Source organism: Companilactobacillus keshanensis, from assembly GCF_003946205.1.
GTDB classification, from domain to species: domain Bacteria; phylum Bacillota; class Bacilli; order Lactobacillales; family Lactobacillaceae; genus Companilactobacillus; species Companilactobacillus keshanensis.
This window is the reverse complement of record NZ_RHOS01000003.1, coordinates 57,672-115,342: the sequence shown is the minus strand read 5'-3', so window position 1 is coordinate 115,342 and position 57,671 is coordinate 57,672. Positions and strand designations below refer to the sequence as shown.

56 protein-coding genes and 1 tRNA gene (2 of these 57 cut by a window edge) are annotated in these 57,671 nt (G+C 34.9%); 24 read left to right on the top strand and 33 right to left on the bottom strand.

The window, feature by feature from the left end; translation table 11 throughout:
* On the top strand, positions 1 to 102 hold the 3' end of the coding sequence (rlmD, locus tag EKM64_RS02995) for a 23S rRNA (uracil(1939)-C(5))-methyltransferase RlmD (protein WP_125675459.1). It extends 1,278 nt beyond the left edge of the window; 102 of the gene's 1,380 nt are visible here — the last part of the coding sequence; its start codon lies off the left edge, out of view; it ends in the stop codon at positions 100 to 102.
* Between the two features lie 103 nt (positions 103 to 205).
* Positions 206 to 1,138: an aldo/keto reductase gene (locus EKM64_RS02990; protein WP_125675457.1), complete on the top strand. Its 933-nt coding sequence runs from the start codon at positions 206 to 208 to the stop codon at positions 1,136 to 1,138.
* Here EKM64_RS02990 and EKM64_RS02985 read toward each other — a convergent pair.
* A complete protein-coding gene (locus tag EKM64_RS02985) occupies positions 1,135 to 1,563 on the bottom strand; it encodes a MarR family winged helix-turn-helix transcriptional regulator (RefSeq protein WP_125675455.1) in 429 nt (142 codons plus the stop codon). The genes EKM64_RS02990 and EKM64_RS02985 overlap by 4 nt on opposite strands.
* A 93-nt stretch (positions 1,564 to 1,656) precedes the next feature.
* On the opposite strand from EKM64_RS02985, the gene EKM64_RS02980 reads away from it, so the two are divergent.
* Both EKM64_RS02980 and EKM64_RS02975 read left to right on the top strand, forming a co-directional pair.
* On the top strand, positions 1,657 to 3,033 hold the full coding sequence (locus EKM64_RS02980) for an MDR family MFS transporter (RefSeq protein ID WP_125675453.1): 1,377 nt from the start codon (positions 1,657 to 1,659) through the stop codon (positions 3,031 to 3,033).
* 21 nt (positions 3,034 to 3,054) lie between these two features.
* Positions 3,055 to 3,900 carry an aldo/keto reductase gene (locus EKM64_RS02975; RefSeq protein ID WP_125675451.1) on the top strand — a complete coding sequence of 282 codons (846 nt, stop codon included), beginning with the start codon at positions 3,055 to 3,057 and terminating at the stop codon, positions 3,898 to 3,900.
* 141 nt (positions 3,901 to 4,041) lie between these two features.
* Here EKM64_RS02975 and EKM64_RS02970 read toward each other — a convergent pair whose 3' ends face one another.
* Together EKM64_RS02970 and EKM64_RS02965 are read right to left on the bottom strand one after the other, a co-directional pair.
* On the bottom strand, positions 4,042 to 4,908 hold the full coding sequence (locus tag EKM64_RS02970; protein ID WP_125675449.1) for a DegV family protein: 867 nt from the start codon (positions 4,906 to 4,908) through the stop codon (positions 4,042 to 4,044).
* 104 nt (positions 4,909 to 5,012) lie between these two features.
* Complete coding sequence (locus EKM64_RS02965; protein ID WP_125675447.1) at positions 5,013 to 5,324, bottom strand: hypothetical protein; 312 nt, start codon at positions 5,322 to 5,324, stop codon at positions 5,013 to 5,015.
* Between the two features lie 450 nt (positions 5,325 to 5,774).
* Here EKM64_RS02965 and EKM64_RS02960 point away from each other — a divergent pair, with 450 nt between their 5' ends.
* Entirely contained in the window at positions 5,775 to 6,806 is a 1,032-nt protein-coding gene (locus EKM64_RS02960) for a branched-chain amino acid aminotransferase (RefSeq protein WP_125675445.1), read from the top strand.
* 21 nt (positions 6,807 to 6,827) lie between these two features.
* Positions 6,828 to 7,760 (top strand): L-lactate dehydrogenase, encoded by a 933-nt coding sequence (locus EKM64_RS02955; protein WP_125675443.1) that lies wholly within the window; start codon positions 6,828 to 6,830, stop codon positions 7,758 to 7,760.
* A gap of 176 nt (positions 7,761 to 7,936) precedes the next feature.
* Here EKM64_RS02955 and EKM64_RS02950 read toward each other — a convergent pair whose 3' ends face one another.
* The gene (locus tag EKM64_RS02950; protein WP_125675597.1) at positions 7,937 to 8,953 is read right to left on the bottom strand and encodes a YeiH family protein; all 1,017 of its coding nucleotides are present in this window, start codon (positions 8,951 to 8,953) and stop codon (positions 7,937 to 7,939) included.
* A gap of 107 nt (positions 8,954 to 9,060) precedes the next feature.
* Here EKM64_RS02950 and EKM64_RS02945 point away from each other — a divergent pair, with 107 nt between their 5' ends.
* On the top strand, positions 9,061 to 9,924 hold the full coding sequence (locus EKM64_RS02945) for a LysR family transcriptional regulator (protein WP_125675441.1): 864 nt from the start codon (positions 9,061 to 9,063) through the stop codon (positions 9,922 to 9,924).
* A gap of 214 nt (positions 9,925 to 10,138) precedes the next feature.
* Here EKM64_RS02945 and EKM64_RS02940 read toward each other — a convergent pair whose 3' ends face one another.
* On the bottom strand, positions 10,139 to 11,839 hold the full coding sequence (locus EKM64_RS02940) for an FAD-dependent oxidoreductase (RefSeq protein WP_125675439.1): 1,701 nt from the start codon (positions 11,837 to 11,839) through the stop codon (positions 10,139 to 10,141).
* Positions 11,840 to 12,012: 173 nt separating this feature from the next.
* Between EKM64_RS02940 and EKM64_RS02935 the strand changes: the two genes are divergently transcribed.
* The 7 genes from EKM64_RS02935 to EKM64_RS02905 all read left to right on the top strand — a co-directional run bounded on the left by EKM64_RS02935 (position 12,013) and on the right by EKM64_RS02905 (position 19,442).
* Positions 12,013 to 12,486, top strand: a complete 474-nt coding sequence (locus tag EKM64_RS02935; protein WP_125675437.1) for a nucleoside 2-deoxyribosyltransferase — start codon at positions 12,013 to 12,015, stop codon at positions 12,484 to 12,486.
* Positions 12,487 to 12,649: 163 nt separating this feature from the next.
* Positions 12,650 to 13,483: a 3D domain-containing protein gene (locus tag EKM64_RS02930; protein WP_125675435.1), complete on the top strand. Its 834-nt coding sequence runs from the start codon at positions 12,650 to 12,652 to the stop codon at positions 13,481 to 13,483.
* An 80-nt stretch (positions 13,484 to 13,563) separates the two neighbouring features.
* The gene (locus tag EKM64_RS02925) at positions 13,564 to 14,259 is read left to right on the top strand and encodes a response regulator transcription factor (RefSeq protein WP_125675433.1); all 696 of its coding nucleotides are present in this window, start codon (positions 13,564 to 13,566) and stop codon (positions 14,257 to 14,259) included.
* Positions 14,252 to 15,622: a HAMP domain-containing sensor histidine kinase gene (locus EKM64_RS02920; protein WP_125675431.1), complete on the top strand. Its 1,371-nt coding sequence runs from the start codon at positions 14,252 to 14,254 to the stop codon at positions 15,620 to 15,622. Before EKM64_RS02925 ends, EKM64_RS02920 begins: the two co-directional genes overlap by 8 nt.
* Before the next feature lie 97 nt (positions 15,623 to 15,719).
* A complete protein-coding gene (locus EKM64_RS02915; protein WP_125675428.1) occupies positions 15,720 to 16,373 on the top strand; it encodes a VTT domain-containing protein in 654 nt (217 codons plus the stop codon).
* A 16-nt stretch (positions 16,374 to 16,389) separates the two neighbouring features.
* Positions 16,390 to 18,768, top strand: a complete 2,379-nt coding sequence (locus tag EKM64_RS02910; RefSeq protein ID WP_164505284.1) for a YfhO family protein — start codon at positions 16,390 to 16,392, stop codon at positions 18,766 to 18,768.
* Positions 18,765 to 19,442 carry a phosphatase PAP2 family protein gene (locus EKM64_RS02905; protein WP_125675424.1) on the top strand — a complete coding sequence of 226 codons (678 nt, stop codon included), beginning with the start codon at positions 18,765 to 18,767 and terminating at the stop codon, positions 19,440 to 19,442. The genes EKM64_RS02910 and EKM64_RS02905 overlap by 4 nt, the downstream gene beginning before the upstream one ends.
* An 87-nt stretch (positions 19,443 to 19,529) precedes the next feature.
* On the opposite strand, the gene EKM64_RS02900 is transcribed toward EKM64_RS02905, so the two are convergent.
* From EKM64_RS02900 to EKM64_RS02885, 4 genes are all read right to left on the bottom strand, one after another.
* Entirely contained in the window at positions 19,530 to 21,731 is a 2,202-nt protein-coding gene (locus EKM64_RS02900; protein ID WP_125675422.1) for a Tex family protein, read from the bottom strand.
* Between the two features lie 710 nt (positions 21,732 to 22,441).
* A complete protein-coding gene (locus EKM64_RS02895) occupies positions 22,442 to 23,596 on the bottom strand; it encodes a hydroxymethylglutaryl-CoA synthase (RefSeq protein WP_125675420.1) in 1,155 nt (384 codons plus the stop codon).
* The gene (locus EKM64_RS02890) at positions 23,596 to 24,828 is read right to left on the bottom strand and encodes a hydroxymethylglutaryl-CoA reductase, degradative (protein WP_125675418.1); all 1,233 of its coding nucleotides are present in this window, start codon (positions 24,826 to 24,828) and stop codon (positions 23,596 to 23,598) included. The genes EKM64_RS02895 and EKM64_RS02890 overlap by 1 nt, the downstream gene beginning before the upstream one ends.
* Positions 24,825 to 25,979 (bottom strand): thiolase family protein, encoded by a 1,155-nt coding sequence (locus EKM64_RS02885; RefSeq protein ID WP_125675416.1) that lies wholly within the window; start codon positions 25,977 to 25,979, stop codon positions 24,825 to 24,827. The genes EKM64_RS02890 and EKM64_RS02885 overlap by 4 nt, the downstream gene beginning before the upstream one ends.
* Positions 25,980 to 26,071: 92 nt before the next feature.
* Here EKM64_RS02885 and EKM64_RS02880 point away from each other — a divergent pair, with 92 nt between their 5' ends.
* Positions 26,072 to 26,356 carry a hypothetical protein gene (locus EKM64_RS02880; protein WP_125675413.1) on the top strand — a complete coding sequence of 95 codons (285 nt, stop codon included), beginning with the start codon at positions 26,072 to 26,074 and terminating at the stop codon, positions 26,354 to 26,356.
* On the opposite strand, the gene galU is transcribed toward EKM64_RS02880, so the two are convergent.
* From galU to map, 3 genes are read right to left on the bottom strand one after another with little or no spacing between them, the layout of a single operon-like run.
* Positions 26,353 to 27,255: a UTP--glucose-1-phosphate uridylyltransferase GalU gene (galU, locus tag EKM64_RS02875; RefSeq protein ID WP_125675411.1), complete on the bottom strand. Its 903-nt coding sequence runs from the start codon at positions 27,253 to 27,255 to the stop codon at positions 26,353 to 26,355. The two genes, EKM64_RS02880 and galU, sit on opposite strands and share 4 nt — an antisense overlap.
* The gene (locus EKM64_RS02870; protein WP_125675409.1) at positions 27,255 to 28,202 is read right to left on the bottom strand and encodes a YihY/virulence factor BrkB family protein; all 948 of its coding nucleotides are present in this window, start codon (positions 28,200 to 28,202) and stop codon (positions 27,255 to 27,257) included. The genes galU and EKM64_RS02870 overlap by 1 nt, the downstream gene beginning before the upstream one ends.
* Positions 28,203 to 28,214: 12 nt before the next feature.
* A complete protein-coding gene (gene map / locus EKM64_RS02865; protein WP_125675407.1) occupies positions 28,215 to 29,009 on the bottom strand; it encodes a type I methionyl aminopeptidase in 795 nt (264 codons plus the stop codon).
* A gap of 134 nt (positions 29,010 to 29,143) precedes the next feature.
* Between map and EKM64_RS02860 the strand changes: the two genes are divergently transcribed.
* Together EKM64_RS02860 and EKM64_RS02855 are read left to right on the top strand one after the other, a co-directional pair.
* Positions 29,144 to 29,599, top strand: coding sequence for a flavodoxin (locus tag EKM64_RS02860; RefSeq protein ID WP_125675405.1), 456 nt, complete (start codon positions 29,144 to 29,146; stop codon positions 29,597 to 29,599).
* Between the two features lie 3 nt (positions 29,600 to 29,602).
* Entirely contained in the window at positions 29,603 to 30,043 is a 441-nt protein-coding gene (locus EKM64_RS02855; RefSeq protein ID WP_125675403.1) for a GtrA family protein, read from the top strand.
* Between the two features lie 49 nt (positions 30,044 to 30,092).
* Here EKM64_RS02855 and EKM64_RS02850 read toward each other — a convergent pair whose 3' ends face one another.
* From EKM64_RS02850 to wecB, 8 genes are all read right to left on the bottom strand, one after another.
* The gene (locus tag EKM64_RS02850) at positions 30,093 to 30,488 is read right to left on the bottom strand and encodes a DUF3021 domain-containing protein (protein ID WP_125675401.1); all 396 of its coding nucleotides are present in this window, start codon (positions 30,486 to 30,488) and stop codon (positions 30,093 to 30,095) included.
* A gap of 90 nt (positions 30,489 to 30,578) precedes the next feature.
* Positions 30,579 to 30,950: a LytTR family DNA-binding domain-containing protein gene (locus tag EKM64_RS02845; protein WP_125675399.1), complete on the bottom strand. Its 372-nt coding sequence runs from the start codon at positions 30,948 to 30,950 to the stop codon at positions 30,579 to 30,581.
* A gap of 18 nt (positions 30,951 to 30,968) precedes the next feature.
* The gene (locus EKM64_RS02840) at positions 30,969 to 31,838 is read right to left on the bottom strand and encodes an ABC transporter permease (protein WP_125675397.1); all 870 of its coding nucleotides are present in this window, start codon (positions 31,836 to 31,838) and stop codon (positions 30,969 to 30,971) included.
* 1 nt (position 31,839) lies between these two features.
* Positions 31,840 to 32,673, bottom strand: a complete 834-nt coding sequence (locus EKM64_RS02835) for an ABC transporter ATP-binding protein (RefSeq protein ID WP_125675395.1) — start codon at positions 32,671 to 32,673, stop codon at positions 31,840 to 31,842.
* Positions 32,674 to 32,829: 156 nt separating this feature from the next.
* Entirely contained in the window at positions 32,830 to 34,161 is a 1,332-nt protein-coding gene (locus EKM64_RS02830) for an APC family permease (protein WP_125675393.1), read from the bottom strand.
* Between the two features lie 29 nt (positions 34,162 to 34,190).
* Positions 34,191 to 35,147, bottom strand: a complete 957-nt coding sequence (locus EKM64_RS02825; RefSeq protein WP_125675390.1) for an L-threonine 3-dehydrogenase — start codon at positions 35,145 to 35,147, stop codon at positions 34,191 to 34,193.
* A 32-nt stretch (positions 35,148 to 35,179) separates the two neighbouring features.
* Positions 35,180 to 36,367 (bottom strand): glycine C-acetyltransferase, encoded by a 1,188-nt coding sequence (locus tag EKM64_RS02820; RefSeq protein WP_125675388.1) that lies wholly within the window; start codon positions 36,365 to 36,367, stop codon positions 35,180 to 35,182.
* A gap of 405 nt (positions 36,368 to 36,772) precedes the next feature.
* Positions 36,773 to 37,915 carry a non-hydrolyzing UDP-N-acetylglucosamine 2-epimerase gene (wecB, locus tag EKM64_RS02815; RefSeq protein ID WP_125675386.1) on the bottom strand — a complete coding sequence of 381 codons (1,143 nt, stop codon included), beginning with the start codon at positions 37,913 to 37,915 and terminating at the stop codon, positions 36,773 to 36,775.
* A 403-nt stretch (positions 37,916 to 38,318) separates the two neighbouring features.
* On the opposite strand from wecB, the gene fba reads away from it, so the two are divergent.
* Positions 38,319 to 39,188, top strand: a complete 870-nt coding sequence (fba, locus tag EKM64_RS02810; RefSeq protein ID WP_125675384.1) for a class II fructose-1,6-bisphosphate aldolase — start codon at positions 38,319 to 38,321, stop codon at positions 39,186 to 39,188.
* A gap of 174 nt (positions 39,189 to 39,362) precedes the next feature.
* Here fba and EKM64_RS02805 read toward each other — a convergent pair whose 3' ends face one another.
* A complete protein-coding gene (locus EKM64_RS02805; RefSeq protein ID WP_125675382.1) occupies positions 39,363 to 40,712 on the bottom strand; it encodes an FAD-dependent oxidoreductase in 1,350 nt (449 codons plus the stop codon).
* Between the two features lie 163 nt (positions 40,713 to 40,875).
* On the bottom strand, positions 40,876 to 41,865 hold the full coding sequence (locus tag EKM64_RS02800) for an ornithine cyclodeaminase family protein (RefSeq protein WP_125675380.1): 990 nt from the start codon (positions 41,863 to 41,865) through the stop codon (positions 40,876 to 40,878).
* 142 nt (positions 41,866 to 42,007) lie between these two features.
* On the opposite strand from EKM64_RS02800, the gene EKM64_RS02795 reads away from it, so the two are divergent.
* Together EKM64_RS02795 and EKM64_RS02790 are read left to right on the top strand one after the other, a co-directional pair.
* The gene (locus EKM64_RS02795; protein ID WP_125675378.1) at positions 42,008 to 42,439 is read left to right on the top strand and encodes a GNAT family N-acetyltransferase; all 432 of its coding nucleotides are present in this window, start codon (positions 42,008 to 42,010) and stop codon (positions 42,437 to 42,439) included.
* 30 nt (positions 42,440 to 42,469) lie between these two features.
* Positions 42,470 to 43,144 carry an EAL domain-containing protein gene (locus EKM64_RS02790; protein ID WP_125675376.1) on the top strand — a complete coding sequence of 225 codons (675 nt, stop codon included), beginning with the start codon at positions 42,470 to 42,472 and terminating at the stop codon, positions 43,142 to 43,144.
* A 101-nt stretch (positions 43,145 to 43,245) separates the two neighbouring features.
* Here EKM64_RS02790 and EKM64_RS02785 read toward each other — a convergent pair whose 3' ends face one another.
* Positions 43,246 to 44,595 (bottom strand): FAD-dependent oxidoreductase, encoded by a 1,350-nt coding sequence (locus tag EKM64_RS02785; protein WP_125675374.1) that lies wholly within the window; start codon positions 44,593 to 44,595, stop codon positions 43,246 to 43,248.
* A 154-nt stretch (positions 44,596 to 44,749) separates the two neighbouring features.
* On the opposite strand from EKM64_RS02785, the gene EKM64_RS02780 reads away from it, so the two are divergent.
* The gene (locus tag EKM64_RS02780; RefSeq protein ID WP_125675372.1) at positions 44,750 to 45,952 is read left to right on the top strand and encodes a GGDEF domain-containing protein; all 1,203 of its coding nucleotides are present in this window, start codon (positions 44,750 to 44,752) and stop codon (positions 45,950 to 45,952) included.
* A 234-nt stretch (positions 45,953 to 46,186) separates the two neighbouring features.
* Here EKM64_RS02780 and EKM64_RS02775 read toward each other — a convergent pair whose 3' ends face one another.
* From EKM64_RS02775 to EKM64_RS02750, 7 genes are all read right to left on the bottom strand, one after another.
* Positions 46,187 to 46,843, bottom strand: coding sequence for a DUF6198 family protein (locus EKM64_RS02775; protein ID WP_125675370.1), 657 nt, complete (start codon positions 46,841 to 46,843; stop codon positions 46,187 to 46,189).
* An 82-nt stretch (positions 46,844 to 46,925) separates the two neighbouring features.
* On the bottom strand, positions 46,926 to 47,582 hold the full coding sequence (locus EKM64_RS02770) for a hypothetical protein (RefSeq protein ID WP_125675368.1): 657 nt from the start codon (positions 47,580 to 47,582) through the stop codon (positions 46,926 to 46,928).
* A 436-nt stretch (positions 47,583 to 48,018) separates the two neighbouring features.
* Positions 48,019 to 49,473 carry a multicopper oxidase family protein gene (locus tag EKM64_RS02765; RefSeq protein ID WP_125675366.1) on the bottom strand — a complete coding sequence of 485 codons (1,455 nt, stop codon included), beginning with the start codon at positions 49,471 to 49,473 and terminating at the stop codon, positions 48,019 to 48,021.
* A gap of 15 nt (positions 49,474 to 49,488) precedes the next feature.
* Positions 49,489 to 49,650: a hypothetical protein gene (locus EKM64_RS11370; RefSeq protein ID WP_164505283.1), complete on the bottom strand. Its 162-nt coding sequence runs from the start codon at positions 49,648 to 49,650 to the stop codon at positions 49,489 to 49,491.
* Positions 49,651 to 49,887: 237 nt separating this feature from the next.
* Entirely contained in the window at positions 49,888 to 50,277 is a 390-nt protein-coding gene (locus EKM64_RS02760) for a tautomerase family protein (RefSeq protein ID WP_125675363.1), read from the bottom strand.
* A gap of 84 nt (positions 50,278 to 50,361) precedes the next feature.
* The gene (locus tag EKM64_RS02755; RefSeq protein WP_125675361.1) at positions 50,362 to 51,201 is read right to left on the bottom strand and encodes an alpha/beta fold hydrolase; all 840 of its coding nucleotides are present in this window, start codon (positions 51,199 to 51,201) and stop codon (positions 50,362 to 50,364) included.
* Between the two features lie 5 nt (positions 51,202 to 51,206).
* Positions 51,207 to 51,626, bottom strand: a complete 420-nt coding sequence (locus EKM64_RS02750; RefSeq protein WP_164505282.1) for a MarR family winged helix-turn-helix transcriptional regulator — start codon at positions 51,624 to 51,626, stop codon at positions 51,207 to 51,209.
* A gap of 211 nt (positions 51,627 to 51,837) precedes the next feature.
* Here EKM64_RS02750 and EKM64_RS02745 point away from each other — a divergent pair, with 211 nt between their 5' ends.
* A complete protein-coding gene (locus EKM64_RS02745; RefSeq protein ID WP_125675357.1) occupies positions 51,838 to 52,992 on the top strand; it encodes an Ltp family lipoprotein in 1,155 nt (384 codons plus the stop codon).
* 130 nt (positions 52,993 to 53,122) lie between these two features.
* Here the strand turns inward: EKM64_RS02745 and EKM64_RS02740 are convergent.
* The 3 genes from EKM64_RS02740 to EKM64_RS02730 all read right to left on the bottom strand — a co-directional run bounded on the left by EKM64_RS02740 (position 53,123) and on the right by EKM64_RS02730 (position 55,453).
* Positions 53,123 to 53,196, bottom strand: a tRNA-Arg gene (locus EKM64_RS02740).
* Positions 53,197 to 53,232: 36 nt separating this feature from the next.
* Positions 53,233 to 54,453 carry a DEAD/DEAH box helicase gene (locus tag EKM64_RS02735; RefSeq protein WP_125675355.1) on the bottom strand — a complete coding sequence of 407 codons (1,221 nt, stop codon included), beginning with the start codon at positions 54,451 to 54,453 and terminating at the stop codon, positions 53,233 to 53,235.
* A 1-nt stretch (position 54,454) separates the two neighbouring features.
* Positions 54,455 to 55,453: a Gfo/Idh/MocA family protein gene (locus EKM64_RS02730; RefSeq protein ID WP_125675353.1), complete on the bottom strand. Its 999-nt coding sequence runs from the start codon at positions 55,451 to 55,453 to the stop codon at positions 54,455 to 54,457.
* A gap of 157 nt (positions 55,454 to 55,610) precedes the next feature.
* Here EKM64_RS02730 and EKM64_RS02725 point away from each other — a divergent pair, with 157 nt between their 5' ends.
* Positions 55,611 to 56,945: a PTS transporter subunit EIIC gene (locus EKM64_RS02725; protein ID WP_125675351.1), complete on the top strand. Its 1,335-nt coding sequence runs from the start codon at positions 55,611 to 55,613 to the stop codon at positions 56,943 to 56,945.
* A protein-coding gene (locus tag EKM64_RS02720) for an alpha/beta hydrolase (protein WP_125675349.1) crosses the window boundary here: on the top strand, positions 56,938 to 57,671 show its 5' portion. 127 nt of this gene lie beyond the right edge of the window; only the first 734 of its 861 coding nucleotides appear in the window; its start codon is at positions 56,938 to 56,940; its stop codon lies beyond the right edge, outside the window. The genes EKM64_RS02725 and EKM64_RS02720 overlap by 8 nt, the downstream gene beginning before the upstream one ends.

Below are 57,671 nucleotides of genomic sequence, written 5' to 3'. Positions count from 1 at the left end.
ACTAGACTAACTAATAAATATCGTGTCGAATATCTTCAACCTGTTGATATGTTCCCACAGACTCCACATGTAGAAACAATCGTAAAACTTGCTCGTAGATAAATTTAAGGGACAATCAAATCCAAAATTGGATTTGATTGTCCTTTTGTTTAGCGCTTACAAAGATTAATATATAATTATCGAATAAAAAGGGGCGTATATTATTATGGATAAAACTTTACCTGCTGTGGCACTTGGAACTTGGGCTTGGGGTGCAGAGAAGGCCTTCGGTGATAATTTAAACGAAGAAAAATTAAAACCAGTTATTGATTCAGCAATGAAAATGGGATTAAATCTTTGGGATACGGCAGCTGTTTATGGAATGGGAATATCTGAAACTGCTGTTGGCAACCTGTTAGAAAACTATGATCGAAACGCCTACTATATCTCAACAAAATTCAGTCCACAAATTGCTAGTGACCACGAAAATGCCATGGAAGAAATGCTTGATGGAAGTCTAAAACGTTTAAAAACTAACTATGTAGATCTATATTGGATCCACCGTCCATCTGATGTTGAAAAATGGACTAAACAATTGATCCCGCTTGTGAAATCAGGCAAAATCAAGCATGTTGGTGTTTCTAATCACAATTTAGCTGAGATAAAACAAGCTGAAAGTATTCTAAAAGAGTCTGGGATCAAACTGGCTGCGGTTCAAAATCACTTTAGTTTGTTGTACCGCTCATCAGAAAAGGCTGGGATCATCGACTACTGTAATAAACATGATATTACTTTCTACTCATACATGGTCTTGGAACAAGGAGCTTTGAATGGTAAATATAATACTCAAAATCCATTACCAAGCGGTTCTGATCGTGCGGAGAAATACAACAAAATGCTACCAGAAATTGAAACATTAACTACTGAAATGGCAAAGATCGGTAAAAAATACAATGCCAATGTTGCACAAATTGCTGAGGCTTGGGCCATAAACAAAAATACCACGCCAATCATAGGTTTAACTAAAGAAAAATATCTAAAGCCTACAAAAGAAATGATCGATATAAAATTAACTGATGATGAAATGAAAAAATTAGAAGATCTTGCATCTGCAACCAATGTCGAGACAAAAGGCTTCTGGGAGAATGCTATGATTTAGTCCAAATTCACTTTATTTTGAATAAAGTCCATAGCCGAGATAACTTGATTTATTTCTTGGTCGGATAATCCTTTAAAGAGCTGATCAACTTGTTGATCGGCTCTTTTATTGATCGTATTCAATGTGTTGTGTCCCAGAACCGTCAATGTTAATAATTTTGAACGTTTATCTGCATTATCGATTGTTTGTTCGATGTACCCTCTTTTTACTAGGCTCTTTAAAACTCGACTCAAATAGCCTTTATCAATATCTAATAAGGCGACTAGTTCATTGGCCGTCTGAAGTTTATTTTCATATATTTCTAACAAAAGTCGTGATTCTAAAACAGTCAAACCAGTTCCTAAATGATATTTATTAGTAAGTTGAAGCGTTCGTGTGTAAAAACGATTAAATTCTCGAACTTCATTAATCTTATCGGCATCCATAGTTGATTACTCCCTGTATTTGGTTGACAAAAACAACTAACGACATTATCATTAAAAAAGTTGCTTTTGTCAACTAATTAGGAGGCTTATTTAATGTCGAAAGAAACCAAGCTATCACTGTGGATCGTAACCATAGGGAGCTTTTTTGGAGTTCTCAGTTCTACTTTGATGAGTACAGCGTTGCCTTCAATTATGACAACTTTTGGAATCACTGCTTCATCTGGTCAATGGCTAACAAATGGATACATCATGGTCAATGCCATTATGATTCCCACAAGTGCTTTTTTAATGAAAAGATTCTCTTTTAGAAAGCTATATTTATTATTCTCAATTATATTTCTACTAGGGACTATCTTTGGAGCCTTCGCTCAACAATATGTTCTTTTGATTGTTGGTCGAATGATTCAGGCTATTGGTGCCGGAGTTATGATGCCGCTTGTAAATGTTTTGGCTATGAGTGAAGCATCAAAAAAAACTCGTGGTGCCCTAATGGGAATAATAGGTCTAGCATTTAACTTTGCACCAGTAGTTGGGCCAACTCTATCAGGGTTTATTTTGTCACAATTTTCATGGAGATTTCTCTTCATCTTCGTAATTCCTTTTACTGCCATAAATATTATTTTAGCAATTTTATTTCTACCCGGATTATCCAAGAAACAAGCTGTTAAATTTAATACCTTTGGACTTATCTTATCTAGTTTTGGATTGTTATTCTTACTATTTGGATTATCAAACATCGGAACAACCAAAAGTTTGTCATTCCAAGTTATTGGTTCAATAATTGTCGGTTTAATCATTCTGACGATTTTTGTTCTTACTCAAACTAAAGCTAGAAGTCCCTTTATTAATTTAAAGGTTTTTGGGCATCAACAATATGATGTTGCGACCGTCATAAACATGCTCTTAATGATCACAATGTACGGAAATACCATAATCATTCCCCTACTAGTCCAAAATGTTATGCATTACAGTGCATTGATCTCTGGACTAGTAGTTTTACCAGGAGCCACCTCAACGGCCATTTTATCACCGATCAGTGGCCGTTTGTATGACAAATTTGGTGTCAAACGATTAGTTGTGATCGGTTTATCGATCGATGTAATTGGTACAACTCTGCAATCGTTTATTACTAGAGATACATCTATCCTGATGGTAACCTTTGGACAATTTGTTCGTCAGCTAGGATTAGTTTTAGTCCTCATTCCCATTCAAACTCACGCCCTATCATCTGTACCAAACTTGATGATTTCTGATGCTGTGGCGATGTTCAATACATTACGTCAAGTAGCGGCCTCTATCGGAACGGCCATTTTAGTCGGCATCATAAGTGTGACTGAGAATTTAACTCCAACTCATCATTTAGCTGGTGAATTAAGCGGGATCAAAGTCGGTTTTGTAGTCTCAATAGGCATGATTTTGTTATGCTTGATTATGAGTATATGGTTAAAAACTGAAAATGAATTTGATTAATTTCAATAAATGAGGTAAATGATGAAATATATAACTCTAAATAATGGCGTAAAAATGCCACAACTTGGACTAGGCGTATTTCAGATTGAAGACTTTGATACTGCCAAAAAAACAGTTTTAACTGGATTGAAGAATGGATATCGCTTAATAGATACTGCTACTGCCTACAAAAATGAATCAGCTGTTGGCGAGGCCATTAAGGAAAGTGACATTAGGCGTGAAGATATTTTTGTAACTTCTAAACTTTGGGTCCAAGATATGACATATGATGGTGCTAAACGTGGATTTCAAAGCTCATTAGATAAATTAGGATTGGATTATATAGATCTATATTTATTACACTTACCTATTGGTGATATTTTCGGTGCCTGGCACGCTTTAGAAGAGCTTTATGAGACTGGTAAAATCCGTGCCATCGGCGTATCTAATTTTGAGCCATCCCGTCTGGTAGATTTTATCCACTTCAATAAAGTCATCCCAGCGGTTAATCAAATCAAATTGAATATTTTTAATCAACAAACTGAAATAAGAGAATTTATGCACGACTACGATATTAAATTAGAAGCATGGGGACCATTTGATGAGGGTAAACACAATATATTTAAAGATCTCTTGTTAACTAAAATTGGTGAAAAATATCAAAAATCCGCTGCACAAGTGGCCTTGCGTTGGATCATTGAACAAAACGCCATCGCCATTCCTAAATCAACACACGAAGAACGTTTAGTTCAAAATATGGATATATTTGACTTTTCATTAACGGATGAAGATCTAAAAGAGATATCAACTTTTAATATTGACAACAGTCGTCTAGGATATCACGATCCTGAGGAAGTTTCTCGGATCTTGGATTTAGAATTCCATTAAACGACGTACGATTCTGATTTGGAAAAAATTAATCTAGATTACTACAAAAAATAATAGGTCCTAGATATACATATTAAATACGTATATCTAGGACCTATTTTTATATCTATAAATAAAACAGAACACTAACATAAATTGAATTTAAATCATAGTCTGCCAATCACGACTCCATAAAATACCCATCGTTTTTTCACCCGTATGAACACTGATCGATGGTCCTAGGTGACTGATGGTAACACGGATATCCGGAAAAGTTTCATGTAACTCATCGGCCCATGCCTCCGATAAAACCTCATTATTAGCATCAATTACAGTTGCATGAATTTTATAATCCACTTGTTCTATATTTTTTTGTAATTCTAATAACATCAATCGCAAACAGCGTTTCATGGTTCTTTCCTTACCTATTGCGATGATTTTCCCTTCTTTGTTAAAGGTTAGTAGAGGTTTGATATTCAATAAATTACCAATAACCGCTGAGCGATTACTCAAACGTCCAGTTCTCATTAAATGTTTCAAATCATCTACTGCAAAATAAACATTAGAAGTTTCTCTTAATTTTTCCAATTCTGGAACTATTTCTTCTGCTTCTTTGCCATCCGTTGCCAGAGCTCCGGCAAGTAAACATAGATTTGCTTCACCAGCACTAGCGGCTAATGAATCCACTGGAAATACTTTGGCACGTGTATAACTCTTGCAAAACATACGTAAGTTATCCATAAAAGAAGTTATTCCACTCGATAAATGAATTGAAATGATTTTATCCACACCATTATCAACTAGCCTGTCATATGCTTCTTCAATTTGTCCCATTGAAACTTGCGATGTTGTGGGTAACTCTTTTTCATTCTTTAGATAATCATAGAAGGTTTTGAGATCAAGTTCCTCAGTTTCTTTATATTGTTTGCCATCCAAAATAACTGTAACTGGCAGAACAGTAATGTGATATTTCTTAATTTGTTCAGGTGTTAAGTACGCTGCTGTATCTGTCACAACTGCCGTTGTCATAGATTGTCCTCGTTCCTTATATCAAATTTAATACAAAAGTAGTGATTAAAGCATAACACAAAAACAATTTTTTCTAGAATATAAATACCCGACTTTATGAAAAATTACCATATAGGGGCAAATATTAAGCCACCCCAACCGTGACCGAATTTTGTTCGTGATAATGCTTTTAACTGTTGGTATATTTCCATAGATTTATCGGAAAACTTATAATCCTGTCTGGAGAGGTAGATAAAATCATACTCCATATTATCAATTGCCTCCGGAACTTCCTTAACCTTAGAAGAAATTTTTTCTGATTTATTTATTTTTATATAGGCAGTCAAAACTGCTTTTTTAGCAAATTCATTATCCAAACTAAAATTGAGTTCATTTAATAATTTATTGATCGAATTGATTTTTTCAATTTTTTTCATTATTGAATTCCTCCATCTTTCCTCGATAATATTATATCTTGGTAGGCTATGAATACTACTATTTTAGACACTTTGTCAATTTTTAATTGTCATTTTTAATCTAAATTAGAGTCGATATAGTAGCCAAACCAATTATCCATTAATACCATAATATCAATAAAAACGTAATTTTTTATTGACAACTGTGCAGTTCTAGATTTATTATGTGTCTAACTTAATTTTAATAAATTTCTAATCAAAGGAGGTACTACTCATGATGTTATCAATTATTATTTTAATTATTGTGTTAGTCATTATTAAAAATATCAACTTGCATTCTAGTTGTACCTTCAATAGAGGACTTTTCTAATCCTCAATTGATCAGAAGCTAATGAATGATCAAGTTGATATCTATTCAACTTGGTCATTTTTTATTTTAAATTAAGAACACATTTAAGGAGATAATTATATATGGCAAAAGCAGATGCATCAAAATTAGATTGGAATAACTTAGGTTTCGCATATATGGATTTACCTTACCGATTTCTAGCAACTTGGAAAGACGGAGAATGGTCAGATGGTGAATTAAGCGAGGACAATACTTTACATATCAGTGAAGCTTCTACAATTTTACATTATGGACAAGGAGCTTTTGAAGGGTTAAAGGCGTATCGAACACCTGACAACAAAATCCAATTATTTCGACCAGATCAAAATGCAAAGAGATTCCACAATTCCTGTGAAAGATTATTAATGCCATCATTCCCCGAAGATAAATTTATTGATGCAGTTAAACAAGTAGTTAAGGCAAATGCAGATTTTGTTCCTCCTTATGGTACTGGCGGTACACTCTACTTACGTCCCTTAATGATTGGTATTGGTGATCAAATCGGTGTTCATCCCGCACCGGAATATTTATTCACCGTCTTTGCACAGCCAGTTGGAGCCTACTTTAAAGGTGGAATGACTCCAGTTAACTTTACCACTTCACAATACGATCGTGCCGCACATAAAGGTACCGGTGAAGCTAAGGTTGGTGGTAATTACGCTGCCAGTCTATTACCAAATAAAAAAGCTGCTGCCAAAGGTTTCGCAGACTGCGTCTACTTAGATCCAGTTGAACATAAGAAGATCGAAGAAGCCGGTGCCGCTAACTTCTTTGGTATCACAAAAGATGATGTATTTGTCACTCCGAAATCACCTTCTATCTTACCCAGTGTTACAAAGTATTCATTGCTTTGGTTGGCTGAACACAGATTAGGCTTAGGTACAGAACAAGGTGATGTCTACATTGACCAATTAGATAGATTTAAAGAAGCTGGTGCCTGTGGTACTGCTGCCGTAATCGCACCAATTGGCGGTATCGAACACGAAGGCAATTTTCACGTCTTTTACAGTGAAACAGAAGTAGGACCAGTTACTCAAAAACTATACAATGAATTGACAGGAATTCAATTCGGTACCGTAGAAGCTCCAGAAAATTGGGTACAGCAAGTAGACTAAAAGAATGAGGGTATGATTATTATGAGAAAATTCGGAGTTATTGGCGTAGGACACGTAGGAGTTACCGTTGCATATACATTAGTCACCAAAGGAATTGCCGACGAACTTGTTTTGATCGACAAAAATCAAGATTTGGCCGTAGCCGAACAACTAGACTTACAAGATTGTCAGGCTCGCCTAGATACAATGACAAAAATTAAGATTCAAGATTATAGTGAATTAAAAGATACCGATGTGTTATTCGTCACTGCTGGAAATATTCACGCTTTGGATAATAATTCAGGAAATCGTTGGGCTGAATTTGAATATACTAGAGAAATCGTTAAAGATATCGCACCCAAAATTGCTAAATCAGGTTTTAATGGCGTTTTAGTGGACACTATGAATCCTTGTGATGCAATTGCTCAATATCTTCAAAAAACAGTCGGATTCACTGCCGAGCAATGCTTAGCTACCGGAACATTCTTAGATACAGCCAGAATGCAACGTGTTGTTGCCGAACAATTCGGAACTAACTCAAAGAACATTGGTGGTTATGTACTAGGTGAACATGGAGAATCACAATTTGTAGCCTGGTCGACCGTAACAGTTAACAATCATCCCCTAAAAGAATATGCCACATCAAAAGGAAAACATTTAGACCTTGATAAATTAGAAAAAGAAATCAGACACGGCGGTTGGGCCATCCATTCCGGAAAAGGTTATACCAGTTTTGGAATCGGCACATGTGCCGTCAAGTTAGCACAATCAGTTATCTCCGATGCACAACTTGAATGTCCAGTTTCAACTTACAATAAGAAGTACGATACATATTTAGGACAACCCGCCGTAGTAGGAAAAGGTGGCATCCAGTATGTTAATGAATTACATTTGACCGATGATGAAGAAGCCAAGTTAAAAAATTCTGCCGATACAATTAAAGAAAAATTTGCCACTATGTATCAGAGAGTGTAGAGATGGCGGTTAGACCTTAAGCATTGCCTAGAACATTGATTGTAACAACTCCGTTGGTGCGATTGTTGGTCGTAGCAAGCTCTGAGGTCCGCCATTTTTTTAGCTTATTTAAACAAATCAAAAGAACTCGATCTACTTTGATAACAGAGTAGATCGAGTTCTTTTGTTCTAATAATCTAGAAAAACATTTTACTAACAACAATCATAAATCCTAATAAAATGACTGATACAGCAGATGCGGCAAAAACGGCTTTTTTACCACTAGTCAAGAATACTTTAAAATTTACACTCATACCAAGTGCGGCCATTGCCATTCCCAAAATCAAATAGGCCAATTTAACTAATCCATTCAAAATATTACCTGGCATTGGAATAAATGTTCCTATAATACTGGTCAAAATAAAACCACCCATAAACCAGGGAATTGGTAATTTTTGTTTGTCTGTTGATCCTTTGGATTCCGTTTTCTGGTACCAGATTCCAATAATCAATGCTGCTGGTGCTAACATCAAAACTCTAGATAATTTTGTAATGATGGCCGAACTCAAACTAACCGCTCCTCCGGCACCACCGGTCGCAATTGCATGGGCTATTTCATGTAGTGAACCTCCCGCCATAACTCCAAATTGCATAGAACTCATATGGAGCAGTGGTTTAATGGCAATTTCAATCAATGTAAAAATTGTTCCCAAAATGGCTACAATCGCCACGGCTAGCACTTCATCGTCCTTTTTCTGTGATTCCTTATCAGGACTAACTTTAATCTGTGGAGAAACACCCATAACCGCGGCCGCACCACAAATACCGGTTCCACTGGCAGTTAGGATTGCCAATTCTTTATTAACACCCAGTTTTCGCGCAAAATTATAGGTTAAAATAATCACCCCTGTCACGACGATCATGGCTACTAAGATAGTTTTGACCCCGGCATTAGCCAAATCGATCAAGTTCAATTTAAAACCCAATAGAATAATTCCCAATCGTAAAAATTTATTAGAAATGAAACCAATCCCCGAACGAGCCTTATCGATCGTCGGTTGATGAATTTGAAATATCATTCCCAACATTAAAGAAATCACTAAGGCTCCAATAATTGTTAAATATGGCAAACCACCCAAAAATGTTCCCAATACAGAACACATTAATGTAAGAATAAATGCATAATAAAAACTTCTAGTCTTAAAAACTCCCATAATCATATTCCTTTCTCTATTAACATGATTTAAATGATAATATAGAAATGATATAAGTAAAAATTAGTAATTATTTTTATACCATAAATAATACTTATGAGGTAATTATGTTAGATAAAAGATTTAAAACTTTAGCTATCTTGTCAGAGACTCTTTCTTACACTAAAGCTGCACAGCTTTTATTCGTCACACAACCTGCAGTTTCTCAGCAAATAAGTTCTCTGGAAAATGAATTGAATTTAACTTTAGTAACTAAACACAATAATAAGATCAAAATGACTTCATCGGGAATCGCACTGGCCGACTATGCTAAAAAAATTTCTTTAGAAAGTTCTCGTCTGATCGATTCACTGCAACATGAGAAAAATTCAAATCAACTAAAAATGGGCTGTACTCTGTCACTAAGCACCACCTTACTACCCGAATTTATCAAGAAATTAACCGGCAAATTCAGGATCACCACAACCGAGATCAATAATACTGAACATGTTCTAGCAAAAATACGTGATGGAAAAATTGATTTTGGTTTAATCGAAGGTAATTTTAATAAGAAGGAATTCGATTCAATTCAGATCAAACGTGAACCTTTTATCTGCGTAGCCAATCACGAATTAACCTTTGAAAAAGCTATTTCAATTGATAAATTATTTGATCAAAATATTTTGGTTAGAGAACCTGGCTCAGGAAGCCGTGATATTTTAGAAAATTGGCTGGCAATTCAAAATTTTCAAATTCATGATTTTCAAAATGTTTCTGAAATATCTAGTCCGACAACTATTATTCAATTGTTAAAGCAAAACTTGGGGATAAGCTTCATGTACAAATCACTTGTGGAAAACGAACTACAACACGGATTGTTAAATCAAATTTTGATCAAAGGGTTTAATATTGAACATCCCATTAATTTGGTATTTTTGAAAGATAGCTATTTTATTGATATGTATCGTGAGGTCGCTTCCGATTTCGAGTAATTCCACCTGTTAAGCGACCGTCTCAAGCCTTGGTCTAGGGACTCAATTTTGAAATTATTATGTTACAAAAGGAGAAACTCAAACAAAAAACCATAACTCCCAAAAATATAGGAATCATGGCTCACATTTTAATTACATTTTTTACTATACCAATCGAGCCAAAAGGAGAGTGTGATCCGGCCAGATTACGCTCTCACGTAGGCGGAACACCAACCTACAAATCCAGTTTATAATCAGTAAGAATAGGTTCACGTTTATCATGAACATCATGGAAATACTCATACTCAGATATTCCCGAGAAAGACCCTACTATATTATAGATATTAGAATAACCAAGATTATTTAATGCTCTAACCATATTGTAACTTCTCTGACTAGTTAAGCAGTGAATATAAACTGGTTGGTTCTTTGGAATTTCTTCCAAACGATCGCGGAATTGGCTCAATGGAATATTTAGCGATCCTTTAATATGCCCTTGTGCATACTCATCTGGTTCACGAGCATCAATAATAAAGGCATCGTCTTCAACCAATTTACGTACACAGGTCATGGGAACTTGTTTAAATTCATCATTCAAAATATTGGTTGCTACTAGTCCGGCCATATTGACGGCATTCTTGGCGGTACTAAACATAGGTTGGTAACACAACTCAAGATTTTGTAAATCTTCTACATGTCCATGCATTGTGATCATCGTAGCTATCACATCAATCTGTTTGTCAACTTGGCTCTTGCCCACAGCTTGTGCACCTAAAATTTCTCCTGTTGGATAATTGAATACTAACTTCAAGAAAATTGGATGAACGTCTGGCATCAGCACAACTTTATCTTTAGGTGCTACCATGGCTACTCGATAATCAATGCCATTATTTTGACACTGTTCTTCACTCAATCCAGTAGAAGCAGCATTCAATCCAAACACACCAATAACTTGTGATCCAATAACACCATGCTGTTGTACTAAACGTCCATAAACATGGTTAACTGCATCACGTGCTTCAATTTGAGCTGGAAACGCTAAATCTAATCGTTCCTTTTTCTTAGTTATCATATTGACGACTTCGATCGCGTCACCAACGGCGTAGACATGTGGTAAATTAGTTTGATAATTTTGATTAACGGCAATTGCTCCAGTTTTACCGATTTTAACACCAATTTTTTCAGCTAAAGTTGTTTCTGGTTTAACACCCACTGCCATTATTACCATTTCTGTGGGAACGTTCTCCCCAGAATCAAATACTACAGAATCACCTGTGAACTCAACCACTTTGTGGTTCAATAGCAAATTAACACCGTGTTCCATTAACTGTTTGTGAATAATCTGAGCCAAATCGTCATCCATATTCTTTAGAACATGTTTGGAAGATCCAACTAAAGTAATATCCTTTCCAGCTTCGACCAAGTTCTCAGTTACTTCCAAGCCAATAAATCCAGCCCCGACAACCGTAATCTTCTTAACTTGATGTTCATTTATATAATCGTATATCTTTCTAATATCAACGACGTTTCTAACTGAAAAGACATTTTCATTCTGAATACCCTTTATGTAGCTAGGCATCTTAGGCACCGCACCTGGTGACAAGAACAATTCATCATAATCATAAGTCTCAATACTCTTAGTAACTAGATTCTTTATCTGAACCGTTTTATTTTCAGCTGATACATCAATAACTTCTGTATTAGTGACAGCATTAATATTATATTGGTTTTTGAACTCTTCTGGACTCATTAAAACAATATCATCAGCATTTTCAACCGTTCCGCTTAGATAATATGGAAGTGCACAATTTGAAAATGAAACATCTGGTCCCTTTTCAAACATTGTGATTTCAGCATCTTCATCTAATCTTCTAACCCTCGCTGCAACTGACGCACCACCGGCAACGCCTCCAACAACAACAATTCTTTTTCCCATTTTCCTTCACTCCTTAAATGAGGTTGCACACATATATAATTTAGAACGAACTAAAGAAAGCTCTTACATTCCCAGCATACTTCATTCTGCAAGATTTAGCCATAAGAAATCAGTTCCTTCTACTAATTCTCCATGCTAAGATATTATTAATAACTCAGAAAAGAGGATTTATATTGAAAATCTATTTTGCTAATGGCTTATTTTCTCAAGCTGACAGAATGTATAATGAAGTAATTGTTAAACAAATCCGTGAAATGTCCGAAAACATTGAAGTTTATCTTCCTCAAGAAAACGGAGATATCAACGATAAAACAAAATTTGCTGACTCGATCAAGATTGCTGAAGAAGATAACAAGGAATTACTCTCATCTGACTTAGTAGTTGCCATTCTTGATGGTGAGGTCATCGATATTGGTGTAGCATCAGAAATTGGCTTAGCTTTTGGTAAAGAGATCCCCGTTCTTGGACTTTATACTGACCTTAGACAGCATGGCGCCGAGAACCCAGAGAAATTAAAAGCTATTGAAGAAATTGGCGAAAATCCCTTTCAATATGTCAACACTTACACCATTGGTCTAATCAAGTTGAACGGAAAAGTTGTTAACACGATTGATAAATTATTGGTCGAAATCAAGGCGTATGCCTAAAATAATTTTATAAATAATGATCTTTTTAGATTTCAATAGTATTACATGTCTTTTACAGTTGGATTATATCCAACTTTTTTTATGTCATGCGTTATATGATGTTTCTCGTAAGAAAATTCGTTAAGCCAAAAAGGCTTCAAAGTAATTCGGGGGACATATCTCAATGAGAATCAAAAAATTTGCAGTATCAGTTTTAACCGTAGCTTCACTTGCACTTACAACATTTGCCGCAACAGGTAATGCTGTTCAAGCCGCAGTTTCAGTTTCTAGCACAGACGGTGTGGTCTATGTTACAAATACTAATGGCGCAACAATCTACAACGAACCTTCAGTTGATGGTGATATTACAGTTGGATCAGCCTCACTTCAAAATGCTACAGCATGGAAGATCGATAAAACTATTACACTTGATGACGCTACTTATTATGAAGTAGGTACAAATATGTGGGTCAAATCATCAGATATTTCTTTTGATGCTCCACAAACAAATACAACAACACAAGGTTCTAGTGAATCAAGTAATGTTAACAAATGGATGTACGTTCAATCAGATCAAGGTAACGTAAACCTTTATGATTCACCAAATGGTTACTTTAATGGTAATTCTGTATCAGACGGTTCAGGTTTTGAAGTCTACGATCAATATACAGATAACAGTGGTCAAGTTTGGTATGATCTTGGTGCCGGACAATGGATCAAAGCTGAATTCATGACAGAAGAACACGTATCAGAAACAGTTACTATGAATGCTACTGCCTATGATCCAGCTGTATTAGGCTCAAACATGGGTTACAGCGGTGTTGCTGCTAACTTATCAAAATATCCTAAGGGTACACATCTAAAGATTACTGATGGCAACGGTACTGTTTATGACCGTGTTGTTAATGACACAGGTACATTTGCATACAGCAATCCTAACCAATTAGATATTGCTATGCCTAACTCACAAGCCCTACAATTTGGACGTCAAAACGTTACAGTTCAAGTAATTAAATAATTAGTAATTAAATACAAAAAGGTATTTCTACAGTATTATATGTAGAGATACCTTTTTTTGTACCCGTGGGAGGATTTGGTTTGAAAAAAACAATATTACTCGTTGAAGATGAGAAGAGTCTAGTCGCATATTTAGAACCTGAACTGCAATTTGAAGAATACAATGTTATAACTGCTAAAGATGGCGAACAAGCCTGGAATCTATATCAGGAAGATAAAGATAAAATTGATTTAATAATACTTGATTGGATGTTACCAAAACTAGATGGACTAGAAATCTTACGACGTATCAGACGCCATTCAAAGGTACCAGTAATAATGATGACAGCTAGAGATTACATTGGCGATAAAGTTGCCGGTCTTGACAGTGGTGCTGACGATTACATTACCAAGCCATTTGATATTGAAGAATTGTTGGCCCGTATTCGCGTCATCATTCGACACCAAGATGACACTAAAGATAATCAAGAAACGTATCAGATCAATGACCTGATATTAAATACAAAATCACGTCAAGTAATTAAAAATAATCAGGATATTCAACTAACCCAAAGAGAATACGATTTACTATTAATATTATTGCAGAATAAAAATCAAACTCTGACCAGAGATGAATTATTAGATAAAGTCTGGGGAATTGATTTCGACGGTCAACCTAATATTGTTGATGTCTATGTTAGGTATTTGCGTAATAAAATCGACACTGATCATCATCAATCCATAATTCAAACAATTCGCGGTGTTGGTTACATATTAAGGGACGACAATAATGCTTAAAAAATTAATAAATAAAACGAATTCCAGTGCCGGAAGAATCACAAAAGTATATGCCTTGATCCTTTCATTAATAATAATTCTGATTGGGTTATCCTTAATGGTCACAGTCGGATATCAATTGATCCAATCAAGGATAAACGATTCAAATAATATGATGGATAGTTTACAAAATTCATTTATAGATGGAAAATCCGACTGGACTCGCTGGAAAAAAATCAATGATACTGACAATGACGAAACTTATGTAAAAGTATATTTCACTAAGAATAATAAACAGCACATCTACTATTCAGAAAATACAAAGGAGTTTGAAAATAATACACCGAAACCTAGAACCATTTTCAATTCATTCCAATATAAAGATAATCATCAATTCTTTTATCATCAAACTAGTTACAATCGTGGAATTCATTACGAAACATGGACTAGTCTGCATAATGTTATGCATATCTTTCATCTGATTTTTGATGTTTTATTATTTGTCATGATTTTTGGATTTGTAATTGGGGTTTGGTTAATTTCAATACTATCCAAAAAATTGAATAAACCGCTTGAAGATCTAACCGCAGCGACTCATGAGATCAATCAATCCAAACTATCTTATGACACTCAACTACCAGTTCCAGATAATCCTAAAGAGGTTCACGATTTAAGTGACGAATTCAATCATCTGCTAAATCAATTAAATACACAGGCGATTCGTGATCATCAATTTGTTTCAGATGCATCACATGAATTACGCACACCTTTAACTGCTATTCGTGGTCATATTAAGCTTATTGATCGCCATGGGAAAACTAATCCAGAGATAATACCCAAGTCATTGAAATTCATTGATAGTGAATCCTTGAGAATGCAAAAGATGGTTGAAAGTCTTTTACAGTTATCTAGAATGGATCATGCTACTACTGACAAAAAGGATATTGATCTATCTCAACTAATAAAAAATACCTTAGATGATTACGAAAACGAGATCACACAAAAAATAACTCGTAAAATTCCCGATCACATTTTTTCGTACATTAATGATGATAACTTTAAACAAATAATTATTGCCCTATTAAATAATGCTAGTAAATACTCAGATTCAAACGGCACAATTGTCATATCGATTGAAAAATCAGATAGTATTAGAATAAAAATTGCTGATAACGGTATGGGAATTCCAGATACTGAAAAACCGGAAATATTCGAACGATTCTACCGTGTTGACAAGGCCAGATCACAAGATATCCCTGGTACTGGTTTAGGACTATCGATCGTCAAAAAACTGGTAGAACTGAATAATGGAATCATTTTTGTAAAAGATAATATACCTAAAGGAAGTATATTCATTATTGAATTACCAATAAATAACCATTAATTCTGAGAATTTTTCAGAATTTATTCATTATTTATAGATAGAACCTCTTTTAATCTCTGACTACAATGAGTTCAGAAATTAAGGGAGGTTCTTTTTTATGATTACAACACTAATAGCAGCAATTCTTCACTTCGATACTTTGATCCCTCAACTTATGGCCCAATCAGGATTTCTAGTCTATTTACTAATTTTTGCCATAATTTTTATTGAAACTGGAATAGTCGTATTACCATTTTTACCTGGCGATTCCCTTCTCTTCTTAGCTGGATCATTAGCCGCATTATCACAAAAATCTCTAAATCCATTTATCTTAATAATTACTTTAGGTATTGCTGCATCATTGGGCGACAGTCTAAACTTTGAAATTGGTAAACGATTCGGTAAGTACCTTAGTACAAGTCCACGATGGCAAAAACTAATTAAGCCAAAGAATTTACAACAGGCCGAGGTCTTCTTTCATGAAAAGGGCAATTTTGCGATTTTCTTAGGTAGATTTATGCCAATTATTAGAACGTTGGTTCCTTTTACTGCTGGTGGAAGTCGCATGCCATATCGTAACTTCTGGATCTATAACATTTTAGGCGGATTTTCCTGGGTCATTCTATGTATCGGATCTGGATATTTCTTCGGTAATGTTCCTGTTGTTAAATCCAACTTTACACTGATCATGTTAGCAATCGTTTTAGTTTCACTCATTCCAATAGGAATAATCACTTTACGCAATTACATCCTTCAGAAACGTACTCTGTAAGTTCTGGGAGGTTAAATTGACAAATAAACGCAAAACTATCTTATATTATTTATTATCTTTCTTATTACCGTTTTTGATCGTTGCCACAGTTTTCATATATTTAAGAATAACTCCATTTGGAGATCAAAATTTTTTATTGAGTGATATTGGTGCACAGTACATCCCTTTCTTAACTAATTTAAGACACATTTTTTTATCTGGAAACTTTTCACTTTATTCGTTCAATCTGTCTTTAGGTGACAATATGTTTCCACTAATTTCATACTACCTACTTAGCCCTTTTAATTTTTTACTGTTATTATTCCCTGCCAATGCAGTTCCAACAGCCTTGTCTTGGATCATAATATTAAAAATATCAACGATTGGATTCACCAGTAGTTTATTTATCAAAAAGAGTTATAAAAACAACGATTTTATTAATTTAGCCTTTTCTACGGTTTTTGCTCTATGTGGATTTGTTGCTACGTATTTCTACGATTTGATGTGGTTAGATGCTTTAATTCTTTTACCACTTGTCGTTCTAGGAATTCAAAGTTTGTTCTATAAGGGGAAAACTACTCTTTACGTTTCAACCTTATTGTTAACGATCATAACTAACTATTACTTAGGTTACATGACCTGCCTGTTCTCACTTTTCTATTTCATCTATCTTCTTATTTTAAATAAGAGTTTCAACAAAAAGCCAATCATTCTTTTCTCTATATCATCTCTATTGAGTGCTGCTATGAGTACCGTAATTCTTTTGCCCACTGCACTCGGTATGCTAGAAACTGCCAAGCAGAGCGTCAAAGTAAAAAACTTTTTACCCACTCCAAGTTTTGGAATATCAGGATTATCACAATTTGGAGCAGTCGGTAGTGACTATACGCAAAGAATTTCTCACAATCCTAGCGTTTTTATGGGATCCGTTGCGTTCATATTATTAATAAGTTTCTTTATAAATAAAAACATTACAAAACAAAAGAAAATAGCCGCATCATTTCTACTAGTGACACTGTTTCTAGGATTGTTCATCAGAACATTTAATACCGTCTGGCATATGTTCCAGCATCCAGCAGGTTTTCCATTTAGAAACGTCTTCTTCTTCACATTTATTGCCATAATGTTGGCCTACGAGTCTTGGCAAGCACATCCAACTAAGAAGAACCTTCTTATATCTGGTGCCACGGCCTCTGGACTGTTAGCGGTTGGATATTTTTTCGCCAACATAAGTCATAATTTGGTCGATCCAAAATATTTAATCTATGACATAGGCTTTCTTATTCTAAGTCTATTGGGATTATTGTTAATCAATCGTTCAAGGAAATACACATATCTAATTTTAATAATTCTCTCCTTTGAACTAGGATTCAATTTTATTGGTGGGTTGGCTGGTGCTAAATTTGGCGATCAAAAGCCCTACTTGAAAAATTACACTATTGAACAACGCTGGTTTAACAGAATTAATGATTCCTCTGACTCTTTTTTCAGAGTCGATAATAATAAATCACTAATAAATCATGCTTATGATTTGAAATACAATAATTATAACGATTCATTACTCTTCAACGTAAAAACGACTGATTTATACAGTTCAACTCTAAATAACAATACTCGTAAAATGCTCAAACACTTGGGTTATTACAGTAAAAATGTCCGTCGTGTTAATTCATTTGGCAATACACCGATCACAAACAATTTATTCGACATTAAATATAAACTATCCATGTCTACGCATGACTATGATCTTACTAAAAACAAAGTTCTAGGTGTTGGTTTCGCTGCAAATAAAAGAATTTTAAAAACTAAATTCGTTAAGGATGATCCTATTTTAAATCAAACAACCGTTTGGAATGATATTACTAATCAAAACAAAGAATACTTTAAACAAACATCTGCAATAGAAAGTGACAAAAAATTATATGTCGTTTCTCAAAAGAAAACTTCGATAAATGTTAACGACAAAAAAATATCTGTCCCTGCTCACACCATAACGAGCCTCGGTAAAAATTCCAATCTTAATTTAAATAGTAGACCTTCATCAGAAAAATTCTATTATTTTAACAATACCGATTTTGCTAAATCTACCAAACAAATTACCAAATTTACTATGAGCAAAAAATGGAACGCCCAAAATATTTCGGGAACGATCCACATTAATAAAACTAACCAAACTTTATTGATGAGTATTCCTTATGATAAAGGCTGGGACGCAGTCGTAAATGGTCGCCAAGTAAATATTAAACGGGTATCTGGCAATTTAATCAGTATTCCAGTAACGCAAGGTTCTAATAACGTCCAACTGAAATACAACGTACCTGGATTATCTAAAGGCGTACAAATAAGCATCTTAAGTCTAGTTATCTATTTATTAATGTTACTGATTCAATATTTCAGAAAGAAGGACCAATTATGATTTTTTCTAAAAATAACTACAGACATTGGTTGGCACTAACCTACATCGCTATTTTCATAGTATTAGAATACTTAGTTGTCAGTCACAACGCATGGTTAGCTGGATTAGATAACGGTATTCAAAACGCAATCAAATTAATGAACAATGGTAGCTATACTTCAATCTTTACAGTAATAACCTTCTTAGGCAGTCCACCGATTATTATCCTTTTAACTGTTTTTATAGTGTTTTGGCTCTTCTCCATAGGAAAAAAAGTTGAAAGCATCTGGACCTTTTGTACATTAATGGCCGGTGACGCAATTGCTTTTTTAATCAAAATAACAGTAAAACGTCCTCGCCCAACGGACAAAGTCATTCCTGATTCTGGATATAGTTTCCCTAGCGGTCACGTTTTTGGAACCACATTACTAGTACTATTTATAATTTATCTAGTATTACCTTATTTCAAAAATCAAGAAGTACAATTTCTTCTTTGTGCCATAGCTATAAGTTGGTTGGCAGTTCTAATATTTTCGAGATTATACCTCCGGGGGCATTTTACTTCCGACACAATTGGAAGCGTTCTGTTGGCGGCATCTTGGTGGGAATTCTCACAATTACTTTATCTAAAATATTATGATTTGACTTCAAGAATAATAAACAAGTTGCCGGTTCTAAGAAATAGTCAAAATTAAAAATACATCAAACACATAATCTGTGTTTGATGTATTTTTAATCATATTATTAATTTAATAGAACCAAACTCAAAGCCTGTCTTATAACTAATTATTAACCTTATTTCCACGCATCGTCAATTGAATACGATTACGGGTCTCATCGACACTCAATACCCAAACAGTAACAATATCACCAATTGTTACTATAGTACTTGGATCACTAACATATCGGTCCGCTAACTGTGAAATATGAACTAATCCGTCTTGTTTAACTCCAATATCAACAAATACGCCAAAATCAATCACATTTCTAACCGTACCTTGAAGTTCCATCCCCGGCTTAAGATCAGCCATACTTAAGACATCTTGTCGGAGCAATGGTGCTGGCATATTATCACGAAGGTCTCGCCCTGGTTTACTCAATCCTTCAATAATATCAGTTAGAGTTTCCTCTCCAATACCCAACTTTTTAGTCCATTCATGCTTATTTAACTTGACTAATCTTTGATGAAGTTCGGTAGTACCAATCGATCCGGTAGACATTCCGATTTCCTCTAATAACTTTCGTGTGACAGTATAACTTTCCGGATGGATGTCGGTATTATCCAGAGGATCATCTCCAGAAATAATTCTTAAGAATCCAACTGATTGTTGGTATGCCTTAGGACCTAATCGAGAAACTTGTTTTAAAGATTCACGATTATCGAAGGCACCCTTTTCATTTCGAAATTTTACAATATTTTTTGCGGTAGTTGAGGTCAATCCAGAAATATGAGTCAATAATTCTGGGCTTGCTGTATTAACATTAACTCCTACTTGATTCACGGCCGTTTCTACGACCCGATCTAATTGCTCATCTAAATCTTTTTCAGGAACATCATGTTGATATTGCCCCACACCGATTGCTTTAGGGTCAACTTTTATCAATTCAGCCAACGGGTCCTGCAATCTACGACCAATACTAATCGCCGAACGTTCTTCAACGTGAAGATCTCCAAACTCTGAACGAGCATTGGCACTTGCTGAATAAACTGAAGCACCTGCTTCATTAACAATCACATAATAAATTGGACGTTTTAGAGTTTTTAAGATGCCACTAACAAACTCTTCCGATTCTCGACTAGCAGTACCGTTCCCAATAGCAATCATTTCAACTTGATAATCTTCAAGTAACTTCTTAAATTCTGTACTAGCCTCAGCTTGCTTTTCTTTACTTGCCGGTTTATGGGGATAAATAACTTGTTTGGTCAAAAATTGTCCATTAGCGTCAACAATTGCTAACTTACAGCCTGTCCGATAAGCCGGGTCAAATCCCATAACGACTTTACCTTTCAATGGTGATGCCATCAAAAGATGATACAAGTTATTTCCAAAAATTTTAATTGCATGTTCATTTGCTTGATCAGATAACTTACGACGAATTTCTCTTGCAATGGCCGGTCCCAAAAATCGTTTGTACGCATCTGCAAAGGCAATCTTCACTTTTTCTACAGCTGGACCTTGATGACGACCAATTATTCGAGAATATCCAAAATTTAAAATTCTATCAGTATCGATGGAAATACCCACTGTCAATATTTTTTCACGTTCTCCACGGTTAATAGCTAAGATTCGATATGGGGGAATCTGTTTTAAAGATTGCTGAAAATCGTAATATGTTTCATAAGTTTGTCCCTCATCCTTTTCTTTAGCACCACGTTTCACCTTGCTAGTCAATTCACCATTTTGATAGGTATATCCTCTTATCCATTCACGAAAACTGGCCTTTTCACTGAAGAGTTCTGCTAAAATTTCATTAACTCCATCCCAAACTGACTCTAAATCAGGTAGATTTTTACTAACGTTAATAAAAGAACTTGCTTTATTATTTAATCCCCCCGATGGAAAACTTAATAACCAATTTGCTAAAGGCTCTAATCCGGCTTCTCGAGCAATACCAGCTTTGGTCTGCTTTTTTTGTTTATATGGAAGATACAGATCCTCCACTTTTTGTAATACCATCGCTTCTTCAAGCTGCTTTTTTAATGTAGGCGTTAACTTGCCCTGTTCTTGAATCAAATTAATGACGTCATTACGACGTTGGTTTAACTTCATCAATCGACGTGCTTCATCTTCAATATCACGAATGGCAACTTCATCTAAAGTACCAGTACGTTCCTTGCGATAACGAGCAATAAACGGTACGGTATTACCTTCATCCAACAATTCTAAAACTGCTTTTATCTGTTGAACTTTGTAATTATTCATTTGTTTATGAACTGATTGAGTTAAATCAACCAAATTATCTTCTGATTTACTTATTACCATGTGGACCTCCAGTTTTAATCAAGTTGCTTATTTATGGTGGGGCAAAAATCACCATTATCATTTTGTTCTTAACATAGTATCAAAAAAGACTTAGATTTAAACCTCCAAGTCTTCCTTTGAAATAACGTCATCAATTATATCACGGTATCAGCACCAACAACACTATCCTTGATATGAGGTGGATTCATTTATGACTTCAGCCAATTTCGAGACCGTTTTTAGCTCAAGCCGTTCTACATAGTATATGAATACTATCAGTTCTGGAAACGACATATTTAAATAACATTTTTATAACAGCATAAAAAAAACCTCGTCTCACGACGAGGTCATTTTTGAGGTGGTAAGATGAAATCTCTACTGCAGTTTTCATCAAATACATCTATCAAAAATATATACATAAGTGAATCATACTACGTAAAACAAATCTTACTACACTACGTGTTCTTTGTTTAAAAATTGGATCCTAGCAAATCATGTATTGAGCTTGCGCGACTACTATATTATTAAGTCGATTTTATGTTAACTTTTGTTGCTAGTTCCAAAATGCCTTTGTACCGTACTACTCTTATAATTCTTTGCTCTCTAATCCTACCATCTCCCTATTGGAAATGAATAAAACCTGTCTAGCATGAAAATTATGGGGCTACAGTTCTTGGCATTTCATCTTTACCACGTCTTTAATATACCATTGTCAGAAAACGTTTACAAGATTAAAGTTTGATCTTTTTGTATAATCTTTCACTTTCTTTTATCTCGCGTAAATAAAATTTATCAAAAACGTCTGAATCATTGATACTATCACCATTTTGGAGATCTTTGGCAAAAATATTTTCATATTCTGAAATACTTATTTTTTCACGATTATTTAAAACTTTCTTAATTTTTTCACTATCTAATATTCTTCTAAATTCTGGTTGAATAGTAACGCTGTAGAGTTCTCCAACTGCACCTGATCCATAGCTGAACATCAATATTTTTTCACCCGGTTTGGGATCCCCATTGATCAAATAGGATATTAGTCCTAAGTAAAGTGATCCAGTATAAAGATTACCCACCTCACGACTCATTTTGATACTTGCTTGATAATGTTCTGATAATTCAGCAAACTTATCCAGATCAGTTTCATCCTTTAATGTCTTCAAAGCTTTCATACCCATCTTTGTGTACGGAATGTGGAAAAGCATTGTATCAAAGTTATTCACCGTCTGATTAAAATCTGTTTGATATTTTTTCCACAGTTCACTAAAGAACTCAACATAAACTTGATTAGAGAATTTTCCTCTAGCAAAAGCTGTTTTGGAGAATGTTGGACGCCAAAAATCACCGACATTTTTGGTCATGTAGACTTCTTCATGATCAAATTTTAAAATACGAGGATTTTGACTGACCATCATTGCTACAGATCCAGCTCCTTGTGTAACCTCACCTGGAGTATTGATTCCATATCTAGCGATATCACTAGCAATAACTAATGCTTTCTTATCCGGATTCAAAGCAACATATCCTTCGGCCATCTTTAACCCGGCTGTCGCTCCGTAACAAGCTTCTTTGATCTCAAAAGCACGTATATTCTTTGGTAAATTTAATAGATCAGTCAAAAATGCTGCCACAGCTTTAGACTCGTCAACACTGCTTTCCGTTCCAACAATAACTAAACCAATATTATCATCATCAGAAATGATTTGATCAGCTGCTTCGGCGGCCATTGTCACACTATCTTGATACTGCATAGGGACGGATTGTTTACTCTGTCCGATTCCGATCGTGAATTTATCAGGATCAACATTTCTAGCCTTAGCTAGTTCAACAATATCTATATACTTTTTAGGCGTATAAAAACCAATTTTATCAATACCTATATCCATTAATTGTTCCTCAATTCTGACAAAATCTCTTGCGCATACTCTAAAGAGTATTTTTTTGTTTGATTCAGTTTCTTCGCTACTAACGCAATTTCTTCATTTTTGGCACCAGCTGAGATTGCCAAAGATTTACTTTGTAAGCTCATATGACCGGCCTGAATACCGGTCGTTACTAGTGCTCTTAATGCTGATAAATTATTAGCTAAACCAACGGCTCCAATAACTGACTGTAATTGATGACTGTTAGTTATCTGCATAATATCCAAACTAATTTTAGCCATTGGTAACGCACTGATGGCACCACCAATACTGCCGACTTCAATTGGTATCTGCAACTTGCCTACTAATTGATCATCAACAATCTTCCAATCACTAAATGGCTGATATTTATCATGATAACTGTGCACGGCTGCTTCTTGAGCTCGAAAGTCATTCCCAGTCGCAATCAAAACTGCATCGATTCCATTCATGATTCCTTTGTTATGGGTTACAGCTCTTTTAGTTGAAACTTTGGCAAAATCAGTCAATTTAACGATTCTTTTAGCAACGTCTACACCAGACATATTTTTAGTAGTCAAATCAGCAAAAGAAACTTTAGCTTTAACTGTGATTACTTGGTCTGCACCACTGTTAGATAAAATACTACACAAAACATCCCCCGATACCATTTCTGACACCGTTTGAGAGGTCTTCTCTAAAATTGAGTTAACAATATTTGCTCCCATGGCATCGACTGTATTTACTTTGATATCAATTTCAAAAAATGTGCTGGCACTAACAAACTCAATATCGACCACTCCACCGCCACGTTTGATCAAACTAGGACGTGCACTATTAGCAATTTGTCGAATATGAGATTTTGCATTGGTTAATTTCTTAATATCTTCAGCGGTCAAATTTTCTAAAACAATCTGACCCGTAACAATTCTTTGACTAGGTTCAGTCGTGAAACCTCCGCTATTCTTGATTCTTTTAGCCCCATTAGAGGCTGCCGCTACGACCGAAGGTTCTTCGATTGCCATTGGCACTAAATATTTTTTTCCATCAACTAAAAAGTCTGTCGCAAATCCATAGGGCAAGCCAAATAATCCGACTTGATTTTCACTCAAACCGTCAGATAATTGACTTGATAATGGTTCTCTATTGGCTAAGAACTCCGCTTGTTCTACTGTAATGAGCCTTTTTGATAGTAAATAGGCAATGCGCTGTTTATCACTCATTTGATATATTTTCATACCAATTTAACTCCCATTGCCATACCCATACCACCACCAATACATAATGAAGCTAGACCAGTGGACTTATTTTCAGTTGCTAAAGAATTTAGTAATGTCACGATCATACGTGCTCCAGTAGCTCCTAATGGGTGCCCTAAAGCAATTGCGCCGCCGTAGATATTTAACTTATTTCCTGAAATGTTGAGATCACGTGCAACTGCAATGGTTGGAGCTGCAAAGGCCTCATTTATTTCGATCAAATCAAAATCATTCACATTAATGTTGAATTTATCTTGGTATTTTTTTATCGCATAATACGGCGCATAACCCATATAATTAGGATTAATACCCACTTCTGTGTACCCGGTGATCTCAGCTAAATAGCTTAAGCCTAATTTTTCGGCCTTACTTTTATTCATCATAATTAAGGCAGCTGCCCCATCATTTAAAGGAGATGAATTCCCAGCCGTGACTGTACCATTTTCTTCAAAAGCCGGTTTCAACTGTGATATCTTGTCCATAGTAGTATTACCTCTGACAGATTGATCAGTCATAACTGACTTTCCATCAACTTCTATCGGCAAAATTTCGCGTGCTAATTTTTCGCGTGCTAAAACGGCACTGTGCTGTGAGTTCAACGAATATTCATCTTGTGCCTGACGAGTTACAGCGTACTTTTGAGCAACATTTTCTGCGGTCATTCCCATAGGCTGATGATTAAATGCATCATTTAAACCATCTTGAAATAAAGTATCGCCTAAATCTTTAGCAGCCTCCAACTTGCCAATCCTCTTGGCATAAAAAGAAGCATTGGACATACTCTCCACTCCACCAGCGACAACTATTTCCGCGTCATCAAGTAAAAGTGAATTCGTAGCATCATGTACTGCTTTCATTCCTGAACCACAGACCTGGTTAACGGTCATGGCTGTCGATTCAACCCTTGCCCCCGAATTTAGAGCAATTTGACGTGCGAAATTTTGACCGGAACCGGCCTGATAGACATTTCCAAAAATAAACTGATCTATTATTTGAGGATCAAGTTGGTTTTTTTCAAGTAATTGTTTGACTAATTGCGTGCCCAAATCTACAGCACTCAAGCTGGCAAATTGTCCACGAAATTTACCTATCGCTGTTCTTTTAGCATCAATTATTACAATCGAATCCATATTTCATATCCTCTCTGGTAAAATAGCCTTAAAATTAAATAATAGTGTATCTGGAAAATAAAAACAATAAAAATGCAAAGGTGGTGTTTTCGATGCGAGTCATCGATTTAATTTTATTAATGAGTGATTTCAACAAAAATAATCGAATTCTAGTTGAAAATTCACCGCAAAATTTAGCTGTTGTAGATGTCCAAATCGTCGATCAAAAAATTATTCTTCAAACCTCTACTAAACTTAAGGGCCTAAAAAATTGGGAATTTATTTTAATGATCAATAAAACACCTTACTATAAATTACCAGTTTTCTTTAGTTATCAAAAAAAACACCAGCAACTCTTTGGATTCAGAGTTACTGGTGATCAACTTCTATTAGGTTAGTCTTTTTTAGTGTTATTTTTTGATTGTAATTTCTTACTTAAATCGAGAATATATTGTGTTAACTCATCCTTTACCTCTGGATGTGTCAAACCGTATTCAATATTAGTTTTAACATAGCCAAACTTGTTACCGACATCATATCTTTGACCCTTGAATTCATGCGCAAAAACGCGTTGAGTCTTGTTCATACGATCAATGGCATCAGTTAATTGAATTTCATTACCAGCACCTGGTTTTTGTGTGCTCAATAAATCAAAAATTTCAGGTGTTAACAAGTAACGTCCAATAATAGCCAAGTTACTTGGTGCATCTTCAACCTTAGGCTTTTCAACAAAGTTCTTAACATTATAAAGTCCTGGTTCACGTTCACCTTCAGGATCGATCACACCATATTTAGAAACATCTTTTTCAGGAACCTTCATTACAGCAATAGTCGATGCATGAGTTTTTTCATAGTCATCGATCAATTGTTTTGTCAAAGGAACCTTATCTTTCATCAAATCGTCACCTAACATGACAATAAAAGGTTCATCTGAGATAAATGAACGTGCTTGAGCTACAGCATCACCAAGACCATTTGGATGTGCCTGACGGCTGTAGTATAAGTTAACGCCTAAATCAGTAGTATCTTGAACAACTTTTAATAATTCAGTTTTATTTTTAGCTTCCAAGTTTTGCTCTAATTCAGGGACAGAATCGAAGTGATCCTCGATTGAACGTTTGTTTTTACCAGTGATGATCAAAATATCTTCGATTCCTGAGGCCTTAGCCTCTTCAACGATAAATTGAATTGTTGGCTTATCGACAATAGGAAGCATTTCCTTTGCAAGTGCCTTTGTTGCTGGCAAAAATCTTGTTCCTAATCCTGCAGCTGGAATAATAGCTTTTCTGACTTTCATTATTTATCTCCTTTTTCATGTAACTTTAGATAACTCGTAAGTTTACTAGTATTCTTGTTTACGGAACCTTCGCTGGCTTCTGCAAAACCAACGTTGATCGCATTTCCAAATAAGAATATTGTCACTGACATGTTCACCCACAATAAGAAAATAATAATTGCTCCAATAGTACCGTAGTTGTCCCAAGCTGAACCAAAATACTTTAAATAGTAAGAAAACAGCTGTGAGACTGCCAACATACCAACAGAAGAAATTATTGTTCCTAATAGTACATAATGTACCTTAAGACGAACATTAGGTAAAAAATAAAATAAAGCAAAGACGATCAAGAACATTATAACAATAGCTAGAGGCCATTTCCACGTACTAAAAACATCTAAGAATCCCGGATCCATTCCCAATAATGGAATAATCCAGTTTAAAAATACTTGACCAAAAGTAAAGATTACGATTACCGCTACGGCAACGAACATTAGTATAAATGTCATAATAAATGCTAACATTCTGCGAATAATATAATTCAAAAATGTTTGTTGAGCGAAAATACTATTGATATCTAATCCATAGGATTCGTTCATCGACATTTGAGCCGTATTTAATCCTCTCGAAACAGCCCACAGGGCTAAAATAATACCAGCCGACAAGATTCCTTTATTTGAACTTGTCAGAACTTTTTCAATCGTTGGTATTAAATAGCTATGCAGATCTTTAGGCAAAATAAATTCAATATATCCGACTACGGATTCTCGATCAAGATGTAATAGTGGGATCAGGTTTCCTACAATGATAACGGCTGGAAACAGTGATAACAAAATATAGTAAGTTACAGCCTTCGAAGCCATAGGAATATTAGTGTTCCCCATCGCATCGGCAATACATTTAACAAACCCGATAAATTTATCTTTAATGGAGATGGGTTGTTTAAAGATCGGTGTATTGTCTTCCATTAACACTCTCCATTATAAACGATATTTAGCGTCAAACTCTGGATCTTGTGATGTCAAAATTTTTGGACCATCTTTAGTGATAGCAATTGTATGTTCATATTGAGCTGAATTTGATCCATCAGCTGAAACAAAATATTCCCAACCATCAGCCTTAACAAACTTATCCGAAATTTCCCAAGTTCCTAGGTTGACCATTGGTTCAATTGTAATTGTCATACCCTCTTTAAGACGAAGTCCTTGTCCTGGTTCACCATAGTGAGGAACATTAGGAGCTTCGTGCATTGTGGGCTGGATACCATGTCCAATAAGGTCACGAACATCACCCATATGTTGTTCATCTTCAACATAATGTTGAATAGCATAACCGATATCTCCCAATCGATTACCGACAACTGCTTGGTCGATTCCTAGATACAAAGCTTTATGTGTAACTTCCATTAAGTGCTTATCTTCATCTGAGAGTTCACCAACAGCATATGTCCAGCATGAATCACTTTCGTATCCGTCTAGGTTAACTGTCATGTCGACTTTAAGAACGTCACCATTTTTTAAGATGAGATTCTTTCTAGGAATACCATGAGCAACCTCATCGTTAACACAAACACAAGTTGCATATTTATATCCTTCGAAGCCCTTTTCTGATGGACGACCACCATGTTCAGTGATAAATTTATCAGCAAAGTCTTCGATTTCCATTGAAGAAATTCCTGGTTTGATGATGTCTCTTAATCCGATATGGACGTTGGCAAGCAATTCACCAGACTTACGCATTCCTTCTATTTCACGTGCAGATTTTAATGTAATCAATTCCTACATTTCCCTTCAAAAATAAATAATACTTATATTATAACATTTTCAGCTATTTCCAATTAGATGGTAGAGAATATTATTCTTTGCTATAATACGACAAGTAAATAAGCAACTATAAGAGAGTGTAAAATATGACAAAAGTAAAAATCGTCTATGCTAGTATTACTGGTAATGACGAAGACATCGCCTATGTTTTAACTGAAAAGTTTGAAGATTTAGGTTGCGATGTAGAAATGAGTGAAGTATCACAGACTGATGCCGCGGACTTTGAAGAAGCAGATATCTGCGTAATTGCAAGTTATACTTATGATCAAGGAATTGTTCCTGATGAAGCATTAGATTTCTATGATGATATGCAAGACCTTGATCTTGAAGGAAAAGTCTACGGAACTTGTGGTTCTGGCGATACTTTCTATGAAGATTTTTGTCGTGCCATTGACGAGTTTTCAACTATTTTTGAACAAGTTGGTGCAACCAAAGGTGCAGATCCTGTTAGGATAGAACTTGAACCTGAACAAGATGATATCGATCATCTAGATAAATTTGCTGAAGAATTGGTAGAAAAGGCCAAAGAAATGGATCTCTAAAATATGGAATTGATCAAGAAACACCGAGATTTCTTGGTGTATTGCTTATTTGGATTTATGGCATCAGTAATAAACATCATTGTTTTTAATACTTCACATAACAATTTAAAAATCACACTTTGGTTAGCTAACACTGTTGCGTGGCTGATCTCCAATGTTTTCTCATTTTTTGTGACTAAGTTATATGTTTTTAAAACTGAATTAGGTGATTACAAAATGATGTTTAAAGAAGGAGGTTACTTCCTGGCCTCAAGATTATTCTCATTACTCTTCGATGATTTTTTTATGGTCGTGGCCGTATTAATCTTGCCTCTAAATAACATTGTCATAAAAATCATCGATCAATTAGTAGTAGGACTATTCAATTACTTCTCATCCAAATGGATCTTCCAATATAACAATCGGAGCATCCTAGAAAGAATAAAAAGATTCCATTCAAAATGAATCTGAGGAGAAATTAAAGCTTCAGATAATAAATAGTAGGAATAACTGATTAACAGTTATTCCTACTATTTTTCTTTTTCGCATTCGTAACTTCTGTCAAATACAACATCGTCCAAACGACGATATAAACTAGAACAAACGTAATAACAAATACCAAAATATGTGCTCCTGAAATGAGACTCCACCAACCGGCAAAATACATCATTAGTCCAACAATTAAAACTGTGATCAATATGTGTAACCCCAATCTAATAGGAAAATTGAACCTTCCGATTTCAAATATCATTGATACTAATCCGATCAGTCCACTGAAGACAAATAACGATGCTACTGCCTTTGATTCCACATACATACTACCGCCAAATAACACTATTAATAGAAAACTAAATGATCCCAATAAAACTCCGATTGAAAAATATCTGATGATCTTTATTAATTTATCCATGATCTATACCTCACATCCCCAATTGTTTTTTCAAATCGGTTAAATATTTTCTACTAACACTAAACTTCAAGTCATCAGTTAGAAATGCTGTCATATTTCCTGAAAAGCTGCTTCTAATGAATTTAAATGATTTAAATTAATAACTGTGTTCTTTGAAGCTTGAACAAAATTACCATCGTTGATTCGTTCAATCATTTTTTTGAGTTGTCCTCGTAATTGATAATTTTTGTCACTTGTATAAACAGTTAATTCATTTTCAAATACTTCAATAGCAATAATTTGCTTAATTTGAACCATGACTACACGATCGTCAACTGACAATGGTATAGCCGAAAATTTGGCACTCAATTCTTCCAATTTTCGCATTAATTCCTGAACCTCATCAGAAAAATTTGCGGACCGAACTATGACATCAATTTCATTTTTAGGAATTTTATCATCTTGATTGAAGTTTATTTTCATATGGAGTTCCCCTTTAAATCACACTTTACTAGTAACTACTCGACGACTAATATTGGAAATCAAAATAACTAGCACCATAATCACGATCGCAAAGGCCAAAGTTACTAACATATCTTGTTGAATTGTTAAAATATGCTGTCCGAACTTAACGCTGACCCCCATTGCTTCTTTAAATCCGTTTGTACCCGCAGATAAATTTCTAAATGAGTTCTGCAGCTGAGATTTCATTAAAACATCTCGATAAAGAGCAGTATTATACAAGGCCGGTGTATATTTCATAACATTTTGAACACCGTTTGGTAAGAATCCGATTGGAATATAAACACCCGCAAAAAATCCAGAGGCTGTTCCAACTATGGTAGCTATTTTACCTAAAGTATCAACTTTCTTAGCAAATGATAACAGTAATAAGTTAAAAATTGTCCAAATAAAACTGCTCAAGATAGCAATACCAAAAATTTGTGGTATAAGTAGTAAATTCAAAGGATTTTTATCGACTATCATAAAGTAAATACTCATAACAAAATACATGATTAATTGCATTATGACACCAACGATCATGGCCGTTATTAAATAAGAGAATTGAATTCCTATAAACCCAGTATCGGTCAAACTTAGATCTGCCAAAATGTTTTTTTCACGATCTTGAACCATCAAGCTTAGACTACTCAATGTGGTTGTAATGGCGGTAATTGTCATCGTACCACCAATTAACCATGGATCAAGTAACAACTTCGTGTCTGGTACACTGCTCCAATTATTGATCATATTTTGACTCAAAAAGACCAAATATAGTACAAAAGAAATCATTGCTCCCATCAGGGAAAAGAAAATTCCACTTCTATCAGAAAAATAAATCTTTAGATTTCGTTGAATTAATCCATTCATATTAACGAATATACTTTCCGGTTAAGTTCATAAAAACGTCATCCATAGTGCCTGGTCGATATTCAAAATCATTGATATTTGTATCTTCTTCAAACAAAATTCCGAGTGCTTCGTCCTTACTATCAATTGTCATTGTCTTTGATGTTCCATTAATATATGTCAGTTTTAAGATATTCTTTGTATATTTTTTCTGTAATCCCAAGACCGTATCCTCGGCAATTAATTTACCTTGATCAATGATATAAATATAATCTGCATTTTGAGATTCTTCTAAATAATGCGTCGTAAAAACAATTGTTAAACCTGTATCTTTTCGCAACTCATCTAATACTTCCCATATTTTAGTTCTCGTTTGAATGTCCAAACCAGTTGATGGTTCATCGAGAAACAATAATTTAGGACTGCTAATTAATGCACGGGCTATATCTACACGCCTTCTTTGACCTCCAGAAAGGCTGCCATATTTTTGCTTCCATATATTTTTTAATTCAAATTTTTCAATTAAATTCTTAACATTCACCGGGCGTGAGTACATCTTGGATCGCATCATAATATTATCTTTAACGGTTAATTTCTTATCTAAGACACTACCTTGAAAAACAACACCAATTTCCATTCTATAATCACCAATATTGGTAACTTTCCCATCAAAAATTATTTGACCACTATTTGGCTGAATCATTCCTATCAACATATTTATGATTGTTGACTTGCCGGCACCATTTGGTCCTAGTAAGGCCACCATCTTACCTTGATCAATCGTTAAAGAAATGTTATCTACAGCTGTTTTGTTACCGAATCTTTTCGTTAATGCCACTGTCTGTAATAATTTCATAAAGGTAACCTCCTTTTTATTTATGAACATTATTTTAAACTGAATGATGTATTTGTATTAAAGATTTTGACAAGTGGTAAATATTTGATGTTTAGTGGTAAATTTTGAGCAACAAAAATAACCATACCAATTTGGCATGGTTATTCTTTTATTCTTTTATTCTGTATCTACTTTTTGCTTTGATTTATATAGGTAGATAGGTAATCCGATGAACGTCAATGCTAATCCTACTAAAGCAAGTATTGTTTGGGTAAACAATGTATTAATTACAATGAAGGAGCCTCCGAGAATGGCAATAATCGGGACTACAGGGTAAAAGAGGGTTTTGTAGGGTCTATGCATGTCTGGTTCACGTTTTCTAAGAATCATAGTAGCAAGGAATGTCATCGTGTAGAAAATCCAGATTACAAAGATCAGCATATCGGTCAAGGTATTAAATGCACCTAAGAAAATCATAAGACAAGCAATTGCGATTTGTAAGATACCACAATTAATGGGAATACCGTTTTGAGATAATTTTTTTAGTTGTTTACTGAACGGTAATGTATTATCCAATGCCATTGCGTAAGGGATACGCATACCTGTCATTGTATATCCGTTGATAGCTCCGAATACGGATATTAAGATACCGATTGTTACTAATTTACCACCTAATTCACCAAATAACATGGTGGAAACGTCTGAGGCGGCGTTATTGTTACCAATAATTTGACCAATTGGCATTGTTTTAAGGAACACATAATTGATCAACATATAAACGACCATGATACCGGCCAATCCAATCAAGATGGCCTGTGGTAGATGTTTTCTAGGGTTCTTCATCTCTCCAGCAATATTACCAACATGAATCCAGCCATCGTATGCAAACATCGTGGCAAGTAGCCCATGTCCTAAAGCAGTGGCGATACCTAAGTCTTTACCAGCTGTGACTGGGAACAAACTGATTTGGACGTCTGATTTAGCGAATAAACCAAAGACAACAATTACGATGATAGGAATAAGTTTGAAGAGTGTCGTAAACGACTGTACATGCCCACCAACTTTAGAACCTAATAAGTTAGTCAAAGTTAGGAATAAGGCTATTGCTACTCCTATCGGAACCAGTAAACTTGGACTTAAGCCAAACAAATTAATGCATTGTGTACTGAATATAATTGCTAATGCGGCTATATTGGCAGGAAAATATATTACAGTTTCAGCCCAACCTAGTAAAAAGGCCGGCTTCTTTCCGTAAGTATATTCTATATAGCGCATCATTCCACCAGTTTCAGGTATTGCAGCAGCCAGTTCAGCGGCAGTCAAACCGGCACAGATGGTAATAACACCACCTAAGAACCAAGCCAGCAGTGATAGACTTACAGTTCCTGTAGCTTCAGAAACTACAGCAGCCTTGAAAAATACACCTGCACCAATAACTGTACCCATTACGGTGGACAAAGCAGCAACAAATCCAATATTTTTCTTTAGATCAGTTGTTCCTTCTCCCATTTGTTCACCTCTGAGTTAAACAAGAATTATTATCCTTGATTTACTCTATCCTTTAATTTATCAAGCATGTCTTTTGTCATTGCGTCTAAGTCATAGTTTGGAGAAAAGCCCCATTCTTTTTTAGCGCATGTTGGGTCGATACTATTTGGCCATGAGTCAGCAATTGCTTGACGCATTGGGTCAACATTGTAAGTCATATCGAATTCTGGCATAACTTTTTGGATAGATGCTTTAATGTCTTCTGGTTTAAATGACATAGCTGTAATATTGAAGGCATTTCTATGTTCTAACTTGTCTGGGTCAGCATTCATTAATTTGATAACTGCATCGATGGCATCTGGCATATACATCATATCCATGTATGTACCTTCTTTAATGAATGATTCATATGAACCCTTTTTAAGTGCTTCATAGTAAATATCTACAGCGTAATCAGTTGTTCCTCCACCTGGTAGTGTCTTATATGAAATAAGTCCAGGGAAACGAACGCCACGTGTATCTACGCCAAATTTTGTATGATAGTAGTCACACAATAATTCACCTGAAACTTTAGTTACACCGTACATTGTAGTTGGCCTTTGAAGAGTATCTTGTGGAGTATTATCTTTTGGAGTGTTTGGACCGAATGATCCAATTGAACTTGGAGTAAAGAATTTCAAGTTTAGTTCACGTGCAACTTCGAGGGCATTTACTAATCCACCCATATTCAAATTCCAAGCCAGTTGAGGTTTCTTTTCAGCTACGGCTGATAGAAGTGCTGCTAAATGAATCAAGGTATCAACATTATTATCTTTTGCAATTTGTAGCATGTGGTCATAATCATTAACATCTAATTCTTCAAAAGGTCCGCCTTGAACAGTTGGGTTGTCGAGTGGTCTTCTGATATCTGTAGCAATAACACTATCAGGACCATTCATTTCTCTTAATTTTGCTACCAATTCTGATCCAATTTGACCTAAACAACCTGTTACCATAACTTTTTTCATCGTGAAATCCTCCAATAAGGTAAGTGATTTTTTTAAATTAAATCTAACTCTTTACCAACTTTTTCGTACACGGTGATAGCTTGATCCAGCATTTCTTTAGTGTGTGTACGCATTGGCATATTTCTAATACGTCCAGTTCCTAGAGGAACAGTTGGGTAAACGATCGGCTTAACGTAAACGCCATTTTCAATCAATTTATTTGAAAACTGTTGTGTCTTATTTTCATCACCAAGAATAACCGGTGTAATAGGTGATTCTGATTTTGAAAGAGTAAAGCCAATTCTTTCAAGATTTTCCTTGAAATATTTTGCATTATCCCATAATTGATCAACATATTCAGGATGATCCATAATCAAATCTAATGAAGCAATACATGCCGCTGAAGCCCCTGGTGTAAGTGAAGTTGAGAATAAGAACGGACGTCCTCTCGCCTTTAGCCACTCGATCAATTCCTTAGTTCCAGCAACATATCCGCCGACAACTCCGATAGCCTTTGATAAAGTACCCATTTGGAAGTCGATTTTGTCCTGAAGTCCAAAATGTTTAACAGTTCCTTTACCGTGACCCATAACTCCAGATCCATGGGCATCGTCTACATACGTTATAAGGTTATATTCTTCTGCTACTTTAATAGCATCCGGAAGATTGGCAACATCCCCATCCATTGAGAAAACGCCATCTGTGATATACATGATTTTTTCGTAAAGTCCACTCTCTGTTGCTTCTTTGGCCTTTAGTCGAAGATCATCCATATCTTGATGCTTAACACGAATAATTTTGGCACCGGATAAACGACAACCATCAATAATAGAAGCGTGATTCAATTCATCTGACAAAATTGCATCTTTCTTTGTCATAACTGCTGAAATTGCCCCCATATTACAGTTGAAACCTGATTGAAAAGCAATTGCTGCTTCCGTACCTTTAAATTGAGCAATTTTTTCTTCTAATTCTTTATGAATCATCAAAGTACCATTGATAGGACGAACGGCACCAGCACCGACACCCCATTTTTTGGTAGCAGCCATATCTGCATCCTTTAATTCATCACGATTGGCAAATCCTAGGTAGTTATTTGATGCCAAGTTGATCATCTCACGACCATTAATCTTAATAATTGGTCCGTTGTGATCTTCCAGAACATCGATTGAGTTGAGAAGTCCTTTTTGCTTAAGATCGTCTAAATTTTCTCTCAAGTACTTTTGTAAAACCTCTGACATAACTATTTGCTCCTTCAATTAGATTTGGTTCACCGAGAATATACCATGTTAAGAAATCGCTTACAATCTAAATGGCTTGGCTTATGATTAGTAATTTCTTAATATAACGATTATTTAATATAAAAGATTTCACAAGCTAAATGTATGCAAATGTATTTTAGGTAAAAAAAGCCTATTTAATAATAAAATGGTTATTAATATTGTTAGATAATAAATTTCCAAATCTCAAATTTTTATTAGACAAAATTTAATAAAAAAGTTTTCTAATATTAAACAAAAAAATATTTTTTAGAATAAAAAAAGACCACTTGTTGACTAATTCTGATATAATGTATCAGAATTGCATACAGGTGGTCTTGAGAAGTGCACAGTTTGTAATTATTTTATTTAGTTTTTTGAACCAAATTATTCAAATTCATTTGGTTTTTGATCTATTTGTTTAAAGTAATAACTAATAGAATCCAAGATTCGTTCAGAAGCCCTTCCGTCACCATAAGGATTCTTAGCATTGGCCATACGTTGGTATTCAGAGTCATCATCTAATAGATTGTTCATTTCTGTTTCAACGACATTAGCATCCGTCCCAACTAATTTCAGGGTGCCAGCTTCGACACCTTCTGGACGTTCAGTCGTATCACGCAAAACAAGAACTGGTTTACCTAGTGATGGTGCTTCTTCTTGAACACCACCGGAATCGGTCATAATAAAGTAGCTCTTAGATGCTAGATTGTGAAAGTCTACAACGTCTAATGGATCGATCAAATGAACCCGATCAACATCTCCTAGGATATCTTTAGCGGTCTTTTGAACAACTGGATTCAGATGAACTGGATAGATCAATTCAATATCTTCATGTTTCTCGACAACTTTTTTCATAGCGTTGAAGACTTGCCTCATGGGTTCTCCTTGATTCTCACGACGATGCATTGTTACCAAGATCATTCTCTTATTAGGATCGATAATATCCAGAATATCATGATGATAGTCTTGATGAACCGTACTACTTAAAGCGTCAATTGCTGTATTACCAGTAACAAAGATATTATCACCCTTATGATTTTCTTTTAACAGATTAGCTTTACTCTCATTAGTAGGAGCAAAATACAGATCAGCGAGATCATCTGTCATCTGGCGATTCATTTCTTCTGGCCATGGAGAGTACTTATTCCAAGTTCTAAGTCCAGCTTCCACATGACCAATACTTGTTTGATGGTAAAAGGCTGATAGTGCAGCACTAAAAGTTGTCGTAGTATCACCATGGACAAGGACAATATCGGGATTTTCCTTTTCAATAATACTATCAAGTTCTTTAAGAACTAGGCCCGTGATCCCACTTAATGTTTGACGTTCCTTCATAATATTCAAATCATAATCAGGTTTGATCTTGAATATTTCTAATACGGAATCCAACATTTCACGATGTTGAGCAGTAACGACGGTCACCGTCTCAAAACGATCACTATTTTGCTTTAATTTTAAAACTAGTGGTGCCATTTTAATTGCCTCTGGTCTTGTTCCAAAGACTGTCATAACTTTAATTTTATCCAAAGTATTCACCTCAATAACTGTTCAAATTATATCAGAAATGACCTGATAAGCCTAACGTAGTCAAGACTAATCAATCAATGAGAGTTTTCAGAAAATATTCTGATATAATAATATTATTATGATAAATTTACCCTTACTGATTACTTTAAGCGTCTTTACTACTCTCGTAGCATTTTTTCTTGTCATGGCAATTTATAATACTCTTATCAAATCCGACAGCAAAAAATACTGGTGGATTATTTTAATAATTTTAGTAATCCTTTATATAATAGCTTTTATAGCCTATTTTCATTTCAAAACCGATACTTTACTGTAAATAGTTTTGTAAAAAGATACTAATTATTCGTGTTTTGCGTTAAAATGATGAGTGTATTCTAAAGATGAATTTATTGGAGGATTATCGATGGTTTTAACAAACGGAAACGAAATTTTCAAACAAGCTCGTGCAGGAAAATATGCTGTTGGTGCTTTTAACATCAACGACTTGGAATGGACTCGCTCAATTCTAGAAGCAGCCCAAGAAACAAAGACACCTGTATTAGTTCAAACATCAATGGGTGCTGCTAAGTACATGGGTGGATATGAATTATGTCTACACCTAGTACAAGACACTATCAAATCAATGGGTATCACAGTTCCAGTTATCATGCATTTGGATCACGGTAACTACGAAGCCGCTAAGGAATGTATCGAAGTTGGTTACAACTCTGTTATGTTTGATGGCCATGACTTACCATTCGACGAAAACCTTGAAAAGACAAAGGAAATCGTTAAATTAGCTCATGCTAAAGGCATCTCTGTTGAAGCTGAAGTTGGTTCAATTGGTGGTACTGAAGATGGTATTACTGGTCTTGGTGAATTAGCTGATGTTGAAGAAGCTAAGACTCTTGACGCTACTGGTGTTGACTATCTTGCCGTTGGTATTGGTAACATTCACGGTGTTTACCCTTCAAACTGGAAAGGCTTAAGCTTTGATCGTCTTGAAGAATTAGCTGCACAAATCAAGACACCACTTGTTCTTCATGGTGGTTCAGGTATCCCTAAGGAACAAATCATTAAGGCTATCTCAATGGGTATTTCAAAAGTTAACGTTAATACTGAATTACAATTATCATTTGCTAAAGCAACTCGTGAATATATCGAAGCTGGCAAAGATCAAGATATCGATGCTAAGGGTTATGACCCACGTAAGTTACTAGCACCTGGTGCAAAAGCTATTACAGAAACAACTAAAGAACGTATCGAATGGTTCGGTACACCATCAGTTAAATAATCCTAATTATTTAAATATACTAAAAACGAAGTGCTCATTTGAGTCTTCGTTTTTTTTTTGTCTTTTATGACGCCAGCAATGTCGAGTAATTCCAACTGTTGTGGGACCGGTCCCACAACAGATGGAATTTCTCGCAAACGCAGGCAAAAAAGCAAAAAAAATAGCCCTAACGGACTACTTCTTAGCTTCTTGTTCTTCTTTAGCAATCGCCATTTGAGCTACTAAGTTCAAGTAGTTAAATGGATTATCATAATTTGGTTGGAACAACATATCAACAAAGGCCAGATCATCAATAGTATTACCATTTTGAATACTGATCGACAAAGCATTAGCCGACTGTGCAACTTCATGCTTGCTGAATAATTGAGCACCCAAGATTTTTCTAGTATCCTTATCATAAACTAAATCTATCATCAACATTTCATTACTTGGCATGAAAGTTGGACGATAGTAATCATTATACATAACTGAATCTGCATTAATGCCATCCTCTAGTGCATTTTTTAACGTTGCACCAGTTGAGGCTAAAGTATGACCGAATAATTCCAAACCCGTTGAAGCTTGAGTTCCCATATATTTTTGAACATCCCCAAAAACATTTTTCCCGGCTAGAAATCCTTGACGAACGGCATTAGTAGCTAAGGGAATATAAACAGGTTTTTGTGTAGGATTAAAGTTAACTGAACATGAATCTCCTGCTGCATAAATATCAGGATCTGATGATTGAACATATTCATTAACGATAATTTCTTCATGCTGACCAGTCTTAACCTGACCCTTCAAAAGATCAGTGTTTGCAACAAAACCGGTACATACAATGATCAAATCAGCCTTGTGCTCACCTTTATTAGTCTTGATAGTGATCTCATCACCATCTTCAAAACCAGAAACACGTTCATTTAAAAAGACATCAACATAGTGGTCTCTTAAAAGATCAACAATTTTATCAGACATTGGTTTATCAATATAATGGTTTAATACCTGTTCACCAGCATGGATCAATGTAACATTGTGAATTGTATTGGCATAGCTTTCAGCCAATTCAACACCAACATAGCCACCACCAATGATAGCAATGCTTTGATAATTTTTAGCTGATTCATAAATTTGTTGGGCTTGTTCATAATTTTTACATAACAAAATGCGTGGATTATCAAAGTTCTTTAAAACTGGTGTATAAGTCTTTGATCCAGTAGTCATGATCAACTTATCATAGCTATCTTCAAATTCTTTTCCAGTTTCAAGATCTTTAACAACGAGTATTTTCTTTTTAGAGTCAATTTTTAACACTTCATGTTTCATTTTAACGTCGGCGCCATCTTGTTTCAATGTATCAGGGTCAGCGTAGAACATATCTTCCAAACGATTAACAATTCTACCTAGGTATAAAGCAATTCCGCAAGACAAAAATGCAATATTATCTTCACGTTCATATACAGTAACGTCAGTTTCTGGATGATCTTTGAGAATTTGTTCCACAGCGGCTGTTCCGGCGTGCGTACAACCAACGACTACAACTTTCAATGATAATACCTCCCATGCCTATTCAATATATAGATTACATCTTTTCATATCTAAATACTCATCATCATTTGCGAATAAATCTTTCATATAATGAAGTAATATTTGATATACCTTTAAGTATAACCTTATCATATTCTAAAAATAAATTTAATCATTAGGTACTCTAATTAAGAATTGTGCCAATATTTTGTAAACTTGCCTGTTTAACTATCTTATCTGCCACAATTATGTCCAAAACGGCTGTTCCAACGGTCTTAAAAATTGTTATATCTGAATCGCTCTTGCGTCCTTTGATGCTTTTATTAACTAGTTGTCCGAGCTCACCATCAAAATCAGTCTTTTTTATTAGAGCTTTTTCTAATGGCTGAATTATATCACCTGCTTCAGCCAACACTCCATCTAAAGTATCAAAAATTATCTTGTCGGCTTTTTTTAAAGCAGAAACCGGTATTTCACACATATCTGGTGTATACGCTCCTACGCCATTAATATGTGTGCCTGGTTGAACAAGTTCACCATCAAATGTGGCCGATTTAGCAGTTGTGACACTAGTAATAATATCAACTTTAGCTACGACTTCATTCGGATCATCAACAGCAACAAACTTGCTATCAAATTTATCAACAAATTCTTTTTGTGCTTTTTTACAGAAGTCATCTGCCTTTTCACGGTTACGATCAAAGATATAGACTAAATTTAAATCCCTAACTGTTAACATAGCCTCTAGTTGTGTTAATGCCTGACCACCGGTACCTATCAGAAGAGCCGTTTTAGCATCCTCTTTGGCCAACAGATCTGTTGCCGCTCCTTGAACTGCTCCAGTTCTTAATTGAGTTAAATAAGTTCCGTCAAGAATTGCATTAACAATACCTGTTTTGGCATCCTGTGTGATCATCGTTGCTGGGACACTTGGCAAACCTAACTTAGGATTGTCAGGGTAGACGGCAACTATCTTCAAACCTAATGTTGGTTCATTACCACTTGTCGATCCCGGCATATAAAGACCTTGACCATATCCTTCAACTGATAAGTTTGTTCTCAAAGGTATATCGGCCTTACCCTCAGAGTACAGTTTCAAGGCCTTTTTATCTTCCTCAATTGCATCTCTCATTGTTAAAACTCTTTTTATATCCTCAGCAGATAAATAACGCATGTTTATCCCTCCAGTGATTTCGATAAACGAAGTAATCGATTTCATTATATCAACTAATGTACCCAAATACATAAGAAGTCCTAATACTCTTCTATTATCCATAAATTTAAAGTAAAATTACTTAAAAGCTAGGAGAGATATCATGAGAGAAATAAAATATTCAGATGATTTGAACTCACAAATATACCAAGATGATTTAATGATCAGAAAAAAAGTCTTCGTAGAAGAACAAAACGTTCCTTCTTCTTTAGAAGTAGATGAAATGGAAAACTCTTGTACATACGCTACTTTATATGTTGATGGAAAACCTGCAGGGACAGCCCGCTATTTTCCAACTGAGGATAATGGTGTCCATGTTCAACGCGTTGCGGTCTTAAAAGAATTCCGCAAACAAGGCTTAGCCTCATTTTTATTAAAAGATATTTTTAAAAACGCACAAAAAGATTACCAATATATTATTTTAGGTGCACAAGATCAAGCGCAAAAATTCTACAAGAAGCTAGGGTTACACGTTGTCAGTGATCAATATCTCGATGCTGGAATCTTGCATCATGATATGCGTCTGGATCTATAATATAGGTATTATTATGATTAGGGGATAACTATGTATAGATACTTTATTCAACCACAGCTAAATAAGTACAATAATACCTTAATCGGTTATGAATTATTGATGAAGCGTGATACTCCAGAAGGCTGGCGCCCTCCGATCCATTTTTCAGATATCCCTTCGCATACTCTGGCCGAGGTACTAATTGCAACTACCAAACTATTGTCATTAAAAATTGGCTCAGTTTCAGTTAACCTCAATCGTACGCAATTAATGGACCCCGAAGTAAGAAAGGCTATTATTCTTTCTCAAAGCCAATTGCGCCCACTAAAATTAGTCGTTGAATTAACAGAAGAACCTGGTAATGAGCAATGGACCAATGAACAGATGATTCCTTTGATCAAGCAATTCAAGGATTACGGAATGGATTTTAGTTTGGATGACGTCGGTACTGGCGAAAATAAATTGGAACATATCAATTCACTAGTTCCACTTGCCGATGAAATGAAATTCGCCATTCAAAACTTCTCTGAAAAATTTCGTGATCCTGACATTGAAAATAAAGTCATTTTTTGGCGCGACTTTACGAAACAACATAACCAACGATTTATTTTAGAAGGTATTGAAGACAAAAATGACGATCGACTAGCTGATTCATTAGAAATAGATCTGCGACAAGGTTATTTCTATGGTCGACCACATTTGCTAAAACTAAATGGTGACGAATAAAAAGGAGTTGCATCACACTTTTAAGAAAATTTAAGTGTGATGCAACCCCTATTTTTATATAGAAATTAAATTCGATTTAAAATATTTCAAACAGAGATTCATTATTCTTGATCACAGCCTCGTTCTTTATCGACGGCCATTTGACCAACTAAATTCAAATAATTAAATGGATTATCATAATTTGGTTGGAATAACATATCAATGAAGGCCAAATCATCAATCGTATTATTATTTTGAATACATACTGATATTGTGTTAGCAGATTGGGCAACTTCATGTTTACTAAAGAATTGCGCACCTAAAATCTTACGACTATCCTTATCGTAAACTAATCTAATCGTTAACATCTCCGTAGTTGGCATATATTCAGGACGATAATAATCAATAAATACCACAGCATCAGCATTAAATCCATGTTCCAAAGCATTTGTTAACGTCAGACCTGTTGAAGCGACGGTGTGTCCAAACAATTCCATTCCTGAAGTAGCTTGTGTACCCATATATTTTTGAATATTACCAAAAACATTCACTCCTGCCAAAGCACCTTGTCTGATGGCATTAGTTGCTAAAGGCATATATGATGATTTTCCAGTCGGATTAAAGTTAACCGTACAAGCATCCCCCGCTGCATAAATATCAGGATCAGATGTTTGAACATATTCATTAATAATGATAGCGCCATGGCGATCCATTTCAACTTGTCCACGTAACAAATCAGTATTAGCGATAAATCCAGTGCAAACGATCACTAAATCAGCCCTGTGGTCTTCTGTACTAGTTTCGATCACAACCTGATCATCGCCGCTAAAACCAGTTACATGCTCATTTAAAAATACATTTACTCCATGTTCTTTAAGGAGATCAACGACATTATCTGACATTGATGGATCTAAATAATGATTCAAAACTTGATTATTTGATTGAATCAACGTAACTTCATGTTCAGTATTCGCATAACTTTCAGCTAACTCTACTCCGATATATCCCGCACCAACGATAGCAATATGTTTATTGTCCTTGGCTGTTTCGTAGATAGCCTTAGCTTGAGCATAACTCTTACACATCAAAATCTTGGAATTATCAATTCCCATGATTGGCGGAACTTGAACATATGAACCAGTCGTCATGATCAATTTGTCATAACTATCTTCAAAAACGTCGTGTGTTTCCAAATTTTCACACATGATTTTTTTATTCTTAGCATCAATTTTTAAAACATCGTGTTTCATGCAAACTTTAGCACCTAATTTTTCCAAAGTTTCAGGATCAGCATAAAACATGTCTTCCAATTTTTTTACCTTGCGTCCTAAATATAAAGCTATCCCACAAGATAAAAAGGAAATATTATCGTCACGTTCATAAACCGCAACTTCTGTTTCGGGATGATCTTTTAAAATCTGATCAACGGCAGCTGTCCCTGCATGTGTACAACCAACTACTATAACTTTCACATTAATTTCCTCCAATATAGATACAGTATATTCTATACTATAAATCGTATATACTTAAATTTTAAAATAATAATTTTGATAATTTCATAAAAAAATCTTAATTTAGTGTTAATGTGTTAAGTAAATATTTTATATCTTAGTTTAGGGGTGAAGAATGTCACTAAATAACATTGCTGGTCTCCAATCACTTTTAAGTGTCGACGGTAATATTAATGCGATCATTATTGGTTTAATTACAGTAGGACTAATCACTATCATTACAGTTTCAGCTTATTCATTTGAAAACATCATGAATAATAGTGATAGAAAGTTTACAAAGATAGCACTTCAAATAACTGAAGGTATTATCTTAGCCATAAGCATGATTTTAGTTCAACATATCTTCAAGGCTTTAAACTCTGGAGATACGCGAAGCTGGTTTTATGCCACCACGCAATTAACCTTACTTTTGTATAGTTTATATACCATGCAAAATTATGTAATTGAGTTTATGAATATTGCCATGCCGATTTACGTCTTTGGACACCATCTTTTAAGCGGAAATAACAGCTTCCTACTATTATTTATAGTTTTAACAATTATGTTAGCTCTAACAGTCACGTATATTTCTAAAAATACCAATAAATTATTGAATTCTGAGTGGAAATACCTAATTCTGCAAGTAATCTATGGTGCGATCTGGTGGGTCATAATTTGGTCATTCCATAAATTCACGCTTTACTACACAATAAACATGTTGGTTGGATTCATTGTCTATATGTCAATCATTCGATATATCGCTAAATGGATTCGTGATTCCTTCAATAATTACAATGCTTTATCAACTAAAGTTAATTATGATGAATTGACCGGTATCAGAAATAGAGCTAATTTCGATGACGTATCAAAAGAAGTCTTCAAAGTTTACAGTAAAGATCTCGATGTTCCACTAACAATGACCATGTTTGATATTGATCACTTTAAAGATTTCAATGATACCTATGGTCATACTGCCGGTGACATGGTTTTAAGACATGTGGCAACAATATTTGAAAAGGAACTTTTCAGGAAGACTACTCGTGGGCAAATATTCCGCTTCGGTGGTGAAGAATTTATCATCATCTTTAGAGGAACTACACCTGAGGATGCTTTAGAAATTATCAAAGATATCAGAAATGATTTGATCAAAGATCCTGTTGAATACGAAGGTAAGAAATTAGATATTCGTATCTCACTGGGTGTATCAAGACTTCAATCGTCAGACAAAAATATCAATGATCTCTTCAATCGTGTTGATCAATATCTATACGAGTCGAAGAATCAGGGCCGTAACAGAATAACCGTTGAAAATGAAACTCTAGTATTTAATGATATTTAAAAGCGCGTCCCAATTGTCTATCCAATTGGAACACGCTTTTTTAGTCCTCACACAAAAAAAGATGAGATATAATCTCATCTCCGGGAAGGATCAGTTGTTTCTACCTGATGGTCCTAGATATAATAGTACCCCATATAAATTTCATTCTCAATAGCTTATAAACTTTTTATTGTAACTCTACTTTTGATGAATTTCTTTCTATTTAATACTTTTTAACTAAAGATTAAACCAAATTTAAAGGTTGTAATGGTGTTTTAATGAAGGAATAACGATCTTATCCATTCTTCCGATAATATATCCTTGGAAGAATATTGCTAAGACCGTACCAATCCCGACAGCATAAATCTTACCACTGATAAAATAGCAAATAACCATAATGATAAGTGGTGGTGAATAACTGACTATTTGACCCCAACCTGCTGAACCACGCAAATATTTAAATCGCAATAGATAAGCCAATTCGTCATTGGGATGTTGAATAATATTACAACGCTGATAGACTGAGACGGCCATTGAAACACCTAACAGGCCGATAACATCGATCACAATGCGCCAAATCATATTCATTTGTTCAAAATGTAAAGGTATATATAATTTTGTAAAAAATCCTACTAAATAACTAAATGGCAATGAAAATAAAATATTTGAAATAAAGACATGCCCATCAAATTTTCTCAATAATATTTGATTAGTAACAGCCACTAAAATTGCATAAACAAATAATGTCGTTCCATAATCAACACGAATCAAATTGGAAATATTGACCCCAGACGCCATCCATACTGCACTACCAACGTTACTGTCGATCATCAGTGCATTTGATGCCGCATTAAAGAAAATTGAGAACGCTAAATACCCTAATCGCTTTTTGAAATCCCCTTTTGCTTCCAAGCTCCCACCTTCTTAATAAAAAATAAGCAGCCGATAAATTCCGGCCGCTTATGTAAACTCTTGTATTGTATTATATCATTTTCTAAAGATTATAATGATGTTTTAATGACGGAATGACTAAAAAGTCGGCCTTTCCGATCATATATCCTTGGAAGAATATTGCCAAAATAGTCCCGATTCCGACTGAATAAATTTTCCCAGTAAGAAAATAACAAATAACCATGATAGTCACTGGTGGTAAATAACTGAATACTTGTCCCCAACCTGCTGAACCATGTAAATATTTAAATCTTAAGATATAAGCCAATTCATCATTGGGATGTTGAATAATATTACAGCGCTGATAAATTGAAGCACCAATAGATACTCCAAGTAGCCCAATGATATCGATCACAACTTGCCAAAATAAACCTAGTCTCTCAATATGCAGTGGTAAATATAATTTCGTAAAAAAGCCCATCAAATAACTAAATGGAACTGAAAATAATAAATTTGAAATAAAGACATGCCCATCAAATTTCTTTAATAAGAATTGATTGACTACGGACACTATGATCGCATAGAAAAACAGTGTTGTCCCATAATCAACATTGATGAGTTTTGAGATATTAACACCTGATGCCATCCAAACCGCACTTCCTACATTACTATCGACCATCAAGGCATTAGCCGCCGCAATAAACACAATGGCAAAAGCCAAGTAGCCTAATCTTTTTCTATAATCCCTTTTTGCTTCCAAAAGAACACCCTCTTAATACGCCATAAGTTTAATCTACCTGAAAAAAAAGCCGTCGGCAAACATTCCGGTCACTTATGTAAGCGTTTTACAAAACGTCTGTGAAACTGTTATTTTTAATATACGATTTTGATACTATCGTTTAGATGATTTTTTAAGGATAGAATTTTTATATGATCGATCTTCCTTATCAAAATTTCTTGAAATCAAAAAAATGAAACAGTTCCCTGACTGCTGATCCACATAAGTATTTGAATATTATAATATAATTAATAATTAGGATGTTAGAGCAAATTAACTCAATGGAAATTATGTCAAAGTCCAAATAGTATAACCTACTTTGGAAATCACACCTTTCCAAAAAAATAAGCCGTCGGAATAATATCCGGCTGCTTATGTAGATTTAATATAATTAATCGAAAAAAATGGCATTTTGTTACTAATTATTATTTCCGCCATTCATCATTTCTTCCATGCTGATCAAATGGAATTTATGTTCATGATCTGGATCATATGCTTCAATTTGAGCCATCATACCCGTATCTTCGTGTTCCAAAATATGACAGTGATACATATAGATTCCAAATTTAGAAAATTTCACAGCGATTCGAACTGTTTCACCTGCATTAACCCCAACAACATCTTTCCAACCATGTTCATTAGGATAGACATCTTTGCCATTTCTACTTAAAACTAAGAACTGACAACCATGTAAATGGAAAGGATGAATCATACCCTTATCCATATCATTTGTATTCGTGACATCCCAAAGAATCGTATCGCCAATCTTTTGTTTACGATCAATCCTCTGCATATCAAATAGCTTACCGTCTAGTCTTACTTGATCGTCCATACCTGACATTACTGTATGTACAATTTTACTATCAGGTGTAACAACCGGTTTAGGAATAACATTGAGACATTTTGGTAATTTAACATCTTGTCTAGAATAACTACCAATCTTAAATTTGAGAATAGGTATGTCATCGCTCATTAAAGTAACAACATCACCAGGTTTTTTATCTCCAAAATCTACAATAACTTCATCACGCTCAGCTGTAGTTATCATAAGTTTAGTTAACTCAACTGGCTCTGGCAAAGTTCCCCCATCAGATGCTATTTGTGTAAACTGATGATCATCATTAAAGTGTAATCTCCATTCACGACGATTCGATCCGTTTAAAATTCTTAAACGAACACGTTGAGTCGTCACATTAAAGATCCCATTGATAGTTCCGTTAATAACTGCATATTTACCAAGGGTCCCATCCATATCATAATCAGCCTTGTAGTCTAGTTGATTATCATGATAATTTCTATCTTGTAAAATAATTGGAATATCATCAACACCATAATTTCTAGGGAAAGGCAATTTGGCCTCTTCTTGATCGGTTACAATAACTTCAGCTGCTAAACCGTTCCACACTTGGCGCGCAGTATTTGGACATGGATGTGGATGTAACCAATCCGTTTGTGCAGGTTGATCCAAGGTAAAATCAATATCACGACTACCGCCTGGATAAACCGGTGCATGCGGACCCCCATCTACAATTGGTCCTGTTACATTTAATCCATGCCAATGAAAGGTGGTTACCTCTGGTAATTTGTTAACTAAATGCAGATGATAATGAACTCCTTGTTTGAAGACAACCGTTTTACCTAATAGAGGAGCGCTAAATCCCCAAGTTTTAGTCTTCTTACCCGGTAGAATCTGAGTTTCACCTTCCTGAGCTGTTACAGTATAATAAATATCATTTCCCTCAATCTTATCAGGCTGTAACAACGTAGGAATATTTAAAGGTTTCTCTGGTACATCTGTTTTTTCCAATGGAACATATCCACCGTCATGTAAATCAAAAACCGGTTCATCAAAGAAATAATCCTTATAAACCATCTTATCGCCGTCCTATCAAATTTTTTTGAAAGTTCCGATACAGTTAACGACCGCCTCCAAGAGCATACCGATCGCCATCATATACATTGCTATCATGTTTTTATCAGCAATCACCAAATAAAGCAAAATAGCATAGAATATGACCATAAATACTGAAAATAATTTTGAATTACCCATCAAAATATCACCTTCAAACTGTTTACATTTCTATCTTAGTCCTCTTCCTTAAATAGAAAAAGGGTATTAAATATAAAAAAGAATCTGAGACAGGACTATTATTGTCATTGAATATAAAGCATAAACATGCAACAAATCATAACATTACCCACTTAAAGTAAAGGGACACTATAATCCGATTTTGGATTACAGTGTCCCTTTGTCTTAATGATGTTCTGTCGCGCTCAATTTTATAATTTATAACTTGCCGTTCATAAATTGTGCTTCGCCATTACCAAAGCTCCAATCAGACTTAGTATTACTAGTGATATTTATCATTACATCGGACGGTGAAATACCAGTCTCTTCATGCAATGCCTTAACTAGACTTGCATAAAAATGTTTTTTATCAATTTCTTCACGCGGACTAGATGTCAAACTGAACAATAATACCTTGTCAGTTCTTTCAAGACCCAAACCAACATCCCAAATAATCATTTCTTCAGGATCGTGTTGCGTGACTACTTGATAACGGTCACGTGGCAATAAATGCAGCTCATCAGTTGCTACCTTATATGAAATATCTAAAATATCCCTGATTTCTTTTTTGTTACGACCTTTTATCATATCAATTCTCATTAATGGCATGTTATTTCCCTCTTATTTTTCGATTTTCCAACAGTAATTGGCAAAATTACATGTTGATCTAATTGAACTCCTTTTTAATTATCGTTAGAAGAAATTCTTAATCAATTGGGCTATAACTTTACTATGCGTCTCCAAAGCAAAGTGTCCACTATCTACCAGATCAACTTCAACATTCTTATCGTCTTTTTTAAACGCCTCAGCACCAGGATAAATGAACGATGGATCATTCTTACCCCAAACTGCCAAAAGTTTCGGCTGATTATTACGTAAATACTTTTGAAAAATTGGATATGACTTAATATTATTTTGATAATCAAAAATCAAATCCAATTGTCTTTGAGCATAACCTTCATTGTGTGTATAGGAGATATCTAGCATATATCCATCAGGAGAAACCACGTTTTCTCTTGTTCCAAATGTATATTGTCCGATAATTGTCTTTGGATCAAAGGCGTTTTTATAACTATTACGTTTCTCTTCCGTTGGATCATCCCAAAAATCTTGTCTAGAAGCCCACTTTGACCCCAATCCTTCTTTATATATATTTCCATTTTGACTGATAATACCTTGAATCCAATCAGGATGATCAACGGCAACTTTAAACCCGATCGGCGCACCATAATCAAAGACATACATATAAAACTTATCAATAGATAATTCCATCAAGAATTGTTCCATTATTTGACTCAAATGATCAAAAGTATATTCGAATTTATTGTGATCTGGAGATTCCGATTGTCCAAACCCTGGATAGTCCGGTGCAATCAAATGAAATCTATCTTCCAACTCTGGCATTAAATTACGAAACATATGACTGGCTGATGGAAAACCATGAAACAAAATCATAGTTGGTTTTGTTATATTCCCACTTTCACGATAAAAAATATTTAAACCTGCTACCTTAACTGTTTTATATTCAATCATTTTAATTACCCTCTTAATTTCTTTTCATTACTTGTTAGTAGAGCTGTCATTTGAGTTTTATCCGTTCCTAAAAGTTCATCAGTTAATTGACCAAATTCGTTGCGACATTCATTAGCTACTTCCAAAAATTCTCTTCCATTTGTGGTTACGGATACTACTGTTGATCTACCTTTAGAAGAAAGTTCAACTAAATTTCTATCGGCCAAAGTTTTAACCATTCGTGATACTGACGATCGATCATACCCTAATTGATGGGTAATACTCATAATTGAAGAAGGGTCATTATCTTCAATATTCATCATGATATACGAATAGGCAGGTTTCATCTTAGTGGGTGCATAGACCTTATCGGCTATTTTTTCTACCGAACGCATATATCTAGCCGCTGTAAAATAAGCGCATTTTGTATAAAATTGATGTTTCATTGTATTCTCCTCACATCTATCGTGCATATACACTATAACTCATTTAGAAATTATTTCAATAGGAAAAATAAAAAAATCACATTTCTGTGATCCAATAATTATTCAAACAAATGACAAGTTAACTATAATCAATTATTATGATTAAATTTAATAATTCTTTGAAATTATTATGTAATTTAGTTTATACGAAATAATGAAGGAGAATTAACTAATGATATATGCTTTGGGAATTATACTTTTTATACTCTTTACAGGGATAATTTTTGCCCTAATCTACAACTTAGGTCCAAACACAAAATCAGTCATCGGAGTATCTATCGCGGCCGTGATTGCAATAATTATTTCTTTCCCAGTTACACGAACCATTGTGACTTTTGCCGATAATAAATTTAATCCCGTTCCAGTTATACACTTGGGAACTTCCCAAATTAAGTTAACTGGTAAAGAAACCACGGGTACTCTTTATGGAGAAGCTTTGCCATACTCCACGGTTAAACTTATAAAATCTGATAAGGTTATTTTTACAGTAGAAACTGACATAGAGGGACAATTTAATATCAAAAAATTACATGACAGTTCAAAATATCAAATCGTCTCGTCAAAAAACGGTAAGAATTCAAAAAAATATGATATTACCGTTGGAAAGATTCCTAATACGGCCGTAACTGATTTAAATTTCTCAAACAATGATAGTTCTTACAAAACTAAGTCTGACAAAAACAATCGAGCAACAATTTCAGGAAAGACTAATCCTAAGGCACTTATAAAAGTTAAAGATAAAAGCGGAAAAGTATTAGATAAAATAACTGCTGACAAAAAGGGAAAGTGGTCAGTAGAAGTCGATGGTCCAGGGATCAATCAAAATTCTCCTGAAAAAATTAAATATGAATTTGTAAGCAAGTTAGGACAATTAAAAGAAAACAGTGGTAACTATCTTACTGTTATTAAATTTAAAACAGATACGCCTAAAAAAGAATCTGAAAAAGAGTCCGAAAAGCCAGTAGAACAACCAAAAGTCAAAACACCACCTGCTCCTGTAGCACCCACGACACCTGCAATTCCAGGAGAATATTTAGCGGCCCTAAATAATGCACGTGATTATTTAAGTTTTTCAAACATGTCAAAAAGAGGACTATACGATCAGTTAACCTCAGAATATGGAGAAAAATTTCCGGCTGACGCTGCCCAATATGCAGTTGATAACCTCCAAGCTGATTGGAATCTAGAAGCTCTAAATTGTGCGAAGGATTATAGAAAAGATCAAAATATGTCCACCAGCGAAATATATGATCAATTAATTTCTGATTATGGAGAACAGTTTGCACCTTCAGAAGCCAATTATGCTATTCAACATTTATACGACTAAGAAAAATAAACATACTATTTTCCACTTTCAATTGAAAAAAAACACGTCATTTAATATACAAATGACGTGTGTTTTTTTGGTGATATTAAGAAACTAATCGTATTTAGTCACGATCTTTCGAATTTAAAAATGATCCCTCTCGGAATCGAACCGAGGACCTACTGCTTAGGAGGCAGTTGCTCTATCCTGCTGAGCCAAGGGACCATGTAGCACTAGTAAATATAGTGCCACCATTATTAATTAATGTAAAGTATCTTTATGACGTCTCTTACCCTTATTTTTTTGATCACGTAGACGTTTCTTTTGCTTAGGTTTTGGTTTTTGAACGGCGTCATGACGTTTCTTCTTTCGATAAGTTTCCTTATCAGAGAATGTTCCATCACGATTTAAAAAGACTTTCTTAACTTCACTGTCGACCATGTCTTGTAAATTACGAAAATCATGAGTATTCCCAAAGGTAAGTACATTACCTTCTTTACCCATCCTTCCGGTCCTACCAGCACGATGGACATACTCACTATTATCACGTGTCACCATATAGTTAATAATCACTGTAATATCGTCAATATCCATCCCTCTAGCGGCAACATCTGTTGTCAGCAACAAGTTTACCTTGTTTGAAGAAAAGAGTTGCATGGCTGCCTTACGCTGTTGTGAAGACATCTTACTATCTAAACCAACAAAGTTAGTTTTGTTATGATGCAGATCACTGATAACCTTATGCAATGAACGAGAATTATTGAAAAAAACAATTCCCTTAAATTTTTTATTATGTGCCATCTCACGAATCAACGCATCTTTAGTGTTATCAGATGCAGCATTGATAAAGTAGTGCTTGATACCTGCAGTATACGTTTCGTCATCACGTTGGTCGATAATTTCAAAGTCCTTACCAAACCATTTGTGCATATCGGCAAAAATATCATTTCCAGTTGCAGAGAAAAATGTCATTTGGACATCCCCAGGCATCTGGTCGATAGTTTCACGAACTGACTCTAGTTTTGATTCATTCAACATTTCATCAGCCTCGTCAACAATAACCGTCTGGATATTACCCAATTTAACCTTGCGTGCTTCAGTCAATTCCTTTAAACGTCCCAAAGTAGCAATCAGAATTTCTGGCTTTTCCTTTAGTTTCTTCAACTGACGTTGCGGATTGGCTCCACCAGTTATTGCTTGCACTTTGCAACCAATCAATTTAGCCAAAGGTTGGATCACATCACGTACCTGCATGGCCAGTTCCTGTGATGGTTCTAAAATAAGGACTTGAAGTCCATCATTTGGAACTAAAGTTTCGATCATTGGCATAGTAAATGCCAGAGTCTTACCTGAACCAGTTGGAGCCATGGCTACTAGATCATGGCCTTCCTTAAATGGTTGATAGACTGTTTCTTGAATCTTTGTTAAAGACTCAAATTGATTATCTTTAAAATAATCTTCATATAAACTTGGTATTTTCAATTTAGTATTCCTTATCTGCTTTGAATACAAGTCCAGCACTCATTCTGGCCTGTTCCAAAATACGGTTAACTTTTCGAGCATATCCGAATAGTTTATCATAAGCTGCTTGATCATTCTCATTAATTATTCTAGCGAACTCGACTGATTCTGAATCCATCGGATTGTCACTTTTGGTTGTTGGAATTTCTGTGATTTCTTTTTTAGCACCAGCTTCTGATACTTTAGTGATATCTCCACCATTATCTAGTAGCAAAGTCTTCTTACCGAAATAGATTTCTGTTGGTAAAAATGAATTCTTTGTTTTGCCGACAATAATATTCACATCAAAATCATTGTAGTTCAGTGTCAATGTACCACTGCCATCAATACCACTACTCAAGAACTCTGCTTGATAACGAACATCTTCTGGTTGTCCAAATAAGACCACGGCATCATAAACTGTATACACACCTAAATCATACAATGCTCCTCCTGAAAAGTTTGTAGAGAAGACGTTAGGTGTATTACCAGACAGGAAGTCATCAAACTTACTAGAATATTTCATATAAGAAATGGTTGCCCCAGTTAATTGGTCTCGATTGGTTTCAACGTATTCTTGAACCGTCTTAAAAATTGGCTCTTGAATATGTCTGGCAGCTTCAATTAAGAAAACACCCTTTTGATGTGCTAATTGATCCAAAATAGTGAATTCTCTAATATTAGAAGCACTTGGTTTTTCTACAATAACATTCTTACTATGCTCAATAGCCAATTTAGCCTGTGAGAAATGTAAACTGTTTGGTGATGCAATATAAACAGTATCAAAATCAGTACTTCCAAAAAATTGCTCTAAATCAGTACTAATATTAATATTTGATTTTGACAAATCGTCAACAAATAATTGTGCTTTAGCTTCAGTTCTTGAATAAACGTGTGTTAATTTGAAGCTCTTAGTTTCATCACTAGCATCAACAAATTGCTTGGTAATCCAGTTTGTTCCAATAATTCCTAAACTTATCATCAAATCACCTCTGAATATAATTCTACTGATTTCGCTCAATAATTGCCATAAAAAAACTTTTAACGATTAAGAAAAAGTTCCCCTATAATAGCCAAAATAAATCTATAAAGTTATAATTTGGGTAAATTTGGATTTACATATATCGCAGGTGTTGGAAATGAATAAATTATTTACTAACAAGTTTGAAAGATCCTTGGCAAAAATTACACTAAAACTCCAACAACTTCTATTCTATAAAATTGCACAAAAAACACTTTTCATGATTTTCCCATTCGTGTTGATAGGAAGTTTCCTCAAAATAATTCAAGCTGTCATTCTTAGTAAGGACGGTTTTATCGGTACATTACTACCAAGTTTTGAAGACAATTGGTTAGTAAGTTCAATTATTGGTGTCACTAACAATTTATCAAACTTAACTTTAGGATTTGTATCCGTTTTAGCTACTTTTGGAGCGGCGAAATACACCGCTAAACATTTCAAAAGAGATGATCAGTTAGCTGGTTTGACCAGTATGATAGCATTACTGATCATTTCTTATATTTATTCAAAGTCACAACCACTATCATTCCATAATAATTTACTAGGCATTCGTGGAACTTTATTTGCGATTCTATTAGGTATGTTTGTCGGTTGGATATTCAAACAGTCTAGTCCTGAAATCCCGCATAAACATCTGCCGAATTTTACTAGCAATATCTTACAGAGAACATTTATTTCGTTACGTTCTATCCTAATAGTCATTCTGATCGCGGCTTTATTTAGCGCCCTAGTAAACGTAGCTTATTATTCTCATTTACCTGATGAATTTATGGAATCTTTGGCAAACAACTATCAGAGTAATAATTCTGGAATAGAATTCCTCAAAATAAGTGGAATTGCACTTTATACAATTATCATGTCCTTTTTGGGATGGTCTGGACCCTATTCTCCACTGGACATTGAGAAAAGTGATCCCAATATTTTGGATAATCTTTATTATGCCTTAAATCACCACACAGCTTGGGGAGCTCCACATGATTTGACTAGTAATTCTCTATACCACGCTTTCGCTACTTTTGGAGGTGCTGGTTCAACGCTTGCCTTGATCATAGCTATCTTTTTAGTATCACGTGATCCTGACTTTCAAACCGTCGCTAAGTGGACCATGATTCCAAGCGTATTCAACATAAATAGTGGTATCATGACTGGAATTCCGGTCATGTTTAACATTGTCTTTTTGATTCCTTTTATTATGGCACCTTTGATCAGTATGTTGATCGCTGCCGTGGCAATATCTCTACATTTAATGCCGCCGTGTGTTTATCCAATACCTTCTGGAACACCAGGTCCCTTGATTGCTTTTATTGGTACTAACGGTAGTTGGCAGGCTTTAGTATTTACTTTGATCGACATTGCCGTTTCTGTATATATATATATTCCTTTTGTTAAAATAGCTGAAAAATTAAAGAAGATTGATAATCTTGCTATTGAAGAGGGTGATCTCGATGACTAATAAAAAGAATTTTAAATACTTAATCTTTTTAGCCTTGTTCTTAGTACTCTTGGGTGTTCCTTCCTATTTGTGGAATAGGAATAGTGTCAAAACTATGGCCGGCCGTTACAATTCACCAATGTCACCGATAATCATGATTCCGGGTAGCAGTGCTTCTGCAAATAGATTTGACGATTTAGTTAAAACCGTCAATTCAAAATACGGTGAACATCACAGTCTTCTGAAATTAACTGTTCATACCAACGATAAAATAACTTACTCTGGTACGATCAAAGCGGGTGATACCAGACCATTTATTGTCGTCGGTTTTCAAAATAATAGTGATGGATATGACAACATAAAAAAGCAGGCCCGCTGGTTCAGTATTGCTTTTGATCAATTAAAGCAGCGCTATCGTTTCAATAACTTTAACGCCTTTGGACATTCAAATGGTGGCCTTATCTGGACTTATTATTTGGAACACTATTTTGATAGCAATACATTCGATATAAATCAAATGCTAACGGTCGGTTCTCCATATAATTTTGAAGAAAAGAATAGTAATAACCGTACTCAAATGTTAAATGATTTTATTAAACGACGTGATAAATTACCAGATGATCTAACTTACTATTCTATCGCCGGTACAAAACTTTATACCGATGATGGAATTGTTCCACTAGGCAGTGTTGACTCAGGTAAATATATTTTCGAAGGTATTATTAAACATTATACCTTGATCACTTT

Coding starts and splice junctions, on each gene's coding strand:
- EKM64_RS02950 (WP_125675597.1), bottom strand. CDS start 8,953: ATGGGAGTTTTTAAGACTAGAAGTTTTTATTATGCATTTATTCTTACA.
- EKM64_RS02745 (WP_125675357.1), top strand. CDS start 51,838: ATGATATATGCTTTGGGAATTATACTTTTTATACTCTTTACAGGGATA.
- EKM64_RS02940 (WP_125675439.1), bottom strand. CDS start 11,839: ATGGGAAAAAGAATTGTTGTTGTTGGAGGCGTTGCCGGTGGTGCGTCA.
- EKM64_RS02890 (WP_125675418.1), bottom strand. CDS start 24,828: ATGAAAATATATCAAATGAGTGATAAACAGCGCATTGCCTATTTACTA.
- EKM64_RS02915 (WP_125675428.1), top strand. CDS start 15,720: ATGATTACAACACTAATAGCAGCAATTCTTCACTTCGATACTTTGATC.
- EKM64_RS02840 (WP_125675397.1), bottom strand. CDS start 31,838: ATGAATGGATTAATTCAACGAAATCTAAAGATTTATTTTTCTGATAGA.
- fba (WP_125675384.1), top strand. CDS start 38,319: ATGGTTTTAACAAACGGAAACGAAATTTTCAAACAAGCTCGTGCAGGA.
- EKM64_RS02965 (WP_125675447.1), bottom strand. CDS start 5,324: ATGAAAAAAATTGAAAAAATCAATTCGATCAATAAATTATTAAATGAA.
- EKM64_RS02870 (WP_125675409.1), bottom strand. CDS start 28,202: ATGGAAGACAATACACCGATCTTTAAACAACCCATCTCCATTAAAGAT.
- EKM64_RS02835 (WP_125675395.1), bottom strand. CDS start 32,673: ATGAAATTATTACAGACAGTGGCATTAACGAAAAGATTCGGTAACAAA.
- EKM64_RS02765 (WP_125675366.1), bottom strand. CDS start 49,473: ATGGTTTATAAGGATTATTTCTTTGATGAACCGGTTTTTGATTTACAT.
- EKM64_RS02960 (WP_125675445.1), top strand. CDS start 5,775: ATGGCAAAAGCAGATGCATCAAAATTAGATTGGAATAACTTAGGTTTC.
- EKM64_RS02725 (WP_125675351.1), top strand. CDS start 55,611: ATGAATAAATTATTTACTAACAAGTTTGAAAGATCCTTGGCAAAAATT.
- EKM64_RS02980 (WP_125675453.1), top strand. CDS start 1,657: ATGTCGAAAGAAACCAAGCTATCACTGTGGATCGTAACCATAGGGAGC.
- EKM64_RS02855 (WP_125675403.1), top strand. CDS start 29,603: ATGGAATTGATCAAGAAACACCGAGATTTCTTGGTGTATTGCTTATTT.
- EKM64_RS02895 (WP_125675420.1), bottom strand. CDS start 23,596: ATGGATATAGGTATTGATAAAATTGGTTTTTATACGCCTAAAAAGTAT.
- EKM64_RS02975 (WP_125675451.1), top strand. CDS start 3,055: ATGAAATATATAACTCTAAATAATGGCGTAAAAATGCCACAACTTGGA.
- EKM64_RS02880 (WP_125675413.1), top strand. CDS start 26,072: ATGCGAGTCATCGATTTAATTTTATTAATGAGTGATTTCAACAAAAAT.
- EKM64_RS02825 (WP_125675390.1), bottom strand. CDS start 35,147: ATGAAAAAAGTTATGGTAACAGGTTGTTTAGGTCAAATTGGATCAGAA.
- EKM64_RS02730 (WP_125675353.1), bottom strand. CDS start 55,453: ATGATAAGTTTAGGAATTATTGGAACAAACTGGATTACCAAGCAATTT.
- EKM64_RS02920 (WP_125675431.1), top strand. CDS start 14,252: ATGCTTAAAAAATTAATAAATAAAACGAATTCCAGTGCCGGAAGAATC.
- EKM64_RS02905 (WP_125675424.1), top strand. CDS start 18,765: ATGATTTTTTCTAAAAATAACTACAGACATTGGTTGGCACTAACCTAC.
- EKM64_RS02795 (WP_125675378.1), top strand. CDS start 42,008: ATGAGAGAAATAAAATATTCAGATGATTTGAACTCACAAATATACCAA.
- EKM64_RS02985 (WP_125675455.1), bottom strand. CDS start 1,563: ATGGATGCCGATAAGATTAATGAAGTTCGAGAATTTAATCGTTTTTAC.
- EKM64_RS02755 (WP_125675361.1), bottom strand. CDS start 51,201: ATGATTGAATATAAAACAGTTAAGGTAGCAGGTTTAAATATTTTTTAT.
- EKM64_RS02780 (WP_125675372.1), top strand. CDS start 44,750: ATGTCACTAAATAACATTGCTGGTCTCCAATCACTTTTAAGTGTCGAC.
- EKM64_RS02820 (WP_125675388.1), bottom strand. CDS start 36,367: ATGTCAGAGGTTTTACAAAAGTACTTGAGAGAAAATTTAGACGATCTT.
- EKM64_RS02830 (WP_125675393.1), bottom strand. CDS start 34,161: ATGGGAGAAGGAACAACTGATCTAAAGAAAAATATTGGATTTGTTGCT.
- EKM64_RS02885 (WP_125675416.1), bottom strand. CDS start 25,979: ATGGATTCGATTGTAATAATTGATGCTAAAAGAACAGCGATAGGTAAA.
- EKM64_RS02760 (WP_125675363.1), bottom strand. CDS start 50,277: ATGCCATTAATGAGAATTGATATGATAAAAGGTCGTAACAAAAAAGAA.
- EKM64_RS11370 (WP_164505283.1), bottom strand. CDS start 49,650: ATGGGTAATTCAAAATTATTTTCAGTATTTATGGTCATATTCTATGCT.
- EKM64_RS02845 (WP_125675399.1), bottom strand. CDS start 30,950: ATGAAAATAAACTTCAATCAAGATGATAAAATTCCTAAAAATGAAATT.
- EKM64_RS02930 (WP_125675435.1), top strand. CDS start 12,650: ATGAGAATCAAAAAATTTGCAGTATCAGTTTTAACCGTAGCTTCACTT.
- EKM64_RS02970 (WP_125675449.1), bottom strand. CDS start 4,908: ATGACAACGGCAGTTGTGACAGATACAGCAGCGTACTTAACACCTGAA.
- EKM64_RS02900 (WP_125675422.1), bottom strand. CDS start 21,731: ATGGTAATAAGTAAATCAGAAGATAATTTGGTTGATTTAACTCAATCA.
- EKM64_RS02750 (WP_164505282.1), bottom strand. CDS start 51,626: ATGAAACATCAATTTTATACAAAATGCGCTTATTTTACAGCGGCTAGA.
- EKM64_RS02850 (WP_125675401.1), bottom strand. CDS start 30,488: ATGGATAAATTAATAAAGATCATCAGATATTTTTCAATCGGAGTTTTA.
- EKM64_RS02990 (WP_125675457.1), top strand. CDS start 206: ATGGATAAAACTTTACCTGCTGTGGCACTTGGAACTTGGGCTTGGGGT.
- EKM64_RS02955 (WP_125675443.1), top strand. CDS start 6,828: ATGAGAAAATTCGGAGTTATTGGCGTAGGACACGTAGGAGTTACCGTT.
- EKM64_RS02945 (WP_125675441.1), top strand. CDS start 9,061: ATGTTAGATAAAAGATTTAAAACTTTAGCTATCTTGTCAGAGACTCTT.
- EKM64_RS02790 (WP_125675376.1), top strand. CDS start 42,470: ATGTATAGATACTTTATTCAACCACAGCTAAATAAGTACAATAATACC.
- galU (WP_125675411.1), bottom strand. CDS start 27,255: ATGAAAGTCAGAAAAGCTATTATTCCAGCTGCAGGATTAGGAACAAGA.
- EKM64_RS02800 (WP_125675380.1), bottom strand. CDS start 41,865: ATGCGTTATTTATCTGCTGAGGATATAAAAAGAGTTTTAACAATGAGA.
- EKM64_RS02860 (WP_125675405.1), top strand. CDS start 29,144: ATGACAAAAGTAAAAATCGTCTATGCTAGTATTACTGGTAATGACGAA.